We start from the raw sequence: 57671 nt of genomic DNA, 5'->3' as shown, positions 1-57671 counted from the left end.
GAGGGCCGCGTCCAGGTGCCGGGCGGCCACCATGGTCAGCCAGCGGCGGCCGTTGAAGCCGATCCGGACGTCGGAGGTGACGTCGAGGACCAGGTCGATGATCCGCGGCAGGGCCGCGGCCAGCGGCCCCGGGGTGGCGCCGATGCGTACCGTCGGCCGGCCGTCCTGCCCGGCGCACTCCTCGAACTGCTCCAGCGCGCCCAGGATGGTGAGCGCGTGCGCGGTCACCACCTCGCCCAGCTCGGTGGCCACCAGCCCGTCGGCGGTACGGCGGAACAGCCGACCGCCCACGATGCGCTCGGCCCGGCCCAGCGCCGCCGCGGCCGACGGCTGCGCCATTCCGACGGCCGCCGCGGCGGCGGCCAGCGATCCGCCATTCGCGACGGCCCGGATGAGTCGCAAGTGCCGGAAGTCCAGCTCCACCCGCACAGGCTACATCCATACCTGTGGATATCCATGCCCCGGAATTCCATGGAATTGCTTGCGGCGGCGACGGTCCGAATAGAAGGGCGGATCGCTGACCGGCCCATGATTATGACCGCGTCGTATAGCCGAACGTTATAGATCACTGGGATTGTTCCGCGGTCGGCGCGGGGCGCGATAGTCGGCGGCGCTGGCCGGGTCCGGCCGGTATCCCCACCCACCCGCAAGGAGCACCCGTGAAGCGCACCGCCATGCGGGCCGCGGGAGCAACGATCGCCGTCGCCGGCGCCGTCGCCCTCACCGCCCCGTCCGCCCCAGCCGCCGCCGGCGAGCCCGCCCACCGCCCCGCCCCGGCCCTGCTGGCCGGCGCCGCCGCCGACCGGCTGGTCGCCGCCGACCCGGCCGCCTTCCGCCTGTCCGAAGCGGACGAGCTGGTCCAGCAGTCGAACCTGACCGGCGCGGGCCTGCAGTACGTCGCGTACGAGCGCACGCACCGCGGCCTGCCCGTCCTCGGCGGCGACGCCGTCGTGGTCACCGACGCCGCCGGCACCGTGCTGTCCACCCGGGTCGCTCAGACCCGCGAACTGGACGTCACCTCGACCCGGGCCGCCATCCCGGCCGCCGCGGCGACCCGGACCGCGCGGGCGCAGCTCCGCCGGGTCGACCGGGTCGGCACCCCGCGCCTGGTCGTCGTCGCCGACGGCGCCGGCCGGCTCGCGTACGAGGTGGCGGTGGCGGGCGCCGACCGGCGGAACCGCCCGGCCCGGCTGCACGTCGTCGTCGACGCGAGGTCCGGGAGGGTCATCGACGACCGGACCCGCAACGACGTCGTGCACGCCACCGGCAACGGCGCGTACTACGGCAAGCAGGACCTCGGCGGCCTCGAGGCCGGGAAGATGGTCGACCCGTCCCGGCCGGGCCTGCAGTGCGGCGGCCGCAACGGCGCCCCGTACGCCAGCGCGAGCAACGAGTACGGCACCGGCGGCGCCATGGACCTGCCGTCCGGCTGCGCGGACGCGCTCTGGGGCGCCCAGAAGGAATGGGACATGCTCAAGGACTGGCTGGGCCGCAACGGCATGGACGGCGCCGGCCGCGGCTTCCCGGTCCGCGTCGGCCTGCAGCAGGTCAACGCCTACTGGACCGGCGACTACGCCGAATTCGGCTATTCGCAGGACAAGAAGCGGCAGCTCACGAATATGGACGTGGTCGGCCACGAATTCGGCCACGGCATCTTCCAGCACACCCCCGGCGGCGCCGGCGACTGGGAGGACAACGAGAACGGCGGCCTGAACGAGTCCACCGGCGACATCTTCGGCGCGCTCACCGAGTTCTACGCCAACCACCCGGCCGACAAGCCCGACTACGAGGTCGGCGAGCTGCCGAACCTGATCGGCAAGGGCCCGATCCGGTACATGTACGAGCCGTCGAAGGTCGGCGACCCGAACTGCTACTCCAGCAAGATCCCGAACACCGAGGTGCACGCCGCGGCCGGTCCGCAGAACCACTGGTTCTACCTGCTCGCCGAGGGCTCCAACCCGACCAACGGGCAGCCGAAGTCCCCGACCTGCAACAACAGCACCGTGGCCGGCATCGGGATCCAGAAGGCCGGCAAGGTCTTCATGGGCACCCTCATGCGCAAGACCTCGGAGTGGACCCACGCCAGCGCCCGCGCCGCGTCGGTCGCGGCCGCGAAGGAGCTGTTCCCGACCGGCGGCGAGTGCGCCGCGGTACAGAAGGCGTGGGACGCCGTCTCGGTGCCCGCCGGCACCGGCGAGTCCTGCCCGTCGGCCCGCTGATCCGATCATCCGGGAAGGACACCCATGCGACTGCACCACTCCGCGGTGGGCGCGGCCCTGGCCGTGCTGCTGACCGCGCCCTCGCCGGCCGGCGCCGCGCCGGCCGGCGGGGGCTCCCCCCGTCCGCTCGGGCCGTCCGTCTACGCGCCCGCCGGCCCGTCGGACGCGGCCGCGCCGCACCCCGGGGGCCCGGGCCGGGCGGCGACCGGCACGCTGTCCACCACCGTGACCGACCGCGCCACCGGCAAGCCGTACGGCGACGTCGAGGTCTACGTCCGCGGCGTGGACGGCGACGTCCCGGCCGCCGAGCTGATCCCGGACGCCGAGGGCGTCGTGCGCAGCGGGGGCCTGGCGCCCGGCCGGTACCGGCTGTGGGTCAACCCGTACCCGGGCGGCTTCGGCGCCCAATGGGTCGGCGAGCGCGGCGGCGTGGGCCGGGAGCACCTGGCCGCCATGATCACCGTGCGCGAGGGCGAGAACGCGGCGGCGCCGCCGGTCCTGCTGGACCCCGCGGGCAGCCTGCGCGTCACCGTGCTCGACCCGGACGGCCGGCCCGCCCACGCGATGGCGTCGGCGGAGTCGAGCCGGTACTTCGACAGCAGCAACCTGAACCTCGGCGTCACCGACGACGAGGGGCGGTTCGAGGCCGCGAACCTCGGCCCGTACGACTGGTCGCTGCGGTTCCTGACGTTCGACTCCGCGGGCGGGACGCAGCAGTGGTCCGGCGGCGCGCTGAACCCGGCCGGGGCGGCCACCGTCAGGGTCGAGGCCGGTACGACCCGGGAGTGGACCAACCGGCTGGTCCCGGGCACCCGGGTCACCGGCGCCGTCAACCCGACGGCGGACAAGGGCGAGCTGCGGCAGCTCCTGTTCTTCGACAGCAGCACCGGCCAGGTCGCCGCCTGGATCAACGGGACGCCGGCGGAGACGGAGTACGCCGCGCGCGTCGTCGGCGGGACCACGGTGACGGTGCAGGCGACCACGGTGATCGACGAGAGCACCTGGTTCGCCGGCTTCCACCGGGAGGCCCGGACCGTCGAGGACGCGACACCCGTCGCCATCCCGGAGCAGGACGCCGCCACGATCGACCTGCGGTTCCCGACGGACTAGCACTGCCGGCGCCCCATGAGCCGCCGGCCGGAGCCGGGCACGCGCCCGCTCCGGTCGGCGGCTCGCCCGTTGCCGGCCGGAGCCGCCCCGGTCGGCGGGTCAGCCGCGGGCGGTGGGGGCGGGCTCCGCGCCGACCCCGGCCGCGTCCGGCCCGGTGGCGTCGGTGCCCGGCCCGGCCGCAGGCGGGTCGCCGTCCGCGGCCGTGTAGCGGTCGCGGAGGCGGCGGTACTGGCGGCTGCGCAGGGCCAGGATCGAGGCGATCAGCCCGAGCACGCCGGTGAGGACGAAGACGAGCGCCAGCCCGCGGTCCTTGCCGGTGCCGAACCAGTCGCCGATCAGCCGCGCCCCGGTGCCGTCGGTCATGAACGGGATGATCACGAAGTCGGCGATCGGGGCGATCAGGAACGCGGTCAGCGGCGACGCCGACTGCTCGACGCTCTGGGCGAAGCCGAACACCCGGCCCTGCCGCTCGTACGGCACCACCCGCTGCAGGATCGTCTGCTCGGCCGCCTCGGCGTACGGGGCGAGCAGCATGTACACGTACATGCCGGCGGTCAGCATGATGATCGACGAGCGCAGCGGGAACAGGATCGTCACCGCCCACAGCACCACGTTGATGATCAGCAGCAGGCGGAGCGGGTTGCGGCCGAGGCCGGTCCGGGCGATCAGCAGGCCGCCGACGATGAAGCCGGTGCTCAGCAGGCCCCACAGCAGGCCCCAGGACCGGACGGACATCAGCGACAGCCCGTACGCGTCCATCAGCGCCATGAACACGCCGCCGAGGAAGTTGTTGAACGTCGAGAACAGGATCAGCGCCATCAGGCCCGGCACCTCGGCGACGACCCGCAGCGTCCCCCGCAGGTCCACCTTCCGCCCGCCGTCCGCCGGTCCGCCGCCCGCGGCCGGCGCCCCCGCCGCGGCGGCCGGCACCGCGGCGCCCGCCGGCGCGTCGGCCACGGCGGGCAGGCGCACGGCCCCCGCCGTACCGGCGTCGCCCTCCCCCGGCGCGGACGCCGCGGGGTGCTCGCGCACCGGCACCAGGGCGAGGTGGACGACCGCCGCGACCAGGACCGCGACCGCGAGGACGAGCACCCAGAACATCCCGCCCAGCGCCACCAGCAGGCCGCTGATCACCGACGTCACCAGCAGCGACACCCCCGACGTGCTGCCGACCAGCCCGTTGGCCCGGTCCCGGGTCTCCTCGGCGATGAGCACCGTCACCAGCGTGGGCAGGGCGATCGTCCGGATGTTGCCGACGATGACGCCGACCATCAGCAGCACGATGAGCGTCCACAGGGTGGCGCTGCCCGGGTCCCGGAACTCGGCCCGCGGGGTGAGCTGGTACAGCACCAGCGCCGCCGCGTACGCGGCCAGCGAGACCAGCGCCGAGACCTGCATCATCGTCTTCTTGGCGTGGTGGTCGACCAGGCTGCCGAACCAGATGCCGGTCAGCGCGGTGAGCACCAGGAAGATGCCGGAGACCACGCCGACGGCGAAGACGGAGCCCGTCTCCAGGTAGACGTAGAAGGTGATGGCGAACCACACCGTGAAGTTGATGACGCCCACCACCAGGGTGCTGACCAGGAGCTGGTAGAAGGTCCGCCGGTCGCCCTGGATCATGCTCATGAAGGGAAACGTTAGATCCTGAGGCCCGGTTGAGGTCCAGCGATTTACGTCACCCGGCCCGGCGCCGCGTCGACGAATACATGTAATTGGTCGAAGAACGCGCATCGCTCGCAAGTACGGACATCTCATAGAGGTGCCCTATGGATCCTTGGGATTACTCACGCGCCGGGGCGGGCGCGATAGTCGGCAGCTACCGGCCGTAGCCGGCTGTTTCCCCGATGTTCCGACAGGTTCCCCACCCGATAGTTGAGGAGCGCCCGTGAAGCGCACCGCCGTGCTGGCCGCGGGGCTGGCGATCGCCGTGACCGGTGCCGCCGCCCTCGCCGCCCCCGCCGCAGCCGATCCCGCCCCACCCGCCGCGACCGGTACCGCAGCGACCGCGAAGCGGCTCGCCCCCGCGCTGCCGGGCCCGGCCGGGGCGGCGGACCCGACCGCCCGCGGCCTGTCGTCGGCGGCGCTCGCGCGGTACGCGCGCTGGAGCGCCGAGCGGCCGCGCGCCGGCACCCCGACCGGCACCGTCGGCGGTGCCGGCGCGCTCGCCGTGTCGGCCCGGGACGCGCGCACCGGCGCGCCCGTCGCCCGGTTCTGCGCCACCGTCGCCGGGGACGAGGGCAGCCGCGCGTGCACGTCCGACGGCGTGGTGGCGCTGCGCGGCCTGGCCGTCGGCGTACCACTGCCGATCGTGGTCCGGCCGGACGGCGGCGGCTCCCGCCTCGGCGACTTCGTCGCCGCCACCCCGCGGGCCGGCGAGCCGGCGGCCGTGACGGCGCGGTTCGGCGCCGGCGGGACGATCCGGGCGAAGATGACCGACGGCCGCACGGGCGCGATCCTGGACGACCGCTCGTACCTGTGGGTCCGGACGGTGGGCCCCGACCGCTCGTGGGCGTTCGTCGAGGCCGAGGAGCGCGACGCCGAGGGCTGGGTGCACACCGACGCGCTGCCGCCCGGCACCTACCGCATCCTCGCGGGCGCCGACCCGCGCTACGACCTGGGCGACCAGTGGGTCGGCCCGGACGGCGGCACCGGCCGCGAGCACCTGGCCGCGCAGATCACCGTCCGCGAGGGCGAGGAGACCACCGCCCCGACGGTGCGCTTCGACCCCGGCGGGACGGTCCGCGGGACGGTGCACCTCGCCGACGGCACGCCGCTGGTCGGCGGGGCCATCAGCAACGAATCGCTGCGCTACAACGACTACCTGGTCTGGTACTACTACACCGACGCCGCGGGCCACTACGAGTCGCCGGCGCTCGGCCCGTACGACTGGTCGTTCCGGATCGGCGCGAGCTGGACGCGCACGCCCGGCGCCGACCAGTGGGGCGGCGGGGCGCGGGAGGAGCGCGACGCGGCGACCGTCCGCATCGAGGCGGGCGCCGAGGTGGAGCGGGACTTCACGCTCGCCCCCGGCGTGGTCCTCGGCGGTGCGGTGACCGGACCGGCCGGCACCGAGCGGCACGACCTGATCGCCGATGCCGCGGACGGCCTGGTCGCCGGCGTGTTCTTCACGAACGCCGAGGCCACCTACGCCCACCCGGTCCTCGGCGGCCGCAGCGTGAAGGTCCAGGCCAGCACCGTCGAGGGCGTCGAGATCCGCAGCCGGGGCTGGCACGACAACGCCGACTCGTACGCGGCGGCCGCCCCGATCGCGGTACCGGCCACCGGCACCGCCACCGCGGACCTGCGCTTCCCCGCCGCCCCGCGCTGACGCGGCGGCCGTGCGCGGCGCGGTCCGCGGGACCCGGGCCGGCGGACGATCAGTCGTCCGCCGGCTCCTCGCGGTACGGGTCGGTGATCTCGCGGAGCCGGGTCAGCGCGCCGCGGAGCTGCCCGGCGGCCCGGGCGCCGAGGTGGCGGGTCCACTCGGCCTCGACCGCCGCCTCCGCGCGCCGGGCGGCGGCGATCACCGCCTCACCGCGGGGCGCGATCCGGACCAGCCGGGCGCGGGCGTCCGCGGGGTCGCGGGTGCGGACCACGTACCCGGCGCGTTCGAGCTGGTCGACGAGGAAGCCGGCGGTCTGCTTGGTGACCCGGGCCCGGGCGGCGAGTTCGGTGAGCCGGCTGCCCTCGGGGCGCAACTGGGCGAACAGCCGCCCCTGCGCCGGCGTCACGTCGCCGTGGCCGGCGGCCGCCACCGCCTCGAACACCCGCGCCTCGATCGCCCGGTACGCGATGAAGCAGAGCAGGCCGAGGTTCGGTTCCGTCATGCCACCCCCTTGACGATGGTCAGCTTATCTGACCGATAATGGTCAGAGAGACTGACCATTACTGCGGGGAGCCGGCGATGGACACGGACGAGGTGTGGCGGGCCGTCGAGGCCGAGCGGGCGGGCCTGGCCGACCTGTTCGACGACCTGTCCGAGCGGGAGTGGGCGACGCCGTCGCTGTGCGCCGGCTGGCGGGTGCGCGAGGTCGCGGCCCACCTCACCCTGGCGCACACCGGCCCCGGCCGGGCGGTGGTCGACCTGGTCCGGGCGGGCGGCAGCTTCGACCGGATGATCCGCGACACGGCGATCCGGCGGGCCGCGCTGCCGACCGACCGGTACGCGCCCCTGCTCCGCGCCATGATCGGCTCGCGCCGGCGCGCCCCCGGGGTCAGCCCGCTGGAGCCGCTGCTGGACGCCCTCGTGCACGGCCAGGACATCGCCGTCCCGCTCGGCCGCCCGCGCGACATGCCGCTGGCCGCCGCCGCGGCCGCGGTCGACCGGGTGTGGCCGAACCTGTTCCCGTTCCGGGCCGCGCGCCGGCTGCGCGGGTACCGGCTGCGCGCCACCGACCACCCGTGGGCGGCCGGCGACGGCGAGCTGGTCGAGGGCCCGCTGGCGGCGCTGCTGCTCCTGATCACCGGCCGGCGCGCCGCGGCCCTGGCCCGACTCGACGGACCCGGCGCGCGCCGGCTCGCGGCGACGCCCTGAGGGGTCGCTACGCGCCGGCCGGTTCGAGGACGAAGACCGGGATCTGCCGGTCGGTCTTGCGCTGGTAGTCGGCGTAGTCCGGGAACGCGTCCACCGCGCGCCGCCACCAGTCGGCCTTCTCGTCGCCGAAGACCTCGCGGGCCAGGTACCGCCGGGTCACCGGGCCGTCCTGCAACTCGACGTCCGGGCGCGCGACGATGCCGGCGTACCACTGCGGGTTTCTCGGCTGGCCGCCCATGGAGGCGACCGCCGCGTACCGGCCGTCGTGCTCGACGCGCATCAGCGGCGTCTTGCGGAGCCGGCCGGTCCGCGCCCCGCGGTACGTGACCAGCACGATCGGCAGGCCGCGGATCGTGACGCCGTCGGTGGTGCCGGCCCGGACGATCCGCTCGACGTGGCGGCGGACCCACGGCAGCGCGCTCGGCTCGTACTCCTCGGTCAACGCCCTCACCCCATCAAGAAACGGACCCGATATCGATGCCCCGCTGATCCGACGATACCGCCCGGCGGGGCCGCCGATTCAACGAGTAAACAGTTTTGGGTGCGCCGGTTGGCCGGAACCAGAAGCGGCGTTGACGTCCGCGCAGCGGTCCCGCTGAATTGATGTGGGTCGATTGATACGGCCCGCCCGGGCGCGCCCGCCGGGGCGATGTCGGCCGCCGCGGAGGGACACCGATGACCGATCAGCGCAAGAGCCTGGCCCTGGCCGTCGCGGTGATCGCCGCCGTCGCCGCCACGGTCACCCAGCCGGCCGGGGCGGGGCCGCGGCCCGCGGGGATCGACGTCGCCGAGCGCGAGCCGCGCGCCGCCGGGCGGGCGACCCACTACATCTACGCCGTACCCGCGCCCACCCCCGCGGCGGCCGAGAACCTGGCCGCCGGCGGGTTCGACCTGCTGGAGGAGCGCGTCGGCGACACCCTCTTCGTGGCCGGCGACGCGGCGACCGGCGACCGGCTGCGCCGCGCCGGGTTCCGCGCCGAGGTGTCGCAGACGCTGACGCCGGCGTGGGCCAACCCCGGCGGCCTGATCGGCCACACCGGACGCCCGCCGGTCGACGACACGTTCTACGGCGGGTACCACACGTCGATGGGCCACAAGAACCACGTCGAGGCGGTCGCCCGGGCCAAGCCCGAGCTGGCCGCACTGCACAGCATCGGCAAGTCGTACACCGGCAAGTACGACCTCCAGGTCCTCTGCCTCACCAAGCGCGCGGCCGGCGACTGCGAACAGCGCACCGACGCCAAGAAGCCGCGCTTCTTCCTGATGACCCAGACGCACGCGCGGGAGATCGCCGCGGGCGAGATGTCGTACCGGTTCATCGACAAGCTGGTCGACGGCTACGGCACCGACGCCGAGGTGACGGCGCTGCTGGACTCGACCGAGGTGTGGGTCATCCCGGTGCACAACCCCGACGGCCTGGACATCGTCGCCCAGGGCTCGCGCCCGGCGATGCAGCGCAAGAACCGGAACCCGAGCAACGGCTCGTGCAGCGGCGTGGACGTCGGCGTCGACCTCAACCGCAACAACGGCACCCACTGGGGCGGCGCCGGTACGGTCAAGGACCCGTGCGGCGAGACGTATCTCGGCCCGCGCGCGGACAGCGAGGTGGAGAACCAGGCGCTGCAGGGACTGTGGAAGAAGCTGTTCAAGAAGCAGCGCGAGGGCAACGAGCCGGCGCCGGCCACCGCCACCGGGTTCATGCTGTCGATCCACACCGTCGCCGGGATGAACCTGATCCCGTGGCAGTACGCCAACACGCCGACGCCGAACGACAAGCCGCTGAAGGCGATCGGCGAGCAGATGAAGTCGTACAACGGCTACCGGACCGGCCAGGGGCCGCAGATCCTGTACTCGTTCTCCGGCGGCCACGACGACTGGATCTACGAAAAGCTGGGCGTCGCCGCGGCGACGATCGAGCTGGGCGGCAGCGGGAGCTGCGGCGGCAACAACTTCCACCCGCCGTACTCCTGCGTGGACACCTACTGGAACGCCAACCAGAAGGTGCTGATGTACCTCGGCAAGACCGCGAGGGCGCCGTACGCCGCGTCGCTCGGGCCGAACATCCGCGACGCCGCGGCCGCCGGCGGGCGGCTCACCGCGACGGTCGACGCGCACGCCTACGAGCTGGCCGCGGCCGGCCGGGTGCGCGCCGCCGGCGACGTGGCCCTGGTCGAGTACGCGCTGGACCCGGCGTTCCGCGGGGCCGCCCCGCTGGCGGTCGACGTGCGGGGCGGCGCCGCGACGGCGACCGGCGCGGTGCCCACCGCGGGGCTGGCCCCGGGCCGGCACCCGGTGTACCTGCGGGCGACGGACCGGGCGGGCAACGTCGGCCCGACGACCGCGACCTGGCTGACGGTCGGCTGAGCCGGGCACCCGGGGCGGCGCGGCGAACCGCGTCGCCCCGACGGCCCCGTCGCTCGGCCGGCCCGCTCGGGCCGGGCGGTCAGCGCGGGGAGAGGTGCCAGGGGTCGGTGAGGTCGATGAACTGGTCGACCTTCGACAGCCCCTCCATCTGTGCCATCAGCTCGCGGGCCTCCGCCGGCGGCTCCCGGTGCTCGTTCGCCCGGGCCTCGGCCTCGGAGGAGAAGAAGATGAGGTCGACGGTCGCGCCGTCGGCGGTGTAGCCGTAGACCGAGCCGAGGACGTCCGGGCGGAACTCCCGCATCAGCGACTCGGAGCCGGCCATGAGCTCGTACGCCCGCGCCGGGTCGGTGCTGCTGCCGCGGATGACCTGGACGAACCCGGCCTCGCCGGTGGCCCCCGCGCCGAGCGTGCCGGCCGCGGCGGAGTCGAGGAAGGTGGGCTCGCCGGCGAACGCGCCGGCCGTCCGGGCCCACCACTCGCCCTGCTCCGGCCGGTCGCCGTTGCGCCGGGCGGCCTCGACCGACTCGAACATCGCCGTGGCGGCGAACGTGCCGTCCGCCGCGATGCCCGCGGTGCTGCCGAGCCAGCCGGCGGCGCCGGGCGCCAGGTCGGCCTCCCAGCGCGCGAACGCTTCCCGGAGCGCAGCCGGGTCACCGGCCCGACCGAAGATGAACTGGATGAACATCGGTACCTCCACGCCGGGGACCAGCAACACGAACCAGCGCGGACTCTACGCCGCGCCGGGGCACCCGGCGGGAAAATCCAACGGAAGAATGAACGACGGCCCGATGCGAGACCGGTTCCGTGAGACCGGTTCCGCAAGGCCGGCTCGGAAAGGGGGGCATGGAATAGGAAAATCGTTCCCTTCCATTCTTAATGTATAGCGCACCCCGGGGCTTGCGGCAAGGCCCGGGTGATGCCGCAGAATCGCCGGTCGGACCTGAATTCGTCGCCCCCGCGCCACAATGCGGAAAGCGAAAAGCGGATCGGAGTGACCGCGGTGAACTCCCTGACGACCAGCGCGTTCGACCTGCCCGACCACCTGGCGGCGAAAGCCGACCCGGCAATGATCGCCGACGACGAGCGGCGGTTCGCGGCGATCGCCGCGAGCCTCGACACGTCGGTGGCCGACCTGTCCGACCGGCTCGCCGCCGCGCGCCGGGCCCCCGGCGGCCGGGGCGGCGGGGCGCTCGACCGGGACCAGGAGGTGCACCGGCTGACCGCCCGGCTGCGCACCCTGCGCCGCTTCGGCCTCGACCTGTGCCTCGGCCGCATGGTCGGCGCCGACGGCGCCGCGCCGGTGTACGTCGGGCGGCTCGGCCTCACCGACGGCGCCGGCCGGCGGCTGCTGCTCGACTGGCGCTCGCCCGCCGCGGCGCCGTTCTTCGGCGCGACCCACGCCAACCCGATGGGCCTGGCCAGCCGCCGCCGGTACCGGTGGACCCGCGGCCGGGTCGCCGACTACTGGGACGAGGTGTTCACCCCGGACGGGTTCGCCGGGCACGCGGCGCTCGACGACCAGTCCGCGTTCGTCGCGAGCCTCGGCGGCAGCCGGTCGGCCCGGATGCGCGACGTGCTCGGCACGATCCAGGCCGACCAGGACGCCATCATCCGGGCGGGCTCGGCCGGCGCCCTCGTCGTGGACGGCGGCCCCGGTACCGGGAAGACGGTCGTGGCGCTGCACCGGGCCGCGTACCTGCTGTACGCGGACCCGCGGCTGCGCAACCGGCGCGGCGGGGTGCTGTTCGTCGGCCCGCACGAGCCGTACCTGGCGTACGTCGCCGACGTCCTGCCGAGCCTCGGCGAGGAGAGCGTGCAGACCTGCACGCTGCGGGACCTGGTCGCCGAGGGGGCCGGGGCCGGCGCCGAGGCCGATCCGGCGGTGGCCCGGCTGAAGTCGTCCGCGGAGCTGGTCCGCGCGATCGACGCGGCGGTCGCGTTCTACGAGGAGGCGCCGGCCGGGGCGATGGTCGTGGAGACCGACTGGTCCCGGATCCCGCTGGGCCCCGACGACTGGGCGGCGGCGTTCGCGGCGGCCGAGCCCGGCACCCCGCACAACGAGGCGCGGGACGTCGTGTGGTCCGCGCTGATCTCGATCCTGCTGGACCGCGACGACGGCGACGCCCCGCCCGACCCGCTCCGCCGGTCGCTGCACGGCAACCGGGAGCTGCGGGCCGCGTTCCGGCGCGCCTGGCCGCTGCTGGCGGCGGCCGACCTGGTCGCCGACCTGTGGTCGGTGCCGGCGTACCTGCGCCGGTGCGCGCCCCGGCTCGACGCCGCCGAGGTCCGCGCGCTCCAGCGGCCCGACCCGCGCGCCTGGACGGTGTCCGACCTGCCGCTGCTGGACGCGGCGCGGCAGCGGCTCGGCGACCCGGCGGAGTCCCGGCGGCGGCAGCGGGCGGACGCGGCGGTGGCCGCCGAGCACGCGTACCGGGCCGGGGTCGTCGCCGACCTGCTGCACGCCGACGACGACGGCGAGGGCGCGATCACGATGCTGCACGGGCGGGACCTGCGCGACGCCCTGGTCGACGAGGCGGCGCTGCGGGCCGGCGAACCGGACCGGCTCGCCGGGCCGTTCGCGCACGTCGTGGTCGACGAGGCGCAGGAGCTGACCGACGCCGAGTGGGGGATGCTGCTGCGCCGCTGCCCGTCCCGCAGCTTCACGATCGTCGGGGACCGGGCGCAGGCCCGGCACGGGTTCGCGGGGTCCTGGCGGGAGCGGCTCGGCCGGACCGGCCTCGACCGGGTCGAGCTGGCGTCGCTGGGCATCAACTACCGGACGCCGCGCGAGATCATGGCCGCGGCCGAGCCCGTGATCCGGGCGGCGCTGCCCGACGCGAACGTGCCCACGTCGATCCGCACCGGCGGGGTGCCGGTGCGGTACGGGGCGGCGGCGGAGCGGGACGCCGTCCTCGACGCGTGGCTGGCCGCGCACGCGGACGGGACCGCCTGCGTCATCGGCGACCCCGGCTACCGGGCGACGGCGCGGGTCCGGTCGCTGACCCCGGAGCTGGCGAAGGGGCTCGAGTTCGACCTGGTCGTGCTCGTCGACCCCGACGCGTTCGGCGGGGGGATCGAGGGGGCGGTGGACCGGTACGTCGCGATGACCCGGGCGACCGGCGAGCTGGTGATCCTCACGAGCCCGTGACGACGGCGGCCGGCAGCGCGGCGGCGCTCGGGCCGCGGGGTCGGGACGGCGGGCCCGGCCCGCGGGCCGGGAGCCGGGCGGCGCGGGAGGGCGGGGAGCGGGCCGGGTGAACAGTCGGCGACCGTCCGGCTACATCCGTTGCCCGGGCCGGGCGGCGCTCCGTAGATTCCCCTCGCGCGGCCCCGCCCCTTCACGCCGAGGGACCACCATGTACACCCAACGGCACCGCACCGCCCAGCGCACCCCCCGCCACCCCGCCGGCCACGGCGGCGGCGGCCGGCCCGACGACCTGCTCGCCCTGCACCGCGCCGCCGGCAACGCCGCGGTCCACCGACTGCTCGACGGGGCCCGCCCGACGCCGGCGGTGCCGGAGCCGGTGGCGGCGGAGTCGGACGACGACGCGTCGATCTACTTCGACGCCGTCGAGGCGCCGGCCCCCGCGGTACCGGCCCCGCTCGACCCCGACCCCCTCCCGCCACCGGTCGCCGTCCTCGCCCCGAACACCACCACCGGCACGCCGCCCGCCATCGCCCCGAACACCACCACCGGCACGCCGCCGCCCGCCACCGTGCCCGACCCGACGGTCCTCGACCCGACCGTGCTGGATCCGACCGTGCTCGACCCGAACGCCGCGGCCGGTACGGCGCCGGGCACCACCCCCGCGGCGGCGCCGTTCTTCAGCCGGCGGTTCTGGAACGGGGACCTGTACAAGATGGCCGGCGCCGCCGGCGGCAGCCTCGGCCCGCTGTTCCAGGGCGTCGGGTACGGCGCCGCCACCAGCACCGTCAGCCACGTCGGCACCGGCCTGTCCGGCTTCGGCGGCCTCGGCGACGCGCTCAGCGAGTACGGCAAGTACCGCCGCTCCGGCACGGTGAACTGGGGCAAGGTGGTCGGCGGCGGCCTCACCGCGGCGGGGGCGGCGATCACCGCCGCGGGCGCCGCCACGGGCATCCCGGCGGCCCGGTACGCGGGCTGGACCGTCCAGGGCGCCGGCCTGCTGGCGAAGATGGCCGGCGAGGGCAAGCAGTGGGAGGACTACACCCGCCCCCGCCCGCCGGACCCGGAGGCGGGCGCGCTGCCCCTCACCGACGACCCGGCCCGCACCCGCCGGTGAGCCGCACCGACCGCGCCGCCCACCACCCACGGATGCCCGGCCCGGCGGCCGACCACGGTCCGCAGCCAGTTCGGGAGCGGGTCTGTCCGGAAGCGGCCCGTCGGGAGCGGCCCGCTCGGGAACGGGCCGCTCCGGGAACGGGCCGCTCCGGGAGCGAGTCGATCCGGGAGCGGTCGGTCCGGCGATCGGGCGCGGTCAGCCGGTGAGCAGGCCGCCGAGGAACAGGCCGGCCCGGCAGGACCCCGGCCGCGGGGCGCCCGGCGGGGCGCCGACCTGCCGGCAGGTGACCGTGAGGACGACCTCGCGCCCCGCGGGCACCCGGATCGGCGTCACCGCGTGGTAGTCCTGGCTGCGGAAGTTCTCCAGGCCGAGGGTGGTCACCGTGTTGCCGGCGACGGTCACCGTCAGCACGCCCGTGTCGCCCTGCGGGTTGTCCACCAGGTAGTCGGTGAGCTGGAGCGTGCGCTTGCGCGGCACGGTGTACCGGGTGCTGGCCGTCGCGCCCTGGTCCGCGCGCACCGCCAGCGACGTGGCGAACGGCCGGGCCGGCGCCGCCCGCGGGCCCGGCGACGGTGAGGCGCCGGGCGACGGCGCCGTGCGGGCCAGCTCGTCCTGGACGGCCGTCCGGGCCACCTCGTCGGCCGCCTGCTCCGCCCGGTCGGCGACGGTCGCCACCCGGGCGTCGGCGGCCTCCCGGGCGGCCGAGCGCACGGTGGGGCGCAGCAGGCCGTACCACAGCGCGATCAGCGCCAGGAGCAGCGCGAGCAGCAGGGCGAGCAGCCGCCACAGCCAGCCGGAGAGGATCGGCAACTGGACGAACGTCGCGTCCAGCGGGACGGCCTGCCCGTCGACGCCGACGACCGTCGTGCGCACCGGGTGGTGCCGCGGCTGCCCCCGCCAGAGCAGCCGCTCGGCCCGGGCGATGACGGTGGACTCGAACAGCTCGCCGGCGGCGAGGTCCAGGGTGTCCGGCCGGGCGCGGCAGCGCAGCCCGTCCGCCTCGGTGGCGACGACGACCGTGGTCGGCGCGTTGCCGAGGTTGGTGCCGGCCACCCGCCAGCGGGCGGTCCGCCGCGCGCGCCGGACCTGCGGGCGCAGCTCGGCCGCCAGCTCGTGGAACGGCGCGATCGCCAGCAGCCCCTCGGCCACCTCGGCGGCGCCGGGGGCGTCCTGCGGGACCACCCGGACCCCGTACGGCAGCTCCCCGGCCCGGACGTCGGCCGAGCGCGGCGGCGACAGCACCAACGCCACCTCGGCGGTGTCGCCCGGCAGCAGCGACACCTCGGGCGGGCTGAACGCGGCCCAGGAGGCGGGCACGCCGACGATCTCCAGGCGGTAGGCCATCACGATGTCGCCCGGGTTGCGGACGGTCACCGGTACCTCGACGGCGGCGCCCGGCGCCACGACGGCGGCAGCCTCGGCCGGGCCGGCCACGACGATGCTCATGGGCAGCGACGGTAGGCGCCCGCGCGCGGCGGGTTACGGGTCGGGCGGGAACAGTTGCGGGCAGTCCGGCTGCCCGCGCGACGTGGCATGGGCCACGCGAGGCCCGTTCGGCTACCGACGGCCTTCTATCCTCAGTGGACGTGGGGGCAAGGCGAGGGGGCTGAGGAGGCAATGCCGATGGAGCGGGTGGCGGTCAGCGTGCACGCGGTGGATCCGATCTCCCGGCTGGGGATGGAGACGCAGTTGCGCCCCCGGCCCGAGCTGCGGATCGCCGAGGACGACACCGCCGATACCGGGATCGGCCTGGTCGTGGTCGAGCGGCTGGACGAGGAGGGGACGACGCTGCTGCGCAAGCTGCACCGCGGCGGCACGCGGCGGCTGATCCTGGTCCCGGCGGCGATCGACGACGTGGGCCTGTCCTCGGCCGTCGAGCACGGCGTGGTGGCGCTGGTCCGCCGGCGGGAGGCCAGCGCCGAGCGGATGGCCCACGTGATCATGGCGGTCTCCCGCGGCGAGGGAGCGCTCCCGGCGGACCTGCTGGCCCGGCTGATGGCCCAGATGGGCCGGCTGCAGCGGCAGGTGCTGGAGCCGCGCGGGCTCAACCTGCTCGGGCTGTCCACCCGGGAGATCGACGTGCTCCGGCTGGTCGCCGACGGCCGGGACACCCGGGAGATCGCGGCCGAGCTGGCGTACTCGGAGCGCACGGTGAAGAACATCCTGCACGACGTGACCCGCCGGCTCCAGTTGCGCAACCGGGCGCACGCCGTCGCGTACGCGCTGCGCAACGGGCTGATCTGAGCCCCGGCGCCGGGCGCCCGGCGGCTGCCTGAACGGGCGGGCCGGCCTGCCCGGCCCGGTGCCCGCGCCCGCGCCCCGCGCGCGGGGACGCTCGGGCACAGTGGACCGCGCCGATGACGTCCGCGGGGCGCACCCCGCACTCCCCTGGCGAGGTCGAGTTGCCGCGTGTGTGGGCCGCCGCCCTGGTGGCCGCGTCGCTGCTGACCGGGTCGGCGCTGGTCGCGACGCGGGGCGCCGGCCGGGCCGCCGAGCCCGCCGCGCCGGCGCCGCAGCGGGTGGCCTTCGCCGGTACCGAGCACCGCAGCCTCGGCCGGATCGTCGGCACCGGCGCCGACGCCACCGCCGTGCCCTTCTTCGCCGACGGCCCCGACCACCTCGACGACGAGGTGACCGCCCGCGGCGACCTGGTCGCCTGGGTCAGCCGGCGGGACGCGCCGACCACCGAGGTGTACGTGCGGCGGGGCAGCGGCCCGGCCACCAGGGTCACCACCAACGCCGCCGACGAGTGCCGGCCGGCGATCTCGCCGGACGGGCGGTGGCTGGCGTACGCGAGCACCGAGGGGCGGGCCGACGGCGGCCACGACATCGTCGTCGCCACGATCGGCGGCGGCACCCCGCGCCGGGTCACCGGCGGCGGCGCCGACTTCACCTGGCCGACCTGGTCGCCGGACGGCCGCGAGCTGGCGTACGCCGCCCGCCCGGCCGACGGCAGCCCGCCGCAGGTGTACCGGGTCGACCTCGCCGACGGCGGCGCCCGCCGGGTCACCGCCGAGCCCGGCGGTGCCACCGACCCCGCCTGGGACCCGGTCGCCGGGCACCGGCGGATCGCGTACACCGCGGCCACCCCCGCCGGCCCGCAGCTCGCGCTGGTCGCCCCGGACGGCACCGGCCGGCGGGACGTGCTGCCGCCCGGCTGGCGCGGCGACCAGCCGGCGTGGACCGCGGACGGCGGCACGCTGGCGTTCCGCAGCGCCACCGTCGGCGCCGCCGGCCGGGTCGAGCCGGTGGACCGGATCTACAGCGTCCTCGTCCGGGACGACCCGTGCACCTGCGTGATGGTCGCCCGGCTGGCCGAGGACCGGGCCGTCGGCCACCCCGCCTGGTACACCGTGCCCGGCGAGCCCGGCGAGCACCTGCTGGTCAGCCGCCTCAGCGCCGCCGACAGGCTGACCGCGCTGCTCCAGGACGTCCGGCCGGACGGGACGGACCCGCGCAGCCTGCGCGTCCCGGTGCTGCGCGAGGACCCGCGGGCCTCGGCCGACCCGCGGTTCCTCTGGCACCCGGTCGACGGGGACCCGTGGTTCGTCCGCCAGGTCTACTCCCCCGACGGCCGGCAGCTCGCGGTGGTCCGGTTCGAGACGGTCGACGGCGTCCGGTCGTCCCGGATCTGGCTGGTCGACGCCGACACCGGCGCCGCCCGGCTGCTCGACCTGCCCGGCCGCCGGCCCGGCGACCGGGAGACCGACCCGGCCTGGTCCCCGGACGGCGGCCGGCTCGCCCTGTCCCGCAGCACGGCCGGCGCCGGGGACGCCCGCACGCCCGGCCGGATCGAGGTCGTCCGGGTCGACACCGGGCAGCGGCTGCTCACCCTGGCCGGCGTCGACGGCCTCGACGACACCCAGCCCGCCTGGTCGCCGGACGGGGCGCGGTTCGCGTTCACCCGCGGCACGTACGGCAGCGGCGAGCGCACCCACGTGTGGAGCGCCGAGGCGGCCGACGGCACCGACCAGCGCGACGTCACCGCCACGGCCTGCGGCGGCGACTGCGCCGTCTTCGACGACAGCCCCGCGTACGCCCCGGACGGCACCCGGCTGGTCTTCAACCGGGAGGCCGACGGCCTGGTCGAGACCCGGCCGGACGGGTCCGGCTGCCGGCTGCTGCTGCCGCCCGGCGGCGACTGCCGGGGGCCGGTGCCGGGCCAGCCCGCCGGGCCGTACCAGCCGCGGGACGTCACGTTCGCGCCCGACGGCCGGGCGGTCGTGTTCACCGCCCGGCGCAGCGCGGCGCCGGCCGCCGCGGAGGCGCTGTACCGGTACGACCCCGCCGCGGGCGCGGTGACGCCGCTGACCGCGGGCCTGCCCGGCCGGCAGAAGGAGCCGACCTGGCAGCGCGCGGTGGACGTGGCCACCGCGCCGGAGGGGCCGCCGCCGGTCGTCGGCCAGGGCGCCGCGGTGGCCGTGCCGCTGACGGTCGAGGGCCGCGGCAGCACGCCGGCGCCGGGCGTCCGGCTGACCCTGGACGTACCGCCGGGGCTGCGGCTGACCGGCCTGGCCGCGCCGGTCGGCGAGTGCGCCGCGGCGACCGCGACCTGCGCGCTCGGCACGCTCGGGCCCGGCGGCCGGGTGCCGGTGCGGGCGCTCGTCGTCGGGGTGCTGGTCGGCACGCACCCGCTGCGCTGGTCGGTGACGACCGAGCTGGCCGACGCCGTACCCGCGGACAACCGGGCGGAGCAGCCGGTCCGGGTCGACCCGCCGCCCGCCGGGCCGGCCGACCCGGCGCTGGACGTGCTGGTCGCGCCCGACCCCGCGTACGTCGGCGGCGCCGTCGGCGCCGTCTACACCGTGCGCAACCCCGGCGGCAGCCCGGCGACCGGCCTGCGGGTGCGGACCGCGCTGCCGGCCAACGCGCCGGTGCGGACCGGCGGCTGCCCGCCGGACGGGTGCGCCGTGCCCGACCTGGCCCCCGGCGCGACCGCCACCGTCCGGCTCGTCCTGCACGCCGCCGGCCCCGGCGCCGGCGAGGTCGCCGGGGTCGTGACCACCACCGGCGGCAACGCCGACCCGGCCAACGACGCCGCGGCGGCGCCGCTGCGGATCCGCCAGCCGCGGCTGGCGCTGACCCCGGCGACCGGGCCGCCCGGCTTCGCGCCGGTCCTGGTCGGCGTCGACTTCCCGCCGGGGCGGCCGGTGCGGCTGGCCTGGGACCGCGGGATCACCGCCGCCGCCCGCCCGGTCGTGCCGGCCGCCGACGGTACGTTCAGCGCGCCGCTGCTCGTCCTGCACCGCGACCCGCTCGGCGCCCGGACGGCCGTCGCCCGCGGTACCGGGTTCGGGCCGGTGGCCGCGCCGCCGTACCTCGTCGTGCAGCCGGGGCAGCAGGCGCCCGGCCTGCACCAGCGGAGCTGGTAGCAGCGTGATCCCGGACGTGGCAGCGTGATCCCGGACGTGGACGACGCGCTGCGCGCGCTGGTCGCCGAGGACCTGCTGGCCGGCGCGGGCGCGACCGTCGCGTTCGACGCCCCGACGACCGAGTGGGCGGCCCGGCGGACCGGGCCGGTGGTCAACCTGTTCCTGTACGACGTGCGCGAGGACCTCGCCCGGCAGCGGCAGGGCGAGGTGGTCGAGCGGGCGCCGGACGGGCGGCCGGTGGCCCGGCGGGACCCGCCGCGGTACTTCGCCCTGTCGTACCTGATCACGGCCTGGACCAGCCACCCCACCGACGAGCACCGGCTGCTGTCCACGCTGCTCGCCGGGCTCGCCGCGCACGACGAGCTGCCGGCGGGCCACCTGGCCGGGTCGCTGGCCGCGCTCGGCCTCGCGGTACCGATGAGCGTGGCCTCGCCGCCCGGCGACGGCCGCGCGCTCGCCGACATCTGGAGTGCCCTGGGCGGGCAGCTCAAGCCGTCGCTGGACCTGGTCGTGACCGCGCCGCTGACCCCGGCCCGCCGGCCGGCGCCGCCGCCGGTGACCGAGCGGGTGGTGGCGGTCCGCGAACGGCCCGGGCCGCGCCGCCCGCACCGGCGCCGGACGTGAACAGCGACCACCTCTGGGCCCGGCTGGGCCTGCTCGCCGACCGGGTCGACGCCGCGGTGGACGCCCAGCGGCGCGGCGACCCGAGCCCGGACGACCCGTTCCGCGGCCTGGTCCTCGGCCCGGCCGACCTGGACCGGCTGCGCGTGCCGCGCCCGCCGGCCGCGGTGGACGCCGACCGGCTCGCCGCGGTCGAGGCCGCCCACGCCGGGCCCGGCTCCACGCTGGACCGGGCGGCGGCCGCGTGCGGGCTGTCCGCGCTGGACGTCGAGCTGCTGCTGGTGGCGCTGCTGCCCGACGTGGACGACCGGTACGAGCGCAGCTACGCGTACCTCCAGGACGACGTCAGCCGGCGCCGCCCCGCCATCGGGCTGGCGCTGCGGCTGTGCGGGCAGCGGGCGGGCGACCCGGCGGCCCGGTACCGGTTCGCGGGCGGGGCGCCGCTGCTGGCCGCGGGGCTGCTGGTGGTGGACGACCCGGCGCCGCCGTTCCTCGGCCGCCCGCTGCGCGTCCCGGACGAGGTGGCCGCCCACCTCCTCGCCGTCGCCCCGCCCGCCGCCGCCGGACCGGTGCGGCCCGCGGCCGCCGCGGCCGGGCCGCCCGCGGGGGTCGGGGCGCTCGCGGTGGCGCTGCGCGGGCCGGCGCCGCTGGTCTACCTGCACGAGCAGCCGGGCGGCGACGCCGCGGGGCTCGCGACCGCGGCGCTCGCCGCCGCCGGCCGCCCGGCGCACCCGCTGGACCTCGACCGCCTCGCCGCCGCGCCCGACCCGGCCGGCGCCGCCCGCCACGCGGTCCGGTCCGCCCGGCTGCGCGGCGCCGGCCTGGTCGCCGGCCCGGTCGAGGCGCTCGACCCGCCCGACCACCCCGAGCGCGGCGCCGCGCTGCGGCTGCTGGTCGAGGCCCCCGTACCGGTCCTGCTCACCGGCGCCCGGCCGTGGGACCCGGCCCGGGCCCGCCGCGGGCCGCTGGCGCTCGCCGCGCCCGCGCTGGACGCCGCCGCCCGCGCCGACCGCTGGACCGCGGCGCTCGCCGCGGCCGGCGCGGCGCCGGCCGCGGACCTGGACGCGCCGGCGGCCTGGGCGCCGTACCGCCTCGGCCCGGCCCGGATCCGCCGCGCCGCCGAGGTGGCGGCCGGGCTCGCGGCGGGCGCGCCGGTGACGGCCGACCTGCTCCGGGCCGGGGTACGGGCGCAGAACGGCACCGGCCTGGCCCGGCTGGCCCGGGCGATCGAGCCGGGCGTCGACTGGTCCGACCTGGTCCTGCCCGACCCGCTGCCGGCCGAGCTGCGCGCCCTGGCCGACCGCGTCCGGCACCGGGACCGGGTGCTGGGCCGGTGGCGGATGCGCCCCGGCGGCGGCCGCGGCCGCGGCGTGCTGGCCCTGTTCGCCGGGGAGTCCGGGACCGGCAAGACGATGTCCGCCGAGGTGCTCGCCGCCGACCTGGGCCTGCCGCTGTACGTGGTGGACCTGGCCACGGTCGTCGACAAGTACGTCGGCGAGACCGAGAAGAACCTCGAACGGATCTTCGTGGAGGCCGCCGACGTCAACGGCGTCCTGCTGTTCGACGAGGCGGACGCGGTCTTCGGCAAGCGGGCCGAGGTCAAGGACGCGCACGACCGGTACGCCAACGTGGCCAGCGCGTACCTGCTGCAACGCCTGGAGACCTTCGACGGCGTCGCGATCCTCACCACGAACCTGCGCGCCAACGTCGACGACGCGTTCATCCGCCGGCTCGACGTGGTGGTCGACTTCCCCGTCCCGGACGCCGCCGCCCGGCGGGCGCTGTGGGAGCGCAGCCTGCGCCCGCCGCTCCCGCTCGCCGACGACGTCGACCCGGGCCGGTGCGCGGACCGGTTCCCGCTGGCCGGCGGGAGCATCCGGGCCTGCGCGATCACCGCCGCGTACCGGGCGGCCGCCGCGGACCGCCCGGTCGCCATGGCCGACCTGCTGACCGCCGTCCACGCCGAGTACCGCAAGCTGGGCCGGCTCACCACCGGCCCCGAGTTCACTCCGTGACGCCGCCGCCGGTCGGCGCGGGGGCGGGCGCGGTACCGGCGGTGGAGGTGGTGGCGGCGGCCGGCGCGGGCGCCGCGGCCGCGCGGGCGGCGGTCCGGGCGGTCAACTCCCGCTGCCCCTCCTGGAGCAGCCGCGCGTACAGCGGGTGCGCCGGCGGGATGCCCCACCGGTGCAGCCAGACGAGCATCTGGTTGATCACGGTGTCGTACTCGACCAGCAGCCCGCCGCTGCCGCCGGCGAGCGTCTCCCAGTGCCGGATCCGGTCGTGCGTGGCCCGGTCGATCCGCCCGGCCCGGTGGAACCCGTCGGCGTAGTAGGTCAGCCGCCCGGCCGACTCGCCGTACGCCATCTTGCCGCGCAGGTCGGAGACCTGCATGGGGGTGAAGGCGTCCGCGTGCGCGGCCAGCAGCGCCCGGAGCTGCGCCATCGTCTGCCGGCGCGCGGCGGCGAGCGCGGCGACCCGGTCGTCGCTGAGGCTCCCCGCGAACAGCAGCAGGACCGCCGTGTTGTCGTACGCCTCGCCCGCGGCCACGTGCGTCATCTCGTGCGCGACGAAGCCCAGCCGGCCGGTCTCCCCGTCGTAGTAGTCGGTCTGCATCCCGATGGTGTACTTCGGGTCGCCCGGCCCCCGCGGCTCGGTGCGCCGGGTCCCGGACCGCACCCGGTTCGCGAACCGGATGTCGCCGGCGTGCCCGACCAGGTCGGCCAGGATCGCCCGGGTCACCGCCGGCACGGCCGGGTCGGCGGCCAGCGCGGCGAGCTGCCCGACGTGGTGGGCGCCTACCTGCTCCGCCTCGGCCGCGGTGAGGGTCTGGAAGTGCTGCTGCAACGCGGCGCCGAGCTGCCGGTTCACCACCCAGGCGTGCAGCGCCGGGTCCGGGTCGGCGAGGGCCAGCGCCGCCTCGCCGGCCGCCGCGATCGCGAGGAATTTCGGTACGCCCGCCGCGGCCTCGGCGTCGGCCAGCGCGGTGAAGATCGTCAGCTCCTCGGCGGCCTCGGCGCGCAGCCGCGCGACGGCCGTCGCGCGCCGGCCGCCGGCCTTGCCGACGTGCGTGTTCCCGCACTGCTGGACCAGCGCCCGCAGCGCGTCCCGGCGGGGGACGATCTGGTCGCGGTGGGTGCCGTCGAGGGTGGTGAGCGCGGTGTCGACCAGGGTCAGCGCTTGGTCGCGGCCGCCGAACACCGAGGTGGCCCGCCGGAACTCGGCCGGCGACGGCACCCGCGCCACCACCGTCCCCCCGCCGGCCGCGGCGGATCCGGGCGAGTGAGCCGACCGCGCCGCCGGCTCGCCGGCGGCCGGGCCGCCCTCGACACCCGCGGCCGGGTGGGCCGGCTCGGTCGAGGGGGTGGACGCGGCGCCGGCATCGGCGGAGGCGGAGACGGCGTCAGCGGTCGGTGCGCCCGGCGGGGGCGCGGCCAGGGCGGCGTGGGCGGCGGCGTCCGCGGCCCGCTCGGCCGGGTCGTGCGGCTCGCTGACCAGGAGGCCGTCGCCGGTGGGCGTACCGCCGACCGGTCCGTGCCGCTGCTGGACGACGTGCGCCAGCTCGTGCGCGAGCGTGTGCCGCCCGGCCGCCGTACCGGGGGCGAAGGCGCCCCGCCGGAAGACGATGTGGCTGCCCGAGGTGTACGCCAGCGCGGCCACCCCGACCGCCGACTCGTGCGCCGCGCCGTCGGTGTGCACGCGGACGTCGGCGAAGTCGGCGCCCAGCCGGCCCTCCATCTCCGCCCGGACCGGTACCGGCAGCGGCCGGCCGGGGCGCCGCAGGACCTCGTGCACCGCGGCCGCGCCGCCGACCGCCTCGTGCACGGCCCGGTTCCCGGCGACGCGCTGCAACGCGACGGCCCCCGCCGGCGTCAACGCCCCGCCCGCGGCCGCCAGCGTCGCCGAGGGGTGGGGCGCAGCGCCCACGGCGGGACCCGCCGGTGCGGTCGTGGCCGCCCGGCGGCGCGCGGTCGCCGGCAGGCGCGCGTCGGCCCCGGTGACGACCTGCTCCGCGCGCGCTCGCACCCGCTCCCCGCCCCTCGCTCCGACTCCCTCCATTGTGGCCCGCGCGCGAGCGGCCCGCCTGCCCGAAGGGGATGGTCGCCGGGCAGCGCGGGCGGCGGGTCGGCGCTGCCTCTTCGGGTAGCCGGCGGTACCCGCGGCGGCGCCCTCGCGTCGGTGGCCGCGGGTCGCCGGCGTGCGCAGACTTGGCCCCGTTCCAGCGCCCCGCTGCCCGGGAGTCCCCGCATGCCCTCGTACCTGTCGCCCGGCGTCTACGTCGAGGAAGTACCCACCGGCTCCCGGCCGATCGAGGGGGTCGGCACGGCCGTCGCCGCGTTCGTCGGGGTCGCCGAGAAGGGCCCGTTCGACACGCCGACGCTGGTCACCACGTGGAGCCAGTACGTCCAGACCTTCGGCGACGTGGTCGACGGCGCCTACCTCGCGCACGCCGTGTACGGCTACTTCAGCAACGGCGGCGGGATCTGCTACGTCGTCCGCGTCGGCGGCGGTCCCGCGGCCCCGGCCGACGGCCCGGCGGCGCTGCCGCCCGGCGAGAAGGTCCCGCTCGGCACGTTCGCCGTCGCCGCGCTGCCCGGCGCCGGCCCGGTCAGCGTCGAGGTGACCGACGCCGAGGGCGAGGCGCCCGACGACCGGTTCCGGCTGGTCGTCCGGCGCGGCGACGCGGTGCTGGAGACGCTGGACGTCTCGGCCAAGAAGAACACCAAGGCGTACGTGGTCAGCCAGGTCCGCGAGCAGTCCAAGGTGATCGTGGTCGAGGAGGCCGCCGCGGCGGGCGCGCTGGCCCGGCCGGCGAAGCAGACGGTCGCCGTACCGGCCGCGCCCGCGCTGCGCACCGGCCCGGAGACGCCGACCTCGGCCGCCGCGTACGTCGGCGACACCGACGAGCGCACCGGCCTCGGCGGGCTGGCCGCGATCGACGAGATCACGATGGTCGCCGTACCGGACCTGATGGCCACGTACGAGCAGGGCCGGCTCGACGCCGACGCGGTCACGGCCGTGCAGGCGGCGCTGATCAGCCACTGCGAGCAGCTCGGCGACCGGATGGCGATCCTGGACACCCCGCCCGGCCTGTCCGCCCGCGAGGCGCTCACCTGGCGGACCGGGACGACCGGCTTCGACTCCCGGTACGCGGCGCTCTACTACCCGTGGATCAAGATCCTCGACCCGGCGACGGGGCAGCAGCGGTTCCTGCCGCCGAGCGGGCACGTCGCCGGCCTGTGGTCGCGCACCGACACCGAGCGCGGCGTGCACAAGGCCCCGGCGAACGAGGTCGTGCGCGGCGCCATCGCCCTGCAGAACACGGTGACCAAGGGCGAGCAGGACCTGCTCAACCCGGCCGGCGTCAACTGCGTCCGGGCGTTCCCCGGCCGCGGCATCCGGGTCTGGGGGGCGCGCACGCTCTCCTCGGACCCGGCCTGGCGGTACATCAACGTCCGCCGGCTCTTCAACTACCTGGAGGAGTCGATCCTCGTCGGCACCCAGTGGGCGGTCTTCGAGCCGAACGACGAGCGGCTGTGGGGCACGATCCGGCGCAACATCACCGCGTTCCTCACCGAGGCGTGGCGGTCCGGGGCGCTGCTCGGCCGCACCGCCGGCGAGGCGTTCTACGTCAAGTGCGACGCCGAGACCAACCCGCCCGAGTCGATCGACCTGGGCCGGGTCGTGTGCGAGGTCGGGGTGTGCCCGGTCAAGCCGGCCGAGTTCGTCGTGTTCCGGCTCTCCCAGTACTCCGACAGCACCAGCGTCCTCGCCGAGTGACGCGCCCGTACCGACGAACGCGTCCGCACCGACTGAAAGGCGGCCATCGTGGCTGAGACCGGCGACACCTTCGCCACCCACCGCTTCCAGGTCGAGCTGGGCAAGGCCCGGGTCGAGTCGGTGCAGGAGGTCAGCGGCCTGACCGTGGAGCTGGACGCGATCGAGGTCAACCAGGTCACCCCGACCGGCGAGTACCTGATCCGCAAGATCCCCGGCGCGCGCAAGGGCGGCGAGGTGACCATCACCCGCGGCCTGGACCAGAGCAGCGCCTTCACCGACTGGATCAAGGACACGTTCGAGAAGGGCGCCATCGACACCGCCCGGCAGAACATCAGCATCATCATCGTGGACAGCAAGAACGAGGCGCAGCGCCGGTTCGACCTCAGCAACGCCTGGGTCAGCAAGTGGGAGGGCCCGAACCTCAAGGCCGGCGACGCCTCCCCGGCCACCGAGAAGGTGACCGTCGTCTTCGAGGACATCACCAGCTCATGAGGCGCGGCGGAACCCCGCCGGCGGCCGAGCCGGCAGCCGCGGCCGCGGCGCCGGCGCCGCGGCTGCGGACGGACTTCCCGTTCACCCTGCCGCGCGGGTACGTGGACGAGGCCGGCACCCTGCACCGCGACGGCAGCATGCGGCTGGCCACCGCCCGCGACGAGCTGGCGCCGCTGGCGGACCTGCGGGTGCGGGAGAACCCGGCGTACCTGTCCGTGGTCCTGCTGAGCATGGTGCTGACCCGGCTCGGGACGATCACCGACGTGCGGGCCGAGCAGGTCGAGCGGCTGTTCGCCTCGGACCTGGCGTTCCTCCAGGACATGTACCGGCGGATCAACGCCGAGGGCCACACCCGGGCGGCCGTGACCTGCCCGCACTGCGCCGGGGCGTTCGAGGTGGACCTCGCCGGTGGTCGCCCGGGGGAATCGTGACGTACGCGGCCGACGCGCTGTACGGCGAGGTCGCGTACGTGGCGTACCACCTGCACTGGTCCCGGGACACCATCCTGGACCTGCCGCACGCCGAGCGCCTCCGGTACGTGGCCGAGGTCGCCGCCCTGAACACCCGCGCCGCCGAGGGCCGGTGAGATGGCCCTCGGCAACTTCCGCCGCCGCCGGCGTCCCGCGCCCGCCGCCTCCGCCGGTGCGGTCGGGTCCGCCGGCGCGGCCGCCTCCACCGATGCGGTCCGGTCCGGCGGAGCGGCCGCGCCCGCCGACGCGGCCGATGGCGCTCGTTCGCCCGAGGCGGGTTGGCGCGCGGCGGCGCCGATGCCGACGGCGCTGTCCCGCGTCGAGCCGCGGCTGACGGACCCGGCGGCGTTCCGGACGACGCTGGCCACCCACGCCGACCCGCGCCGCTGGACCGCACCCGCGCACCTGGTCGACCCGGCGGCCGGCGGGGTGATCCACGCCATCGCCGCACCGGTCGCCCCCCGCTCGTGGTCCCCGACCCCGGCGACGGTCCTGCTGCGCCCGGCCGCCCGGGTTGCGCCCGGCGACGGTTCATCCGGGGTGGTGCCCGCGGACCCTGCGGTGCCCTCGGCAGCGGACAGCGGACCTTCCCCGACCGCGCCGGGGCGGGCGGGCACCGGTTTGCCGCGTCCCCGGCCGGCCGAGGGGCCGCCCGCTGCCGACACACCGGCCGCGGCGGACGACCCCACCCGCCGCTCCACCACGACACCGCCCGCGCCCCTGGCGCGCCCGACACCCCCGGCGGCCCCGACGTCGGCAGGTGGGTCGGCGGAGGGACCGGTCGTGCGCCTGCCCGTGCCGTCGAGCCTGGTGCGCGCACATCCGAGCGAAGCTCCACGGGTACTCCCGATCGTGTCCCGCCGAGCGGAGCGGTCGTCCATCTCGGACACCCCTTCCCCGTCGCCGGCCGCGCGAGCCGACGGGTCCGCCGCCGCCGGACCTGCGTTTCCGGTCCCGCATCCCGGACCGTCGGCCGACGCCGCCAAGTCCGTGCCCGCGACGGACGCCCGGCGGACCGGTCCGCCGGGGGCGGCCGCGGCACCGCCCACCGGGTCACCCCCCGCCCCGCGGCCGGCGCCCCGCACCGGCGCGGGAGCAGCGCTCCCGAACCGGCCGGCCGTGCGCGCGGATGCACCGTCCGGCCCGCCCGCGGTTCAGCCGGGACCGACATCGCCGGTTGCCCCCGGCCGCTCCGGACCGCCGGCAGCCCCACCGGGATCGGCGTCGGCGGGTGCTGGCGGTGACCGGCCCGGCCGTGCCGGCCCGGTCGACCACTCCGGCCCACCGGTCGCGCCGCGACGGCCCGCGAGCCGGGGGACCCCGAACCACGAGATCCCGAGCCAGCAGATCGGGCCGCCTGCCGGTCGCGGCGGCTCGCCGGCCGGGCCGGCCGGCCCGCCTGCCGGCCCACGTTCCGCGCCGGTTGCCCGTGATGAGCGGCCCGCCTCCCCGCCCGCGCGGAGCGCCCGGTCGAGCGGCCCGGCCCCGGCCGGCAGGTCGGGCGCTACCCTCGGTCTCGGCCCGCCGCTGGAGGGTCTTCCCGCCTCCGCCCGCCCCTCCGCCGCGCACAACCCACCGCCAGCGCGGCACCCTTTCGCCACCACTGCCCGCGCCGAGGGCGTCCCGACCGGACCGCCGTCGCGAATCGGGGCACCCGCGACGCCGAGCGGCACGCCCACCCCCGCATCTCCCCTGCCGGCTCCGCCGCCGCGGCGACCCGCGCCGCGCCCGGCCGACCTGCCGGTGGTGCGACTCCAACGAACCCGGGTCGCCGCCGCCGGACCGGGAGCCGCTCGACGCGGCCTCCTCGGGTCCGCCGCGCCGATGGTTACCCGGGCCCCGCGTCGGGCCCCGGTGCTGAACGGCCAACCCCTCACCGGCCCGCCCCGCGCCCCGCTCCGGTGGCCGGCGCACCCACCCACACCGGCCCACCCACCCGTACCCCCGACCGGTCGGACCGGCGGCGCCCCGCACGATGGTTCGCCCCCGACCGACCGGCTCACCACCGCGCCCGCAACCGCGAAGCGGTCCACAGCGGACCGGAGTGGCCCGACCCGGGTCGCCCGGCTGCCGCGGACGGCGAAGCCCACCCCGCCGTCGAGGCCGCGCCCCGGTCCGACCGGCGATGCGCCCGGGCACTCGACCGAACCGGGGTCCGACTCGCCACCGACCGGCGCGCCGCCGGAGCGGCGGGACACAGCCCACGACTCCGGCCGGCTCGCCGCGCGGGCCGCGGCGGGTCCTACGCGGCGGGGTGTGGGTGCCCGGCTGACCGCGGTACTGCGCCGCGCGCTCCCCGCGGTACCCATCCCGACCGCGCCCACATCGGCCGCGCCCACATCGGCCCGCTCCCGTCCCGGGGCGGCGCCGGCGACGCCGGCCGCTCGCCCGACCCCCCACCGACCCGACCGCGCCGCCGCCCCGGCCCGCCCGGCTGCACCCGGCATCCCGGTCCCGCCGCGCGATACCCCACCGACCGGCACGCCGGTTGCCGCACCGGCACCACACCACCACCCGGCCCCGACACCGACGCCCCCGACGCCAGCACCACATCCGCCGCACCCGGCATACCGACCGCCCGCCGCAGCACCGCCCCAGCCAGCCCGCGGACCGCGGCCAGCCAGCACCCGCCCGACCACTGAACCGCCGCCCGCCACCGCGCCACGGCCGACCACCACCCACCCGGCCCCCGCACCGCGGCCAGCCACTGCCCTCCCGGCGACGGCCCCACAGCCAGCCGCCGCGCCACGACCAGCCACGACACCGCTGCCGGCAACAGCGGCACCGCGACCGGTGGCGGTATCGCGGGCCAGCACACCACCGCCGGCGACCCGGCCGCAACCGGCATCGACAGCACCCCCGGCAGCCACGCCGACCCCCACACCGAACACCGCCGTCCAACGCCGCGCCTCCACCCCCTCGCCCGCCAGCCCCCCGCCCACCAGCCGACCGGCCACCACCCCACCGCCGACAACCCGGCACGCGACCACTCACCCCCGCGCGAACGACCCCCTGGCCGACCTGGACCGGCGCGCGCTGGACGCCCTCGCCCACCGCCTGATCGAGCCCGTCGGCCGCCTCCTCCGCGCCGAGCTGCGCCTCGGCCGCGAGCGCGCCGGCCGCTGGCACGACGGTGCCCGATGACCGGCCGCGACCCCGGTACCAGCGTCCACTTCCGGCTCCGCGTCGACGGGATCGACCTGGGCGACTGGAACACCTGCTCCGGCCTCGGCTGCGAGGTCGAGGTGGAGCAGCACGCCGAGGGCGGGAACAACGGGTTCGTCTGGCAGTTGCCGTCCCGGGTGCGGTACCCGAACGTCACGCTGAGCCGCCCGCTGACCCCGGACACCGCGAAGGTCGCCCGCTTCCTCGCCGCGCTGCCGCAGGGCGTCCGCCGCGGTACCGCGCAGGTGGCCGCGCTGCGGCCGGACCGGCAGGTGCTCGTCCAGTGGGGGCTGGCGGACGTGGTGCTGGTCCGGTGGAGCGGGCCGTCGTTCGACCCGCAGCAGTCGCAGGTGGCCAGCGAGAGCATCGAGCTGGCGTACCACGGCTTCCTGGAGGTGGCGTGATGCCCGGGCCGACCGGCAAGGTGGCGGCGCGGCTCCAGCGGTACCAGCCGCCGGCCGCGGGCGGGAGCCGGCCGGGCGGGCCGCTGGGCGGGCCGATCGTGCTCTCGTTCAACCCGAACCAGCTCACGCTGTCCAAGGCGGCGTCGTGGATCCCGCACGTGGTCCGGTCGGCGAGCGACGTCGGCATCCCGGAGTTCAGCGGGTCCGAGCCGCGGACGCTGCAACTCGAGGTGTTCCTGGACGTCACCGACAGCCACGCCCGGACGGTCGCCGAGCGGGTCGAGGAGCTGCTGTCCTGCTGCTCGCCGACCGCCGCCAGCGTGGCCGCGAAGGCGCCGTCGCCGCCGTGGGTGCGGTTCAGTTGGGGCCAGTTCCGGTCGGTGTCCTTCTACGCGTACGCCAGCTCGGTCAACGCGGTGTACTCGCTGTTCAACGCCGCCGGCACGCCGCTGCGGGCCACCTGCTCGCTGACCCTGACCGAGATCAGCGTGCCCGTCGCCGGGCAGAACCCGACGTCCGGCGCCCGCAGCTCGCGCCGGGTGCACCGGACGGTGGCCGGGGACAGCCTGCCGCTGCTGGCCCACCGCGAGTACGGCGACCCGACCGCCTGGCGCCGGATCGCCGAGGCCAACGGCATCGACGACCCGATGCGGCTGCGCCCCGGTACGCCGCTGCTCATCCCCGCCGCGGGCGAGGCCGCCGATGGGTGAGGGGAACCGGACGAACCTGCTGGTCGTCGCGGCGCCGGCCCCGCTGCCGCCGGCGATCGGCGAGCAGCTCGCGCACGCGTCGATCGAGGACAGCGCCCACCTGCCGGCGGCGGCGACGCTGCGCTACCGCGACCAGCGCGCGCGGGTGCTGGAGCGCACCGGCATCACCATCGGCACCGTGCTGACGGTCGGCGTGCGGCCGGGCGACTCGCCGGCGGTGGTGCCGCTGTTCGCCGGGGAGGTGGTGACGGTGGAGACGGAGTTCGACGGCGCGGGGACGTTCACCACGATCCGCGCCCTGGACCGGTCGCACCGGCTGATGCGCGGCCGCCGGGTGCGCAGCTTCCGCAACCGGACGGCCGCCGACATCGCCCGCGAGGTCGCCGCCGGCGCGGGCCTCGGTATCGGCACGGTCGACCCGACCCGGACCGTGTACGAGATGGTCACCCAGCCGAACGTCACCGACTGGGAGTTCCTCGGGATGCTCGCCGTCGACAACGACGCCGAGGTGCGGATGGTGGACGGCCGGTTCTGCTTCCGCCGGACCGTCCGCGCGGCCGGGGCGCCGGGCGCCGGCAGCACCGCCGAGCGCAGCCCGTACGTGGTGCAGATGGACGAGAACCTGCTGGCCCTGCGCTCCACGGTCACCTCGGTCGGCCAGCAGACGGCCGTCCAGGTGCGCGGCTGGGACGTCCGGCGGCGGCAGCCGCTGACCGCCCGGCAGCCCGTCCGGCCGAGCGAGGGGGCGCAGCTCGGCCTGGACCCGGCCCGGGCGGCGGCGCCGTTCGGCGCGGCGGAGCTGCTGGTCGCGGACGTGCCGTACCGGACGCAGGCCGAGGTGGGGGCGGTGGCCGCGGCCGTCGCCGCCGGGGTGGCCGGCGGGCTGGCCGAGCTGGAGGTCGGCATCCGCGGCAACCCGCGGCTGGTGGCGGGCGTACCGGTGGCGCTGACCGACGTGGGCAAGCCGTTCGAGGGCAAGTACACGGTCACCGCGTCCCGGCACGTCTTCGGCCCCGGCCGGTTCTACGAGACGTGGCTGACCGTCAGCGGCGAGCAGGAGCGGTCGCTGCACGGCCTGGTCACCGGCGCGACCGCGCCGGCCCGCGCCGCCCGGGTGCCCGGCGTGGCGGTCGGGATCGTCACCGACACCCAGGCCGGCAGCGACCCGGCGCACCCCGAGCACCGCGACCGGGGGCTGGTGAAGCTGCGCTTCCCGTGGCTGTCCGACACGTACGAGTCGGACTGGGTGCGCACCGTCCAGCCCGGCGGCGCCGGGGTGATCTCGCCGGAGGTGGACGACGAGGTGCTGGTCGGCTTCGAGCAGGGCCTGCTGGACCGGCCGTACGTGCTGGGCAGCCTGTACAACGGCGTGGACCGGCCGGCGCCGCACGACGGGCCGCTGGTCGACCCGCGCACCGGCGCGGTGAACCGGCGCTCGCTCGCCTCCCGCCCGAAGCGCGGGGTGCCCGCGGGCAACTGGGTCGAGCTGCTCGACGGCCCGGCCGGGGCCCCGCAGGGCGTCCGGCTGCGCACCCGCCGCGGCGGCGAGGAGCTGCTGGTCCACCTGGACCGCGGCGGCACGTCGGTGATCGTCCGCAGCGACGGCAGCGTGGTCGTCGAGGCCGGTACCGACGTGTCCGTCACCGCGCGGTCCGGCGGGGTCAGCGTCGAGGCGGCCGGGCCGGTCGCGGTGAGGGGCCGGGGCATCGACCTCGACGCCGGCGCCGGCGCGCTGACCCTGTCCGGCGGCTCGGTGCGGCTGGCCGGCGCCGGCGAGGTCGCGGTCACCGGCACGATCGTCCGGATCAACTGAAGGAGCCGCCATGCCCCCCGCCGCCCGCGTCGGCGACCCGATCGGCCACGCCGTGCCGACCGGCGTGCTCGGCCCGCCGGGCGCCGCCGTGGCCGGCGCCGCGCCGGTACCGGCCGGGGCGCCGGTGCGGGGCGTCGCGACCGTCCGGATCGGGGGCCTGCCGGCCGCGGTCGTCGGTACGGTCGGCACCTGCGCCCCGCACGCCCCGCTCGGCCCGGCCAACCTGCTGCTGCCCGGGCCGCCGCCGCCCCGCGGGCCGGTCCTGATCGGCGGCTTCCCCGCCGCCCGGCTCGGCGACAAGCTGGCCTGCTCGGCGATCGTGCTGGCCGGCGCCCCGACCGTCCTGATCGGCGGCTGAGGTGGCCGAGGAGTTCGTCGGGGCCGGCTGGGCGTTCCCGCTGCGGATCGACGCCGGCGGCGGGTTCGCGCTGGTCAGCCGCGAGCGGGAGGTGGCCGAGGCGATCCGGCTCATTCTCGGTACGGCGCCGGGCGAGCGGCCGATGCGGCCGGAGTTCGGCTGCGGCATCCACGACCACGTGTTCGCGCCGGCCGACGAGACGACCGCCGGGCAGCTCGCCTTCGAGGTGCGGGCGGCGCTGCGCCGCTGGGAGCCGCGGATCGACGTGACCGACGTGCTGGTCAGCTTCGACGCCGTCGACGCCGGCACCCTCTACCTGGACGTCCGGTACACGATCCGCGGCACCAACGACCCGCGCAACCTGGTCTTCCCCTTCTACACGATCCCGGCGCACGAGGCGCCGGCCGAGGAGTACGCCCGCTGATGGCCCTGCCCGCGCCGAACCTGGACGACCGCCGCTTCCAGCACCTGGTGGACGAGGCGAAGCGGTTCATCGCGCAGCGCTGCCCGGAGTGGACCGACCACAACGTCTCCGACCCGGGCGTGACGCTGATCGAGGCGTTCGCGCACATGGTCGACCAGCTCCTGTACCGGCTGAACCGGGTTCCGGAGCGCACCTACCTCGCCTTCCTGGACCTGATCGGGGTGACCCTGTTCCCGCCGACCGCGGCCCGGGCGGACGTGACGTTCTGGCTCTCCGGCCCGCAGCCGGAGCCGGTGGTGCTGCGGGCCGGCACCGAGGTGGCGACGGTCCGGACCGAGACCGAGGAGGCGGTCGTCTTCGCCACCACCGCCGACCGCACGGTCCCGCCGTGCGCGCTGTCCGCGCTGCGCGGCCGCCCGGCCGCGGGCCCGGCCGCCGACCTCACGGACGCGGTCGGGGCGGGTCGGGACGCGCGCTGCTTCGCCGACCCGCCGGCCGTCGGCGACGCCCTGCTGGTCGGGCTGACCACGGCGGTGCCCGGCTGCGCGGTGGTGCTGCGGCTGGACAGCCGGGTCGAGGGCATCGGCGTGGACCCGCGGCAGCCGCCCCTGCGATGGCAGGCGTGGACCGGCCGGGACTGGGCCGACTGCGCCGTGGACAGCGACGGCACCGGCGGCCTGAACCGGCCCGGCGACGTGGTCCTGCACGTCCCGACGGGCCACGTCGCGTCCAGGGTGGAGGACCGGCGGGCCGGCTGGCTGCGCTGCGTGGTGGTCGAGGCCGAGCCGGGGCAGCCCGGGTACACCGCGTCGCCGACGGTCCGGGCGGCCGAGGCGTTCACCATCGGCGGCACGGTCGACGCCGTGCACGCCGAGACGGTGACCCACGAGCTGCTCGGCGAGTCCGAGGGCGTGCCCGGCCAGCGGTGGCGGGTGGCCCGGCCGCCGGTCCTGCCCGACGACGTGCCGTTCGTGGTGGAGGTCGCCGGCGACGACGGCTGGCGGGAGTGGCCGGAGGTGCCCGGCTTCGCCGACGCCGACCCGGCCGCCCGCGCGGTCACCCTGGACCGCAGCACCGGCGAGGTGGCGTTCCCGCCGGCCGTCCGCGAGCCGGACGGGACGCTGCGGCACTACGGCGCCGTCCCGCCGGCCGGGGCCGCGCTGCGGGTGCGCCGGTACCGCACCGGCGGCGGCCGGGCCGGCAACGTCGCCCGCGGCGCCCTGCGCACCCTGCGCAGCGCCGTGCCGGCGGTGAGCCGGGTGACGAACCGGGAGGCCGCCCGCGGCGGCGTGGACGGCGAGACGGTCGAGGCGGCCAAGCACCGCGGCCCGGTCGAGCTGCGCGCGCAGGACCGGGCGGTCACCGCCCGCGACTACGAGCTGCTGGCCGCCCGGGCGGCGCCGGCCGCGGCCCGGCTGCGCTGCCTGCCGGCCGACGAGGAGTCCGGCGTCCGGCTGCTGGTCGTACCCGGGGCGACCGCCGACGCCGGGGACCGGCTGCGGTTCACCCAGCTCATCCCGCCGGCCGACCTGCTCGCGGCGATCGCCGGGTACCTGGACGCCCGCCGCCCGCTCGGTGTCCGGCTGGTCGTGGAGCCGCCGTACTACCAGGGGGTCACGGTCGTCGCCCGGCTCACCGCCCGGTCCGGCGCCGACCCGGCCGCGCTCGCCGCCGCCGCCCTCGACGCCCTGTACGCCCACCTGAACCCGCTGACCGGCGGCCCGGACGGCGCCGGCTGGGAGTTCGGCCGGCCGGTCCAGGCCGGCGAGGTGTTCGCCGTCCTGCACGCGCTGCCCGGCCTCGCGCTGGTGGAGGAGGTCCTCCTCTTCCCCGCCGACCCGGTCACCGGCACCCGCGGGGCGCCAGCCACCCGGATCGACCTGGACCGGCACGCGCTGGTCTTCTCCTACGAGCACCAGGTCCGGGTCGAGCTGCCCTGACCGGAGAGGAGCCGCGATGCGCGCCGCCGTACCGGGGCTGGGCACGGCCCACCCGCTGCACCGCGGCCTGCCGGCCGTGTACGCGTCCGACGAGCTGGCCGGGCGGCTGCTGGCCGGCTTCGACGAGGTCCTGGCCGCGGTCCACGGCACCCTGGACAACCTGGCCGCGTACGTCGACCCGCGGCTGGCGCCGGCGGACTTCGTGGACTGGCTCGCCGGCTGGGTGGCCGCCGAGACCGGGCCGGGCTGGACGGTGGAGCAGCGCCGCACCGCCGTCGCCGAGGCCGTCGCCCTGCACCGCCGCCGGGGCACCGCCGCCGGCCTCGCCGCGCAGGTGGAGACGGTCCTCGGCGTCCGGCCGGAGGTGGTCGACAGCGGCGGCACCGCCTGGTCGACCGAGCCCGGCACGCCGCTGCCCGGCGGGGCGCGGGCGCGGGTCACGGTGACGGTGCGGGTACCGGACGCGGCGGCGGTGCCGGCGGACCGGCTGCGCGCGCTGGTCGCGGCGAACCGGCCGGCGCACGTGGCGTACGAGGTACGGATCGTCGAGGAGGCCGCGCGTGGGGACCTGTGACCGGTGCGTGCCGGCGGAGCCGGGCGGGACGTTCTGCGCGGCCTGCGGCGCCTTCCTCGGCTGGTCCGACCCGGACCCGCCCGCCCCGGCGGCACCAGCGACACCCGCGACACTCGCGAAACCGGCCGCCCCGGCGGAGTCCCCCGTCGACCCGGCGGCGCCGCCCGCGGAGCCGCTCACCCCGGCGCCCACGGCGCCGCCCGGCGCAACGCCGACCCCCGGTCCAGGTGCCGGTGCCGGTCCCGGTGCCGTCGCGGTCGGGGCCGTGCAGCCCGCGCCGGCCCGGCCCCGGCCGCTGCCGGTCCGCGCGCTGCCCACCGCCCCCGACGCCGCCGCCGGGATCACCTGCCCGGCCTGCGCGGCCGGCAACCCACCGGCCCGCCGCCTGTGCCGGCGCTGCGGCCAACCGCTGGTCGCGACCGCCCCCGCCGCCGCCCCCCGCCCGTCCCGCTGGCAGCGCTTCCTGGCCGCCCTGCGCCGCGCCCTCGCCTGGCTGCTCCGGCGCGAGCGCGGCTGGTGGCCGCGCGCGCAGCGGCTGATCGCGGTCCTGCTCGCGGTCCTCCTGCTGGTCGCGATCGGCGCGGCGGCGGCCCGGGCCGGGCAGTGGGTCGTGGACGCGGTCCGGGACCGGACCACCGCCCCGAAGCCGGTCCGCCCGATCGCGGCGACCGCCGGCAGCGCCGCGCCGGGCCACCCGGCGGCGCTGGTGGTCGACGGCCTGAGCGACCGCTACTGGGCGCCGCGCGCCGCGGGCGACGGCCGCGGCCAGCACGTCGACCTGGCGTTCGCCCGGCCGTTCCGGCTGGTCGCCGTCGTCATCCACACCGGGGCGTCGCCGCGGGCGGACGAGTACCTGCGGCACGCCCGCCCCGCCGAACTGGACCTCGCCGCCCGGCACCCGGACGGCCGCTGGACCACCCGCCGGATCTCGCTCGCCGACGCCGCCGGGCCGCAGACCTTCCACCCGGTCATCGCCGACGTGGCGGCGGTCAAGCTGACGATCGTCGCCAGCTACGGGGTGCAGCCGGGGCGCCGGCCGGCGCTCGCCGAGGTGGAGTTCTTCGCCCGCCCGCCGCGCTGACCCCGCGGGCGGGCGGGGTACCGCGGCCGGCCATTTCGATTTATTGGTCGCAGAATTGCGCGCGTCCCATAGTCCTATGCGATAGGTCCCACTTATATGTCGGCATCGGAATAGAAGCGTCGGACAACACACCCCCGATCTCTGGCCAACGGCTTCCGCGCGCGTATGATGACTGCCCATGAATCTTGAGATTCGGCATCTGCGCGCAATCTGCGCAATCGACGACGAGGGGAGCCTTTCCAAAGCCGCGACCGTCCTCGGACTGACGCAACCGTCGCTGACCCTGCTGCTCCAGCGGGTCGAGACGGTGCTCGGCGGGCGGCTTTTCCAGCGCAGCAGATCCGGCGCCACGCCGACGCCCCTCGGCTCGGTCGTCCTGGACCGCGCCCGGCTCATCCTCGGCGAGCTGGACACGTTCGGCACGGACTTCGTCCGGACCGACCAGCACCGCCCGATCAGGCTCGGCATCTGGCCCGTGAGCTGGGTGAACGCCCTCATCGACCAGCTCGACGTGGAGCTGCCGAACTCCAGCGTCCTGGTCGAGCCGTCCAGCCGCAAGCTCACCCAGGCGATCCGGCACGGCCACCTGGACATCGCCGTGATCGCGCTGGCGTACGAGGACGCGATTCCCGGAAACGCCAGCCTCGGCCGCCGAATGCTCCTCCCCCGGCTGCCCATTTCCGTGGCGATCGCGCGATCCCACCCGCTCGCGGCCACGCCGGAAATCGAACTCGCCGACCTCGCCAACGAATCCTGGATCGCGCCGTCCGGCTCGGACGACGGCTGCCTCACCCAACTGCACGCCGCCTGCCGGCGGGCCGGATATCGGCCGCGCATTCGATTCGACATACCGTCCGGGAATGGCACGCACCTCATTTCCTCGGGCAAGGCCGTGCGGCTGGTCGAGCCGACCGGCAATTACCCCGGAATCAAGCTGGCGCTGCTGGCCGGGGAGCCGCTGTCGCTGCGCGTGTTCCTGGTCTGGCGGCGCGACCGGGTACCGGAGGACGACGCCGACCGGGTGTTCCGGATGGCGGCGCGGATCTTCCAGCGGACGGCGCTGGCGAGCCCGGACTTCGGCCCGTGGTGGCGCGCCCACCCGGAACTCCACCCGCTCGCGGACAAGCCCGGCCTCCTCGCCGGCCCCGAGCTGGAGCCGGAGCCCGCCGACAACCCCTGCGCCTGACGACCCTTGCGCCGACTCCTGACGCCCCCGACCGGCCCGCCGCGCGTGCACGGCCCGGTGGAGAGACCGGACCGTGCACGCCCCCGGCGGGCTACTGGATGCCGGCGGTGTTGAGCAGCAGGTTCGGCGACCCCGAACCGGGGTTGGTGACCTTGCCGCTGACGGCCGCCCCCGTGACGGCCCTGTTCACCTCCGCCTGCGTCGCCTGCGGGTGGCTCTGCAAATACAGCGCCACCGCCCCCGCGACGTGCGGCGTCGCCATCGACGTGCCGGACATGCCGGTCGTCCCGGTGTCGCTGCTGTGCGACGCCGACACGATGCCCTCGCCCGGCGCGAAGATGTCGACGCAGGTGCCGTGGTTGGAGAAGCCCGCCCGGGCGTCCCGCTGGCCGGTCGCGGCGACGTTGAGGACGTCCGGGATGACGCCGCCGGGGCCGAACGTGCAGCCGTCGGCGCCGCTGTTGCCGGCGGCGGCGACGAAGACGTACCCGGCCTTGATGGCGTTCTCGAACGCCCGGTCGCCGATGTGCGCGTCGTCGAAGCCCCAGCTCATGTTCACCACGGACGGCTTGACGCCCTCCCCGGCGATCCAGTCGATCGCCTCGACGCCGTCGGAGTCGGGGGCCGAGCCGTCGCAGCCGAGCATCCGCAGCGCGACGAGCGTGGCCTTCTTCGCCACGCCCAGCGTCTTCCCGATGATCGTGCCGGCGGTGTGCGTGCCGTGGCCGTTGCAGTCGATGCTGCCCGTGTCGTCGTCCAGGAAGTCCTTCCCGGCGGTGGCCCGGCCCTCGAAGTCGCGGTGGGTGGGGCGCACGCCGGTGTCGGTGTCGTAGACGGTGACGCCCTCGCCGGTCCGGTCGTAGGTGTACTTGCGGTCCAGCGGCAGGTCCTTCTGGTCGATCCGGTCCAGGCCCCAGTTGGGCGGGTTGTCCTGGGTGTCGGCGGCCAGGATCGTGCCGTCCTGCCGGACCTCGGCCACGGCCGGGTCGGCCGCCAGCCGGCGGGCGGCCGCCGCCGGCAGGCCGCGCACGTTGAAGCCGTGCAGGGCCGCGGTGTAGACGGCGTCGAGCCGGCCGCCGTACCGGCGGACCAGCGTCGTCGCCGCGGCGGTGACGGCCGCGCCGGCCGCGGCCGGCGCCGGTCCGGCGTCGTCGAGCAGCACGATGTACGAGCCGGGGACCGGGCGCGCGGCCGCCGTGCGGACGTGGCCCTCCGGCGCGGCGGCCTCGGCGGTACCGGCGACGGCCAGCGCGAGGGTGAGGGCCGCGGCCACGGCGAGCGCGCGGCGGACCGGGGTGCGGTGGGTCACCGGGGCGTCCCCTCGTCAGTGGCGGCGTGCAGGTCGGCGAGCAGGCGCTGGGCGTCGCCCTCCGGCTCCCCGCCGCGCGGGTAGACGTCCACGGCGGCCTCGTCCCGGCCGAGGTCGCGGGCGCAGTCGACGCGGACGCGCCAGCCGTCGTACCGGTCCTCGTGCCCGGTCAGCGAGCCGTCGCTGACCGTCGACACGGCCAGCCCGGTGCGGGGCAGCTCGAAGGTCGCCTGCGGGTTCCGGACGCGCAGGCACAGGGCGACGATGTGGCCGTTGATCCGCGACCGGGCGAAGCCGAAGCCGCGCTTGAACCGCAGGCTGCCGAAGAACTGGATGCCCTTGAGGTCCATCGTGGCCGCGTGGTTCGGCAGCACGATCGGGCGGCCGCGGAAGTCGGGGTACGGGTACCCGCAGAACCGGTGGACGTCCAGGTTGCAGGCGTCGGCGTACTGCGGCGCCGTGAGCGCGACCCGCTGGGGCGCGGCGGCGGCCGGTGCGGCGCCGACGGTCGTCGCCAGGGCGACGGCGCCGACGGCGGCGAGAACGGAGGTGTACATGGCGAAACCTTCCGGGTTGGGCGGCGTCAGACGCCGGCGGTCTGCTGGATCCAGGAGCGGACGGCGGAGCTGACGATCGTGTTGTAGCCGCCGAAGCCGGAGCCGTCGGTCGGCTTGTTGCCGATGGAGCAGACGGCGACCAGGTCGCCGGCGGAGTTGAGCATCGGGCCGCCGGAGTCGCCGCCGGCGGTGTCGCCGTCGTTGCGGATGCAGGCGACGTCGCCGAAGTCGCTGGCGCAGTCCAGCTCGGTGACGGTGCCGCTGGACGTCCGGAGGTTCTCGGCCAGGTTGGTCCAGTCGGAGTTCTGGTAGCCCCAGCCGTACACCCGCTCCTGCATCCCGACGCTGAGGCTGCCCTGCGCGGCCACCGTCAGGTACGTCGCCTGCACGCCCGAGGCCAGCTTGAGCAGGGCGACGTCGTTGTTGCCCGGCGCCCGGACGACCTGCGCGACGTTCGCCGTGCTGCCGCCGGAGGAGCGGGTCAGCGACCCGACCCGGACGCTGAGCGACGGCTGGTCGACGCAGTGCTTGGCGGTGATCACCCACTCCGCCGCGATGATCGACGAGGTGCAGGTGAAGCGCCCGTTGGTGTGCAGGGCGGAGATCCAGGGCAGCGGCGTGCTCACCTGCTGCCCGCCGCGATCGCTGCCGTCACGACGAGGTGGGTCAGTGACTTTCGCATGTGGAGCACTTCCTCGACTGGGGGCGGGGCCTTTCGCGCTTTCCGAAAGGTGCGGTATTCCGTCGGCCGGACGGGCCCGACCGATTTGCTGATACGGCCGACGCTAGGCCGATCCCCGCCCGCCGAACAGACCCTTTCCAATCAGTCTGCATTGATGTGCATCAATACTGTGGAAGACTCCCGCGGACAGGTTCAGGCGGCGCCGGCGGACGCGCCGCCCGGCTGCTGACCTGGGGGGATGTGCGTGGAGTCGGCGACGGCCTCCCGCACCCAGCGGTACAGGCAGGACTCGGAAATGCCGTGGTCTCTGGCGATCCGGCGCATGGTGTGCTCGCCCCGCCGGACCGCCGCCACCACTTTGGCGCGAAACTCGGGCGGGTGTGATCTCGGCACGGCAGCACTCTTTCCATGCATCGGGTGGAGCGCACGGCCGCCGCCGAGCCGCGTCGGTCCCGGGACCCGGCGGAATTATCCGATGCTATCCAGTTCGCCGGTCGCCCAGAAGTCGCCAACAAGTGTCTGCCAACAATAATGGCGGCGATTCGGTTTATTACTGCAAGCGGACGTTGTGGCTCACGGGTGTCACATCAGGCCCCTGACCAGGCCGTTCGTACTCCCGGGACCCCGTCACCCATCCGGACCGGGTGCGGCACCGAAGTACCCGTATGCCGGCCGGTCGCCGGCGCCCGCGGTACGGATCGGTGGAGGATGGCATGGTGACGGATGCCGGCGGTGCGGTACCGGGGCGGGCGCGGCTGCGGGCGGTGCCCGGCGACGCCGAGCCGGCGCCGGAGTGCGCCGAGCTGCTCGGCCGGGTGGCGCGCGGGGACGAGGCGGCGTTCGGCCGCCTCTACGACGTGCTCGCGCCGCGGGTGTTCGGGCTGATCCGCCGCGTGCTGCGGGACCCGGCCCAGGCCGAGGAGGTCGCGCAGGAGGCGCTGCTGGAGGTCTGGCGCACGGCCGGCCGGTTCGACCCGGCGCGCGGGTCGGCGCAGGGCTGGGTGCTGACGATCGCGCACCGCCGCGCGGTCGACCGGGTGCGGTCGGAGCAGGCCAGCACCGAGCGGACCCGGCGGGTCGGCGCGGCGTCGGTGGACGTGCCGTACGACGACGTGGTGGACCGGGCGATCGGCCGGCTGGAGCGGCAGCAGGTGCGCCGCTGCCTGGACGCGCTGACCCCGGTGCAGCGGGAGGCGATCAGCCTCGCGTACTACGGGGGCCACACCTACCAGCAGGTCGCGGCGATGCTCGGCGCCGGCCTGCCCACGGTGAAGACGAGGATGCGGGACGGCCTGATCCGGCTGCGCGACTGCATGGACCCGGCGGGGGTGCGCTGATGACCGACATTCACACGCTGGCCGGCGCGTACGCCCTGGACGCGCTGGACGAGCCGGAGCGGGCCGCGTTCGAACGGCACCTGCGGGAGTGCCCGGCCTGCGCCACCGAGGTGGCCGAGCTGGCCGAGGCGGCCACCGCGCTGGCCGAGCCCACGTGGTCGGTGCCGCCGCCCGGCCTGCGCCAGCGGGTCCTCGCCGCGGCCGCGACCACCCGGCAGGAGCCGCCGGCGGTCGCCGCGCGTGCCGGGCGGCGCGGCGCGGCCGCGCGCTGGCAGCGGTTCGCCGCGGCCGCCGCCGCGGTCGGGGTGTGCGCCGCGGGCGCGGGGCTGGCCACGTACGCGTGGCAGCGGGGCGAGCTGCGCGACGAGCGGGCGGCCGCCGCCGACGCGCGGGCCACCGCCGACGGCGTGCGGGCGGTGCTCGCCGCCGCCGACGCGCGGATCCGCACCGGGGCCCTGGTCGGCGGCGGGCGGGTCACCATCGTCGCGTCGGCGCAGCGGGACCGGAGCGTGGTCGTGCTGGACGCGCCGCCCGCCGGCGAGCGGCGGGTGTACCAGTACTGGTGGATCACCGGCGCGGCGCCGGCCTCCGCGGCGGTGCTGGGCGAGGGCGAGCACGCCTCCACCCGGCTGCTGCCCGGCGCGCGCGGCGTCGACGTACTCGGGGTGACGGTGGAGCCGGCGGGCGGGTCGGCGACGCCGACGCTGCCGGTCCGCGCCGGAATCCCGCTGACCTGACACCCATCCGGATACCGCCGGGCACCGAATACCGGGTGAGACGCCGCGACCGCGGCGCCCGGTACGTCGGGAGAGGCCCATGTCCAGCACTGCTCGCGCCGAGGGGACCGCGCTCCGGTCCCTCAACCGCCCGGTCGCCTTCGCGTTCGGAGCGGTCTTCGTCCTCGTCGGCCTGGCCGGCTTCCTGGTCTCCGGCGGGCACCACGTCGCCGGCGCCGGGGGCGGCGACCTGCTCGGCCTGTTCCGGGTGAACGTCCTGCACAACCTGGTCCACCTGGCCGGCGGCGCGGTCCTGCTCGGCGCCGCGATGGCCGGCAACCGGGCGGCCGCGCTGGCGAACACGGTCTTCGGGCTGGTGTACCTCGCGGTGTTCGCGGTCGGGCTGGCCGTCATCGGCACCGCGGCCAACATCCTGGCGCTGAACGGCGCCGACAACGTCCTGCACCTGCTCCTCGGCCTCGCCCTGGCCGGCACCGGCCTGCTCGCCGGCCGCCGCTGACCCCGTCCCGTTCCGCCACACGAAGGAGTTCCACCATGCGCGTACACCCGATCGTCACCGCCGCCGCGGCCGCCGCGGTCTGCCTGTCCCTGACCGCCTGCGGCATGGACCGGACCGGGAGCGCCCCGGCGGCCACCGCGCCGACCGGCGCGATGACCGCCGACCCGGTAGCCCGGTTCGGGCCCGGCTGCGCGGCCGTACCGACGGACCCGGCGAACCCGGGCAGCTTCCCGGCCATGTCCCGGGTGCCGGTGGCCACCGCCGCGTCCGGCAACCCGCTGCTGTCCACCCTGGTCACCGCCGTCAAGCAGGCCGGCCTGGTGGACACGCTGAACGCGGCGCCGGCGGTGACCGTCCTGGCGCCGACCAACGACGCGTTCGGCAAGATCCCGAAGGCCACGCTGGACAAGGTGCTGGCGAACAGGGCGATGCTGACCAGCGTGCTGACGTACCACGTGCTGCCCGGCAAGCTGACGCCCGAGTCGCTGGCCGGCAGCCACAAGTCCATGCAGGGCAAGGAGGTCACCGTCACCGGCGGCGGCACGGACTTCACCATCAACGGCACCGCGGGGGTGGTCTGCGGCAACGTGCAGACCGCCAACGCCACGGTGTACCTCATCGACACCGTGCTGATGCCGCCGAGCTGACGCCCGGCGCGCGCGACGGCGGCGGCCCGTACCGGATCGACTCCGGTGCGGGCCGCCGTGCGTGCGCGCCCATCCGCGGGGCCGTCGGCACCGAATCCCGGGTGTCGGCCCGACCGGGGCCGCGGACGGAGGACGCCATGCTCACCCTGGTCCTGATCGGCCTGCTCGGCGGGCTGATCACCGGCATCTCGCCGTGCATCCTGCCGGTCCTCCCGGTGGTCCTCCTGGCCAGCGGCGCCCGCCGCCCCGACCAGCCCGCCGAGGCCGCCGCCCCGGGCCGGCGGCGCAGTGCCCGCCCGTACCTGGTGATCGCCGGGCTCGTGCTCAGCTTCAGCGCGATGACCCTGCTCGGCTCGCTGGTCATCGCCGCCCTCGGCCTCCCCGCCGACCTGCTGCGCTGGGTCGGCCTGGCGGTCCTCGTCACCGTCGGGCTCGGCCTGATCGTCCCGAAGCTGGAGGAGCTGCTGGAGCGCCCGTTCGCCCGGCTCCCCACCCGCCGGTTCGGCGCCGACCGGGGCGGCTTCGCCCTCGGGCTCGGCCTGGGCCTGCTGTACGTGCCGTGCGCCGGCCCGGTCCTCGCCGCCATCACCGTCGCCGGCGCCACCGGGCGGATCGGGCCGGACACCGTCGCCCTGACCCTCGCTTTCGCCGTCGGCGCCGCGCTGCCGCTGCTCGGCTTCGCCCTCGCCGGGGCCCGCCTCGCCGACCGGGTGCGCGCCTTCCGCCGCCGCGCCCGGCTGGTCCGGGCCGTCGCCGGCGGCCTGCTCATCGTGCTCGCCGCGGCCCTCGCGCTGGACCTGCCGGCCGCGCTCCAGCGCGCGCTGCCCGGCTACACCGACAGCCTGCAACGCCGGATCGAGGACAGCGCCGCGTTCCGGCCGACCCTGTCCGGCCTGACCGACGGCAGCAACGAGCGGCTCGGCAACTGCCCGAGCGGCGCGGCGGAGCTGCGCGACTGCGGGCCCGCACCGGCGATCGAGCCGACCGCGTGGCTGAACACGCCGGGCGGGCGCCCGGTCGACCTCGCCGGGCTGCGCGGCCGGACCGTCCTGGTCGACTTCTGGACGTACTCGTGCATCAACTGCCAGCGCAGCGTGCCGCACGTGCGCGCGTGGCACGACCGGTACGCCGCCGCCGGCCTCACCGTCGTCGGCGTGCACACCCCCGAGTTCGTCTTCGAGCGCGACCTCGGCAACGTCCGGGCCGGGATCGCCGACCTCGGCATCACGTACCCGGTCGCGGTCGACAACAGCTACCGGACGTGGACCAACTACCGGAACCGGTACTGGCCGGCCGCGTACCTGATCGACAGCGCCGGCACCGTCCGGTACCTGCACCTCGGCGAGGGCGGGTACGACCACACCGAGAACCTCATCCGCGAGCTGCTCGGCCGCGACCGCCCCGGCGCCGCCCTGCCGCCGCCGACCGGCACCGGCGACGACCGGCTGACCGCCGACCGGACCCCGGAGACGTACCTGGACTTCATCCGGGTCCGCGGGCGCACGGCGACGCCGGGGCTGCGGCACAACGCGGCCACCCGGTACGACCCGCCGGGCCGGCTGCCCGACGACGCCGTCGCGTTCACCGGCACCTGGACCCACGGCGACGAGTACGCCACCGCCGGCCCCGCCGCCGTCCTCGACCTGAACTACCGCGCCCGGACCGTGCACCTGGTCGCCGCCGGCACCGGCCGGCTCACCGTCGACAGCGGCGGCGCCACCAGCACGGTGGCCGTGGCCGGCACGCCGCGGGCGCACACCCTGGTCGTGCACCCGGAGCCCCGCCGGGCCACCCTCCGGGTCACGGCGACCCCGGGCCTGCGGCTGTACGCCCTGACCTTCGGCTGACCCGCCCCGGCGGACCCTCGGCCGAGCCGCCCGGCGGATCGTCAGACGTATCGCCGGGCTCGGCGCGGCGGGCCCGGCGCGGCATGGAGTGCGGCCGGGCGGGCAATAGCTACCGGTGGGCACACGAGCACCGGCGCGCGGGGGTACGCGATGAGGCTGGCCGACCTGAGCGTCACCAAGCGGCTGCTGCTGATCCTCGGCGCCGCCGTCCTGACCGTGGGGGCGGTCGCCGCGGTCGGCCTGGGCACGAGCGCCGCCGTGACCGCGGCGGCCGAGCGGCAGCGGGCGATGACCGGGGCCAAGGCCGCGGTCAGCCACCTGGACACCCGGGAGGCCGAGCTCAAGGTCGACGCCTACCGGGCGCTCGGCGACCCCGACCCGGCCGCCGCGACCGGCGAGCTGGCCGACGACCTCGCCTCGGTGGACGCGGCGCTGGCGGCGGTCGACGCGATCGCGCTGCCCGCGGACGTGCGGGCCGCGGTCGACGACGTCCGCGGCGACGTCGCCGCGTTCAACACGTTCGTCGCCGACTTCGTCCGGGACGCGCGGCAGTCCCGGACCGCGGTCCTGGGCCGGGTCGGCCAGATCGCCGAGCGCAACGACGCGGTGGACGACAAGCTGTCGGCGATCCACGACCTGGTCGCCGCCGCCGCCGCGGCCGCGGCGGCGGACCTGCGCCGGGCCGTCGACCGGGCGAACCGGTGGACCGCGCTCACGATCGTCGGCGGGCTCGCCCTGCTGCTCGCGCTGGTCCTGCCGACCATCCGGTCGATCGTCCGGCCGCTGCACGCCGTCGGCGCCGTCCTGGACCGGGTGGCCGACGGCGACCTGACCCCCGAGGCGGGCCTGCACTCCGGGGACGAGCTGGGCGCCATGGCCCGGGCGCTGGACCGCGCGACCGCCAGCATGCGCGCCTCGCTGCGGGCCATCGCCGACCACGCCGCCGGGCTGACCGCGGCGGCGGCGCAGCTCACCGGCGCGGGCGCCGGGCTCAGCGACGCCGCCCGGGCCACCACCGACCAGACGGCGTCGGCGGCCGACGAGGCGGACGAGGTGAACCGCAGCGTGCAGGCCGTCGCCGCCGGGGCGGAGGAGATGGGCCAGTCGATCCGGGAGATCTCCCGGTCGACCGGCGAGGCGGCGGGCGTGGCCGGCGTCGCGGTCGCCGAGGCGAATCGCGCGGTGCAGACGGTCGCGCAGCTCGGCGCCTCCTCGGCCGAGATCGGCAACGTGGTCAAGATGATCACCACGATCGCCGAGCAGACGAACCTGCTCGCCCTGAACGCGACCATCGAGGCCGCCCGGGCCGGGGAGGCCGGCAAGGGCTTCGCGGTCGTCGCCGGCGAGGTCAAGGACCTGGCCGGCGAGACGGCCCGGGCCACCGAGGACATCAGCGCCCGGGTCGCCGCGATCCAGCAGGACATCGGCGGGGCCGTCGAGGTGATCAACCGGATCAGCGGCGTCATCGAGACCATCAACGAGCACCAGACGACGATCGCCAGCGCCGTCGAGCAGCAGAGCGCCACGACCGGCGAGATGACGCACAGCATCAGCCGGGTCGCCGACGGCGTGCACGGCATCGCCGCCCGGATCGGCGAGATCGCGGGCGGCGCGGTCAGCTCGGCCGGCGGGGTGGAGCAGGCCAACCGGGCGGGCGCCGAGGTGGCCGCGGCCACCGACGCGCTGCGCGAGCGGATCGCCCGGTTCGACCTCGGCCGGTCCTGATCACCCCGCGGCGGGGCCGGCCGCCGGGCGGCAGGTCGGCTCGTCCGCCCGCGCCGGTACGGCGATGCCGTCCCAGGCGCCCTTGACGCTGGCGAACCGCGCGCAGTCGCCGGGGAACAGCCGGGTCGCGGCGCGCAGCGCGGCGGACCGGGCGCCGGCGTACGTCCAGTTCTCGGTCTTGAGCAGCAGCGACTCCATCCACACCCGGCCGGCGTCCCGGATGCCCAGGCCGGCCACCCGCTCGGGGCCGCCGGCGCAGATCGGGCTGGCGGGGTTGCCGTTGGTCGGCTGCGAGCCCTCGGCCATCAGGTAGAACATGTGGCTGGCCGGGCCGGACCCGTCGTGGATCTCGACATCCTTGAGCGTCGGCGACCAGCAGTTCGGCATCTTGCGCGGCGCCTTCGACGGGTCGTACCCGTTGCGCTCCGGGCCGCGGCCGAACGGGTCGGACATCTCGGCGTAGTCGTAGTCCGGCCTGTTCTTCGGGTTGTTCGCGTAGTGCTCCGTCAGCGCGCCGAAGATGTCCCCGTTGGCCTCGTTGAGCTGGAACGTCTCGGCGACGCCGTTGAACCCGCCGGGGGTGAACTGGAACACCGCGTGGCCGAACTCGTGCGCGACGATGTCCATCTCGGTCAGCAGCCGCTGCTTGTCCTTGGTCACCCCGAACGCCGTGTTGTGGCCGTTCCAGTACGCGTTCACGTCGCGCACGTTGAGCACCATCGGGAAGCCCCGGCCGGTGCCGTCGAAGCCGTCCCGGCCGAGCCAGTCGCGCAGCATGTCCCAGAACCGCTGCGCGGCGTACAGGCCGTCGACGCAGCCGGTCTCCTTGTCGCCGGCGCCGCCGCTGCCCCACGTGTCGTCGGCGCCCTTGATCGGGCCGTTGCCCTCGGCGGAGCAGAACAGGCCGCGCCGCTTCGGGTCGGCCAGCTCGAAGCCGCCGCCGGTCGCGGTGGTGTCCAGCGGTACGTCGCCGTGGTAGTGGCCCCTGCCGGTGCCGTGCGCGATCTGGTCGGACGCGGCCAGCACCCGCCCGGTCCGGGCGTCCACGACGACGTGCTGGATGCTCGGCCCGTCCCGGTCGGCGCCCTCCACCACGACCTTGTGCGCCAGCGTCGGCACGCCGTCGCGCAGCAGTACCGACAGCTCCGGCGCGCCCGCCCGGGTGACGGTCGTGAGCCGCGCCCGGGCGACCGCGGCGGCGCGGGCGGCGCTGATCCGCGGCGCGGTGTCGAGCGCCAGCCGCGGCAGCGCCGCCGGCGCGTCCAGGACCGCGCCCGCCGCGCTGACCGACACGACGAAGTCGCCGCCGAGCACGGGCAGGCCGCGGTGCGCGGTGCCGTACGCCGCGTACCAGGTGCCGGACGGGCCGCGCTGCACGCCGAGCCGCGTCACGGCCCGGTCGGGGTCGGCGGCGCGCAGGCCGGCCAGGGCGGCGTCCGCGAGCGCCCCGGCGGCAGCCGGGGTGCCGGGAGCGCCGGCCGCCGCCTGCCCGGGGGCGGCGGCCGGCGCGGCCGCGACGGGGGGCGCGGCCAGGAGGGCACCGCCGGTGACGACGGCGCTGAGCATGCCGAGTGTCCGGCGCGGAACACGGCCCATGGCGCGACCTCCGAGGGGTGGCGGGCTGGTGGGTGGGTGGCGGTGGGGCGCCGATCCAGGGCCGTCAATATACGTACGGCGGGGTGCCCGGTCGATCGACCGGCGCCGGCCGGCGCCGGCCCGACGCCGCGGCGAGCCGCGCGCGCGGACCGTGTTAGCCCTGGTCAGAAGCTTGTCGACGAGGCGGTGCCGGCACCGCCCGGTGTGCATATGTGGTCGCCGGCCCGGACGGCGCGGGGGCGGACCCCCACGCCGTCCCGGAGGCGGCGGGAGTCACTCGGTGGTCTGCGCCGGCGCGCCGTCGAGCAGCGTGATCGCCGCCCGGATCTTCTCGGTGAAGGCGCTCACCCGGGTGTAGTGGCCGGGGCTGCCCTCGCGGCCGCAGCCGACGCCGTGGCTGGTGACGCCGACCTGCACCCACTCCTTGCCGGCCGCGGCCAGCAGCGGCCCGCCGCCGTCGCCGACGCAGGTGTCCACGCCGCCGTCGGCCAGGTTGCCGGCGCAGATCTCGCTGTCGGCGTCCTTGCCGCAGATCTTGCCGGTGACGACCGGCAGGTCGACCTGGCGCAGGTTCTTGACCGGCTTGCCGCCCTCCTTGGTGCTGCCCCAGCCGAGGGCGCGCATTGTCTTCTTGGTGTCGAGTGCGTCGTCCGCGGGCAGCAGCGGGTGGCTCTTGACCTTGATGGACTTGGTCAGCTTGACCACGGCCCAGTCGCCGGCGCCGATGCCGTCGCCGAGGACGTACCGGTTGCCCTGCCGGCGGGTCCCCGCCTCCGCCGCGGCGGTGTGGTCGAGCTGGCCGATGTCGGCGGTCACCCCGGTCGGCTTCCCGAACGCCTTGTCCTCGGCGACGCACTGCTGGGCGGTCAGCACGATGTTCGCGGACAGCAGCGTGCCGCCGCAGCCCTTGGAGCCGCCCGTGAACGCGATGGTCAGGTGGGCCATCCACGGGTGGTCGCCCGCGGCCGCCTCCTTGCCGCCCACGATCCGGTCGTCGACGGCCCCGCCCCGGGGCGCGGCCGATTCGGCGTACGCGGCCGTCGCGACGGCGGGCGCCGCGACCGCGGCAACCAGGGTGGCTATCAGCAAGGCTCGATTCATTTCCAATTCTCCTCTCGGCCGCGCAGAAGCGACCGAATACTCATCCGAAAGGGACGGTCGGCCACGGGGATCGATGCGCGGTTGGGATCGAACGCGCCGACCATCGGCAGGTGGGGCGGCACGGTGTGGCGAAACCGTAGGCAGGTCAGCGCACGGAAATCAAATGCCGTACGGTGCCGCGGCGCGCAATTAACGCCCCGCTAATACGGGCCGCCGCGCCCGACACCGGCACGTCGCGAGCAGGGCGACGGATAGTGCGCCCGGCCGATGGGAACCATGCGTTCACGTTCATCGGCAATACGGACACGGCCCGCCGGACCAATCGGACGCGCTGCCCGCCGCGCGCTATGCGCCCGCCCCGCAAGATGCTATGCCCCGCATTCGGGCCGGCTAAGAATTCGGCAAGGAAACTTGCCGGCGCCGACTGCGCAAATGTAAATGTCGACGCCGCCCGACCCGGTCGGCGATCATGTCAGCCACCGCAGGACGAGAGGAGTCATCATGCGCCGCCGCGCCACCCTACTCGCCGTCGCCCTCTGCCTCGGGCAGCTCCCCACCCCGGCCGCCGCCGCCCCACCCACCGGCCCGGACCGCGCCGTCACCGTCGCCCCGGACCACATCACCGCCGGCCCGGACCGCGCCGTCGCCGCACCGGACCGCACCACCGCCGGGCCGGGCCGGATCATCGGCGGCGAGACCGTCACCGGCCCCGTGCCGTGGGCCGCCGCCCTGAAGATCTGCACCGCCACGCTCATCGCGCCGCGGTGGGTGCTCACCGCCGCGCACTGCTTCCTCGGCCCGCAGCCGGAGTTCGCCGTCGGCGAGGCGGACAAGAGCCGCGGCCGGCGGGTGGTCGCCGCCGAGGCGTTCAACGGCGGCGTCGGCACCGACACCCGGGACCTCCTGCTGTACCGACTGGCCGAGCCCGTCGCCGGGGCCACCCCGGTGCCGCTGGCCGACGCCGACCCGCCCGTCGGCGCGGAGGTGCGCGTCTACGGCTGGGGCCGGACCTGCGCCGACTGCCCCGGTACGACGGTCATGAAGACGGCGACGATGCGCGTCACCACCACCGCCGGGACCGACTACAAGCGCGGCCCCGCCATCGGCAGCGAGGCCGGGACCGGCAGGGTCGCGCAGGGCGACTCGGGCGGCCCGATGTTCCACGACGGGAAGCTGGTCGGCGTCACGTCGATGGAGTACCGGGGGCTCTCCTGGCACGCCAGCATCGCCCGCAACCGGGCCTGGATCCGCGCGATCACCGGCCGCTGACCCGGAACGCCCGCAGGCCGCCGCCGTCCCGGTGGACGACCACGTCCCCGGCGAGCACCCGGCCGGCGCGGTCGCCGGACAGCGCCGGCGTGTGCCGGTCGGCGCCGGTGTCGGCGTCCACCGCGTAGCAGCGCGGGCCGGTGTGCACGAACAGCGGACATCCCCCCGGCGGAATGCGGCGGCGGCGGCGCCGTGGTATCGACACAGCTCGATGAAGGTGGGAGCATCTCAGCCATCCGCCCCCGGCCCGGCCCGTTCCGCGACAGCCCGCCACCCGGCTGAACCGAGGAGTCCCCATGCGCCCGCTCCCGTCCGCGGCCGGCATCGCCGCCGGCGTCCTCGCCCTCAGCGTCACCGCCGTCGCCCCGGCGGCGGCCCACGACCTGCGCACCGCCGAGGGCCGGGCCGAGGCCCGGGCCCGCGTCGCCGGCTACCAGCCGGCCTGGCTGCACGCCGACCGCAGCACCGGCGCCGCCGTACCGTGCGTCAACGGCCGGGCCGGCGACTACCCGTGCAAGAACGTGGACCTGCTCAGCCACCTGCCGGTCAGCGCGCTCGGCGGCGGCACCGAGGCGCTGAGCATGTGGTACTGGATCGACAGCAGCACGAGCCGGGAGTACGCGGTCGTCACCCGGGACAACGGCGTCGGCTTCGTCGACGTCACCGACCCGGTCAACCCGAAGTACCTGGGCAACCTCCCCTCGCACGGCGGGACCACGAGCGGCTGGCGGGACGTCCGCGTGCACCGCGACACCGCGTACGTCGGCGCCGACGGGATCAACACCCACGGCCTCCAGGTGTTCGACCTGAAGCGGCTGCGCGGCGTCACCAGCCCGCAGACGTTCGCCGCCGACGCCCGGTACGACAGGATCGGCAACATCCACACCATCGGCGTCGACCCGGCCGCGAACGTGCTGCACGCCGTCGGCTCGAACACGTGCAGCGGCGGCAACCACATGATCGACATCGCCGACCCGCTGAAGCCGAAGAACCTCGGCTGCTACAGCGGCGACGGGTACGTGCACGAGAACATCCCGGAGAAGTACGCCGGCCCCGACACCGAGCACACCGGCAAGCACATCACCTTCAACTACGCGGTCAAGAACTTCACGATCGTCGACGTGACCGACCCGAGGTCGCCGAAGCCGATCGGCAAGGGCACGTACCCCGGCGCGTCCTTCATCCACCAGGGCGACCGGACGCCCGACTGGCGGTACGTCGTGCAGAACGACGAACTGATCTCCACCTCGTCCGGCTCCCCGTCGTTCGTCTGGGACATCAGCGACCTGGACAACCCGCGGATGGTCCGCACCGACCGGATCAGCGGGATGAGGGCCACCCGGCACAACCAGTACAACCTCGGCAACCGGATGTACCAGGGCGCCTACAACGCCGGCCTGCGCATCCACGACAGCAGCAAGCTGCCGGGCGGGTACGGGGAGGTCGGCTTCTTCGACGTGCACCCGGCCGACGACAGCAGCGGCTTCCACGGCGCGTGGACGGCGATCCCGTGGTTCGGCAAGGGGTCGGTGGTGGCGGTCAGCTCCATCGAGGGCGGGCTGTTCCTCCTCCGCCCGACCGGCGCCGCCCGCAGCAGCGCCGCCCGCTGACCCGTCATACGATCGACCGACCACCACGGCACTCGTTGCCCGCTGTTTCCTCTCGGCCGGCTTTCCCTTGACCCCGTACAGGGTCGCCGACGATTCTGAAACCGGAAACGGCACGCACATCCGGTGATCGTGGAGGCGCCGTGAAGCTTGAGTTCATCGGCAAGGACCCTGACTCGAATGGCGGGGACTCGCCGACCGTGTACCGCTGCCCGGACCGCGACAGCTATGTGATCCAGGGCTGGAAAATCGACGCCGGTACCCTTGCGTCGTTGAACATGCCGGCCCACGAGGACGCGATCGAGATCCCGTCCCGGATGCTCCGGTACCTCCAGATCGAGAAGTAGGGCGCACGTGCTGCACGAGGTGGACCGCGACGAGTTCGTCGCCCGCTACAGCGCCATCGAGCGCGAATGGGTCCACATGGAACTGCGGGACTTCTACGGCGTGCCCGGCGACTTCGAGGCGTTCGCCCAGTGGAGGCGCGGCGAGCCGGTGGACAACTCGTACCTGGACGACTGGCACGCCCTCGTGTCGCGCCTGTCGGGCGAGGGCAAGTCGCTGCGCCGCATCAAGGTGGTGTGCGAACCGCTGGGCGAGTACCACCGGTTCTCGTACGAAACGATCGACGACATCGTTCGGGCGGGCGAGCCCACCCGCTGGTGCGGCCGGGACAAGCTGACGGCGCTCCGCCTGCCCGCCACCGACTTCTACGTTCTCGACCAGCGGACGGCGATGTTCCTGCACTACGACGGGCAGGGCGTCGTGAGCAAGCGCCTGGTGACCGAGGATCCCGAACTGGTGCGGTTCTGCCGGGCCGTGTTCGAGGACGTCTGGCCGCTGGCCACCGACCACCACGACTACCGACCCCGAATCTGACCTCACCGAAGGGCGCGGGTCCCTTTCGCGCCAACCGTCAGCCCGAGCCGCCCGGCGGGGTGCCGCCCGGCGGCGGCGGGGCGCCCGGTGCGCCGCCCGGCGGGGTGCCGCCCGGCGGCGGGCCGCCGGGAGCCCCGCTCGGCGGCGCCCCACCCGGCCCGCCCGGCGGGGCGTTGCCGCCGCCGGCCGGGGTCGTCGTCGGGTCCACCCGGACCAGCAGCGACACCGTGTAGCCGCGGGTGACATCGCCGGTGACCGTACCGAGCTGGCTGGTCCCGCCGTCGTCGCCGAAGACGTTGTCGTCGGTCAGGGTGACCCGGCTCAGGTTGGTGACCGAGGCGGCGTAGCCGGCCTGCGCGTACACCTGCCTGCATACCGCCTCGGGCAGCGCCACCTGCGAGGTGGCGAGGGCCCTGTCGGCGTCGGTGATCGACGCCCGGTCCGGGTACACCTCGAAGTGGATGTGCGGCCAGCGCCCCGAGTAGCAGGCCGGGAAGATGCTCGTGAACCGCACCCGACCGGTGGCGTCGGCGAGCTGTACACCGCGCAGATAGTTCTCGCCGGTGATCCCCGCCGAGTACATCGAATAGCGCCCCTCGCGGTCGCACTGCCACACGTAGACCGCGACGCCCGTGAATGGCTTGCCGCCGTTCGACAGATCCTGAATGGTGAGATCCAGCGTCATCGGCACGCCGGCGGCGGTGCCGCTCGCGGTCCCGAAACCGGACCGGATGTCGCTGCGCACGATGCCGCTGCGGGTGAGGACGTTCGGGCCGTTGGAGCCGTCGCCGGGGTACGGCCCGGCGGTCTCCTGCGGGATCTCGCCGGTGCTCGCGCTCGCGCTGGCCGAGGGCGTCGCCGCGGTGTTGTCGGTACCGTCGCCGCAGGCAGCGAGCCCGAGCGTGGCGGCGCCGAGGCCGGCGGCGCGGAGCATCCGGCGGCGGTCCAGCAGCGTGGCGAGGTCGAAGGCGAGCCCCTGGTCGACGAGTTCCTCGTCCGGCCGGGGCAGCGGGCGACCCTCGTGCATGGGCGGCGAATGGCGCGGCATCGGGTGCTCCGATCGTGGGTCGGGAATGGCGCTTGCGGTACCCACAGTGGCGATGCTGTTCAGCAGTCAGCCGTGCCCCGCCCGGGGAATTCCTGTGAGATTCCGGCGGGGCTTCTCTGCGCGACGATATGCCAGCCACGGCGCGAATTCCCGGGATTGCCCGGCTCGGGCCGCCCGTACCGGGTCGGCGCGCGGATGGACAGTACGCGAGCGCGGCCGAACGATCCGCACCCGTGCGATCACGGTGCGTTGCGGACCGCCCTCTATCGACAAACTCGAATCGAACGACCAGAATATCGAAGCCCAGCCATGTGACGGGCGCCACCGCGCACCCGGCACGGGTATCACCCGCACGCGCGGCCCCCGCTGCCCCCATCCACCCGGGAGTCATCGTGAATCGTCGTTTCCTCGCCACCCTCGCCGCGGCCGGTGCCGTGGCCCTCGCCGCCGGCCTCGTCGGCGCCCCCGCCTCGGCCGACCCCGGCCAGACCCGCATCGTCGGCGGCAAGGCCGCCGCCGAGGGCGCCTACCCCTGGGTGGGCCACCTCAGCATGGGCTGCGGCGGCTCGCTCGTCTCGCCGGACGTCGTGCTCTCCGCCGCCCACTGCTTCGAGGGCGGCAGCAGCCGCACCACGGTCAGCATCGGCAAGGTCAACTACAACCAGGGCACCAAGGTGTCCAGCTCGGGCGTCAAGTACGGCCGCGGCCCGGGCGACGGCGACACGCCGTCGTCGAACGTCGCCGACTGGGCCGTGATCAAGCTGAGTCAGCCGATCACCAACATCGCCCCGGTCGCGGTGCCGACCGACAGCAAGTACGACGCCACCCCGACCTTCCGCGCGATGGGCTGGGGCGCCACCAGCGAGGGCGGCAGCGGCACCACGCTGCTGCGCGAGGTCGACCTGCCGTACATCGCCGACGAGAAGTGCCCCGACTCCGTCGGCAAGGCCGAGATCTGCGCCGGTGACCTGCAGAAGGGCGGCATCGACACCTGCCAGGGCGACTCGGGCGGGCCGCTGGCCGCGCGCGACGGCGACCGCTGGGTGCTGGTCGGCATGACGAGCTGGGGCGTGGGCTGCGCCCGGGCCAAGAACCCCGGCCACTACGCGCAGCTCAGCTCGTTCATCCCGCAGATCAAGAGCGCGATCCAGAGCCTCGGCGGCACGCTGCCCGCCGGCTGGTGATCATCACCGGGTCCCCGCCCGCACCGGCAGGGGACCCGGCTCCCGGCCGGTGAGCCGCCGGCCCGCTCGAACCGGCCGGACCTCCGGCCCTGCACACCCGAACCGCCCGCGCCCGGCCACCGGTGCGCGGGCGGGCCGTGCGTCCCGGCCACCTGCGCCTCCCCAGCCACCCCGGCCGGCGCCGGCCATGACCTCGACCAGCGGGCCGGTCGGCTAGCGGACCGAGGCGCTGGCCAGCAGGCGGCGCAGCAGCGCGCGGGGACGCCGCCGGCGCCGCCGGACCACCGCCGCCACCGCGACCGCCACCGGTACCGCCGCCGCGCCCGTGGCCACCGCCGCCCGCCGCCACCGCTGCCGGGTCGCCGGGTCCGCCTCCCGGACCGCCGTCCGCATCCGCTCGACCCCGTCCGTCGTCGCCTGCCGCGCCCGCTGCCACCGCTGCGCCGCCGCGGCCGCCAGCGCGGCGCCCGGCGCCGCCTCGTCGGCCGGCGGCCGGGTCGCGTCGTCGGCCGGCGCCGGCGCGTCGGCCGAGCGGGACACCTGCCGCGGCGAGGTCTTTCCGGTACCGGCGGTGCTGCTCGCGCTCTTCGTCGTCATCGTGCTGCGCTCCCTGCTCCCGGCGGCGGCCGATGCCGCCGCTCCAGCAGCCCTTTCCCCGTCGGCGGGAGAGGAAACGGCCGGTGGCCGGATCCACCCGCGGTGATGACCGCCCGGCGAACCGGTACGGCGTCCGGCTAGGACAGCCGCACGTACAGCAGGCGGTTCGGGAC

The 57671-nt window shown here is 76.3% G+C and carries 51 protein-coding genes (1 of these 51 running past the window's edge); 35 read left to right on the top strand and 16 right to left on the bottom strand.

What is annotated here, in order from left to right; translation table 11 throughout:
- Positions 1-423, bottom strand: partial view of a LysR family transcriptional regulator gene (locus IEY94_RS22400; RefSeq protein ID WP_189172235.1) — the 5' end (the start) only. It extends 552 nt beyond the left edge of the window; the window shows 423 of its 975 coding nt (coding positions 1-423); the start codon lies at positions 421-423; the stop codon falls past the left edge of the window.
- A gap of 236 nt (positions 424-659) precedes the next feature.
- On the opposite strand from IEY94_RS22400, the gene IEY94_RS24085 reads away from it, so the two are divergent.
- Positions 660-2219 carry a M4 family metallopeptidase gene (locus tag IEY94_RS24085; protein WP_268244877.1) on the top strand — a complete coding sequence of 520 codons (1560 nt, stop codon included), beginning with the start codon at positions 660-662 and terminating at the stop codon, positions 2217-2219.
- 24 nt (positions 2220-2243) lie between these two features.
- Positions 2244-3329 carry a collagen binding domain-containing protein gene (locus IEY94_RS22390; RefSeq protein WP_189172234.1) on the top strand — a complete coding sequence of 362 codons (1086 nt, stop codon included), beginning with the start codon at positions 2244-2246 and terminating at the stop codon, positions 3327-3329.
- A 99-nt stretch (positions 3330-3428) separates the two neighbouring features.
- Here the strand turns inward: IEY94_RS22390 and IEY94_RS22385 are convergent, their stop codons facing one another.
- Positions 3429-4955, bottom strand: coding sequence for an MFS transporter (locus IEY94_RS22385; RefSeq protein ID WP_189172233.1), 1527 nt, complete (start codon positions 4953-4955; stop codon positions 3429-3431).
- 259 nt (positions 4956-5214) lie between these two features.
- Here IEY94_RS22385 and IEY94_RS22380 point away from each other — a divergent pair, with 259 nt between their 5' ends.
- Positions 5215-6657, top strand: a complete 1443-nt coding sequence (locus IEY94_RS22380) for a hypothetical protein (protein WP_189172232.1) — start codon at positions 5215-5217, stop codon at positions 6655-6657.
- A gap of 49 nt (positions 6658-6706) precedes the next feature.
- Here the strand turns inward: IEY94_RS22380 and IEY94_RS22375 are convergent, their stop codons facing one another.
- A complete protein-coding gene (locus IEY94_RS22375; protein ID WP_189172231.1) occupies positions 6707-7156 on the bottom strand; it encodes a MarR family winged helix-turn-helix transcriptional regulator in 450 nt (149 codons plus the stop codon).
- Between the two features lie 77 nt (positions 7157-7233).
- Between IEY94_RS22375 and IEY94_RS22370 the strand changes: the two genes are divergently transcribed.
- Positions 7234-7863: a maleylpyruvate isomerase family mycothiol-dependent enzyme gene (locus IEY94_RS22370; RefSeq protein ID WP_189172230.1), complete on the top strand. Its 630-nt coding sequence runs from the start codon at positions 7234-7236 to the stop codon at positions 7861-7863.
- A 7-nt stretch (positions 7864-7870) separates the two neighbouring features.
- Here IEY94_RS22370 and IEY94_RS22365 read toward each other — a convergent pair whose 3' ends face one another.
- The gene (locus IEY94_RS22365; protein ID WP_229784354.1) at positions 7871-8314 is read right to left on the bottom strand and encodes a nitroreductase family deazaflavin-dependent oxidoreductase; all 444 of its coding nucleotides are present in this window, start codon (positions 8312-8314) and stop codon (positions 7871-7873) included.
- Between the two features lie 224 nt (positions 8315-8538).
- On the opposite strand from IEY94_RS22365, the gene IEY94_RS22360 reads away from it, so the two are divergent.
- Positions 8539-10227, top strand: a complete 1689-nt coding sequence (locus IEY94_RS22360; protein ID WP_189172229.1) for a M14 family zinc carboxypeptidase — start codon at positions 8539-8541, stop codon at positions 10225-10227.
- Between the two features lie 79 nt (positions 10228-10306).
- Here the strand turns inward: IEY94_RS22360 and IEY94_RS22355 are convergent, their stop codons facing one another.
- Positions 10307-10942 (bottom strand): hypothetical protein, encoded by a 636-nt coding sequence (locus tag IEY94_RS22355; protein WP_189172228.1) that lies wholly within the window; start codon positions 10940-10942, stop codon positions 10307-10309.
- 294 nt (positions 10943-11236) lie between these two features.
- Here IEY94_RS22355 and helR point away from each other — a divergent pair, with 294 nt between their 5' ends.
- Complete coding sequence (helR, locus tag IEY94_RS22350; RefSeq protein ID WP_268244878.1) at positions 11237-13375, top strand: RNA polymerase recycling motor ATPase HelR; 2139 nt, start codon at positions 11237-11239, stop codon at positions 13373-13375.
- Between the two features lie 208 nt (positions 13376-13583).
- Positions 13584-14489, top strand: a complete 906-nt coding sequence (locus IEY94_RS22345; protein ID WP_189172226.1) for a hypothetical protein — start codon at positions 13584-13586, stop codon at positions 14487-14489.
- Positions 14490-14684: 195 nt separating this feature from the next.
- Here the strand turns inward: IEY94_RS22345 and IEY94_RS22340 are convergent, their stop codons facing one another.
- Positions 14685-15935 carry a COG1470 family protein gene (locus tag IEY94_RS22340; protein WP_189172225.1) on the bottom strand — a complete coding sequence of 417 codons (1251 nt, stop codon included), beginning with the start codon at positions 15933-15935 and terminating at the stop codon, positions 14685-14687.
- A 177-nt stretch (positions 15936-16112) separates the two neighbouring features.
- On the opposite strand from IEY94_RS22340, the gene IEY94_RS24080 reads away from it, so the two are divergent.
- The 4 genes from IEY94_RS24080 to IEY94_RS22320 all read left to right on the top strand — a co-directional run bounded on the left by IEY94_RS24080 (position 16113) and on the right by IEY94_RS22320 (position 22497).
- Complete coding sequence (locus IEY94_RS24080) at positions 16113-16733, top strand: helix-turn-helix transcriptional regulator (RefSeq protein WP_189172224.1); 621 nt, start codon at positions 16113-16115, stop codon at positions 16731-16733.
- Positions 16734-16846: 113 nt separating this feature from the next.
- On the top strand, positions 16847-19861 hold the full coding sequence (locus IEY94_RS22330; protein WP_189172223.1) for a DUF11 domain-containing protein: 3015 nt from the start codon (positions 16847-16849) through the stop codon (positions 19859-19861).
- 24 nt (positions 19862-19885) lie between these two features.
- Complete coding sequence (locus IEY94_RS22325) at positions 19886-20485, top strand: Pvc16 family protein (RefSeq protein WP_189172222.1); 600 nt, start codon at positions 19886-19888, stop codon at positions 20483-20485.
- Entirely contained in the window at positions 20482-22497 is a 2016-nt protein-coding gene (locus IEY94_RS22320) for an ATP-binding protein (RefSeq protein ID WP_189172221.1), read from the top strand. The genes IEY94_RS22325 and IEY94_RS22320 overlap by 4 nt, the downstream gene beginning before the upstream one ends.
- Here the strand turns inward: IEY94_RS22320 and IEY94_RS24075 are convergent.
- Positions 22487-24406, bottom strand: a complete 1920-nt coding sequence (locus IEY94_RS24075) for an eCIS core domain-containing protein (protein WP_268244876.1) — start codon at positions 24404-24406, stop codon at positions 22487-22489. The two genes, IEY94_RS22320 and IEY94_RS24075, sit on opposite strands and share 11 nt — an antisense overlap.
- A gap of 321 nt (positions 24407-24727) precedes the next feature.
- On the opposite strand from IEY94_RS24075, the gene IEY94_RS22310 reads away from it, so the two are divergent.
- The 13 genes from IEY94_RS22310 to IEY94_RS22250 all read left to right on the top strand — a co-directional run bounded on the left by IEY94_RS22310 (position 24728) and on the right by IEY94_RS22250 (position 38877).
- Positions 24728-26260, top strand: a complete 1533-nt coding sequence (locus tag IEY94_RS22310) for a phage tail sheath family protein (protein WP_189172220.1) — start codon at positions 24728-24730, stop codon at positions 26258-26260.
- Between the two features lie 48 nt (positions 26261-26308).
- Positions 26309-26752, top strand: coding sequence for a phage tail protein (locus IEY94_RS22305; RefSeq protein WP_189172219.1), 444 nt, complete (start codon positions 26309-26311; stop codon positions 26750-26752).
- Positions 26749-27183, top strand: a complete 435-nt coding sequence (locus IEY94_RS22300; RefSeq protein ID WP_189172218.1) for a hypothetical protein — start codon at positions 26749-26751, stop codon at positions 27181-27183. The genes IEY94_RS22305 and IEY94_RS22300 overlap by 4 nt, the downstream gene beginning before the upstream one ends.
- Positions 27180-27338, top strand: coding sequence for a DUF6760 family protein (locus IEY94_RS22295; RefSeq protein WP_189172217.1), 159 nt, complete (start codon positions 27180-27182; stop codon positions 27336-27338). The genes IEY94_RS22300 and IEY94_RS22295 overlap by 4 nt, the downstream gene beginning before the upstream one ends.
- 3024 nt (positions 27339-30362) lie before the next feature.
- Complete coding sequence (locus tag IEY94_RS22290) at positions 30363-30791, top strand: phage tail protein (RefSeq protein WP_189172216.1); 429 nt, start codon at positions 30363-30365, stop codon at positions 30789-30791.
- Positions 30791-31501, top strand: coding sequence for a CIS tube protein (locus tag IEY94_RS22285; protein WP_189172215.1), 711 nt, complete (start codon positions 30791-30793; stop codon positions 31499-31501). The genes IEY94_RS22290 and IEY94_RS22285 overlap by 1 nt, the downstream gene beginning before the upstream one ends.
- Complete coding sequence (locus IEY94_RS22280) at positions 31494-33314, top strand: VgrG-related protein (protein WP_189172214.1); 1821 nt, start codon at positions 31494-31496, stop codon at positions 33312-33314. The genes IEY94_RS22285 and IEY94_RS22280 overlap by 8 nt, the downstream gene beginning before the upstream one ends.
- Positions 33315-33324: 10 nt before the next feature.
- On the top strand, positions 33325-33672 hold the full coding sequence (locus IEY94_RS22275) for a PAAR domain-containing protein (RefSeq protein ID WP_189172213.1): 348 nt from the start codon (positions 33325-33327) through the stop codon (positions 33670-33672).
- Position 33673: 1 nt separating this feature from the next.
- Positions 33674-34096: a GPW/gp25 family protein gene (locus tag IEY94_RS22270; protein WP_189172212.1), complete on the top strand. Its 423-nt coding sequence runs from the start codon at positions 33674-33676 to the stop codon at positions 34094-34096.
- Entirely contained in the window at positions 34096-36036 is a 1941-nt protein-coding gene (locus IEY94_RS22265) for a putative baseplate assembly protein (protein WP_189172211.1), read from the top strand. Before IEY94_RS22270 ends, IEY94_RS22265 begins: the two co-directional genes overlap by 1 nt.
- A gap of 16 nt (positions 36037-36052) precedes the next feature.
- Positions 36053-36610, top strand: coding sequence for a phage tail protein (locus IEY94_RS22260; RefSeq protein WP_189172210.1), 558 nt, complete (start codon positions 36053-36055; stop codon positions 36608-36610).
- Positions 36597-37691: an NADase-type glycan-binding domain-containing protein gene (locus tag IEY94_RS22255; RefSeq protein WP_189172209.1), complete on the top strand. Its 1095-nt coding sequence runs from the start codon at positions 36597-36599 to the stop codon at positions 37689-37691. Before IEY94_RS22260 ends, IEY94_RS22255 begins: the two co-directional genes overlap by 14 nt.
- A 178-nt stretch (positions 37692-37869) precedes the next feature.
- A complete protein-coding gene (locus IEY94_RS22250) occupies positions 37870-38877 on the top strand; it encodes a LysR family transcriptional regulator (protein ID WP_189172208.1) in 1008 nt (335 codons plus the stop codon).
- A 91-nt stretch (positions 38878-38968) separates the two neighbouring features.
- Here the strand turns inward: IEY94_RS22250 and IEY94_RS22245 are convergent, their stop codons facing one another.
- The 4 genes from IEY94_RS22245 to IEY94_RS22230 all read right to left on the bottom strand — a co-directional run bounded on the left by IEY94_RS22245 (position 38969) and on the right by IEY94_RS22230 (position 41818).
- Positions 38969-40186 (bottom strand): S8 family peptidase, encoded by a 1218-nt coding sequence (locus IEY94_RS22245; protein ID WP_189172207.1) that lies wholly within the window; start codon positions 40184-40186, stop codon positions 38969-38971.
- Positions 40183-40743, bottom strand: coding sequence for a hypothetical protein (locus IEY94_RS22240; protein WP_189172206.1), 561 nt, complete (start codon positions 40741-40743; stop codon positions 40183-40185). Before IEY94_RS22240 ends, IEY94_RS22245 begins: the two co-directional genes overlap by 4 nt.
- A 26-nt stretch (positions 40744-40769) precedes the next feature.
- Positions 40770-41369 carry a S1 family peptidase gene (locus IEY94_RS22235; RefSeq protein ID WP_189172205.1) on the bottom strand — a complete coding sequence of 200 codons (600 nt, stop codon included), beginning with the start codon at positions 41367-41369 and terminating at the stop codon, positions 40770-40772.
- A gap of 248 nt (positions 41370-41617) precedes the next feature.
- Positions 41618-41818 (bottom strand): transposase, encoded by a 201-nt coding sequence (locus tag IEY94_RS22230; RefSeq protein WP_189172204.1) that lies wholly within the window; start codon positions 41816-41818, stop codon positions 41618-41620.
- A gap of 320 nt (positions 41819-42138) precedes the next feature.
- On the opposite strand from IEY94_RS22230, the gene sigK reads away from it, so the two are divergent.
- From sigK to IEY94_RS22200, 6 genes are all read left to right on the top strand, one after another.
- Positions 42139-42762: an ECF RNA polymerase sigma factor SigK gene (gene sigK / locus IEY94_RS22225; RefSeq protein WP_189172203.1), complete on the top strand. Its 624-nt coding sequence runs from the start codon at positions 42139-42141 to the stop codon at positions 42760-42762.
- On the top strand, positions 42762-43499 hold the full coding sequence (locus tag IEY94_RS22220) for an anti-sigma factor (RefSeq protein WP_229784351.1): 738 nt from the start codon (positions 42762-42764) through the stop codon (positions 43497-43499). Before sigK ends, IEY94_RS22220 begins: the two co-directional genes overlap by 1 nt.
- A gap of 79 nt (positions 43500-43578) precedes the next feature.
- Positions 43579-43998 carry a DUF4383 domain-containing protein gene (locus IEY94_RS22215; protein WP_189172202.1) on the top strand — a complete coding sequence of 140 codons (420 nt, stop codon included), beginning with the start codon at positions 43579-43581 and terminating at the stop codon, positions 43996-43998.
- A gap of 35 nt (positions 43999-44033) precedes the next feature.
- On the top strand, positions 44034-44645 hold the full coding sequence (locus IEY94_RS22210; protein ID WP_189172201.1) for a fasciclin domain-containing protein: 612 nt from the start codon (positions 44034-44036) through the stop codon (positions 44643-44645).
- 137 nt (positions 44646-44782) lie between these two features.
- The gene (locus tag IEY94_RS22205) at positions 44783-46492 is read left to right on the top strand and encodes a cytochrome c biogenesis protein DipZ (protein ID WP_189172200.1); all 1710 of its coding nucleotides are present in this window, start codon (positions 44783-44785) and stop codon (positions 46490-46492) included.
- Positions 46493-46642: 150 nt separating this feature from the next.
- On the top strand, positions 46643-48217 hold the full coding sequence (locus tag IEY94_RS22200) for a methyl-accepting chemotaxis protein (protein WP_189172199.1): 1575 nt from the start codon (positions 46643-46645) through the stop codon (positions 48215-48217).
- On the opposite strand, the gene IEY94_RS22195 is transcribed toward IEY94_RS22200, so the two are convergent.
- Both IEY94_RS22195 and IEY94_RS22190 read right to left on the bottom strand, forming a co-directional pair.
- Positions 48218-49813, bottom strand: coding sequence for a M4 family metallopeptidase (locus IEY94_RS22195; RefSeq protein ID WP_189172198.1), 1596 nt, complete (start codon positions 49811-49813; stop codon positions 48218-48220). It abuts the gene before it with no gap.
- 273 nt (positions 49814-50086) lie between these two features.
- Complete coding sequence (locus IEY94_RS22190) at positions 50087-50914, bottom strand: S1 family serine peptidase (protein ID WP_189172197.1); 828 nt, start codon at positions 50912-50914, stop codon at positions 50087-50089.
- Between the two features lie 501 nt (positions 50915-51415).
- Between IEY94_RS22190 and IEY94_RS22185 the strand changes: the two genes are divergently transcribed.
- Positions 51416-52183: a S1 family peptidase gene (locus tag IEY94_RS22185; protein WP_189172196.1), complete on the top strand. Its 768-nt coding sequence runs from the start codon at positions 51416-51418 to the stop codon at positions 52181-52183.
- Here IEY94_RS22185 and IEY94_RS22180 read toward each other — a convergent pair.
- Positions 52170-52331 (bottom strand): hypothetical protein, encoded by a 162-nt coding sequence (locus tag IEY94_RS22180; protein ID WP_189172195.1) that lies wholly within the window; start codon positions 52329-52331, stop codon positions 52170-52172. The genes IEY94_RS22185 and IEY94_RS22180 overlap by 14 nt on opposite strands.
- Positions 52332-52479: 148 nt before the next feature.
- Here IEY94_RS22180 and IEY94_RS22175 point away from each other — a divergent pair, with 148 nt between their 5' ends.
- From IEY94_RS22175 to IEY94_RS22165, 3 genes are all read left to right on the top strand, one after another.
- On the top strand, positions 52480-53793 hold the full coding sequence (locus IEY94_RS22175) for a choice-of-anchor B family protein (protein WP_189172194.1): 1314 nt from the start codon (positions 52480-52482) through the stop codon (positions 53791-53793).
- Between the two features lie 140 nt (positions 53794-53933).
- On the top strand, positions 53934-54137 hold the full coding sequence (locus IEY94_RS22170) for a hypothetical protein (RefSeq protein ID WP_189172193.1): 204 nt from the start codon (positions 53934-53936) through the stop codon (positions 54135-54137).
- Between the two features lie 7 nt (positions 54138-54144).
- Positions 54145-54669 (top strand): DUF6879 family protein, encoded by a 525-nt coding sequence (locus IEY94_RS22165; protein ID WP_189172192.1) that lies wholly within the window; start codon positions 54145-54147, stop codon positions 54667-54669.
- Between the two features lie 37 nt (positions 54670-54706).
- On the opposite strand, the gene IEY94_RS22160 is transcribed toward IEY94_RS22165, so the two are convergent.
- On the bottom strand, positions 54707-55696 hold the full coding sequence (locus IEY94_RS22160) for an intradiol ring-cleavage dioxygenase (RefSeq protein WP_229784350.1): 990 nt from the start codon (positions 55694-55696) through the stop codon (positions 54707-54709).
- 413 nt (positions 55697-56109) lie between these two features.
- On the opposite strand from IEY94_RS22160, the gene IEY94_RS22155 reads away from it, so the two are divergent.
- Positions 56110-56901, top strand: a complete 792-nt coding sequence (locus IEY94_RS22155) for a S1 family peptidase (RefSeq protein ID WP_189172190.1) — start codon at positions 56110-56112, stop codon at positions 56899-56901.
- Positions 56902-57114: 213 nt separating this feature from the next.
- Here IEY94_RS22155 and IEY94_RS22150 read toward each other — a convergent pair whose 3' ends face one another.
- On the bottom strand, positions 57115-57498 hold the full coding sequence (locus IEY94_RS22150; RefSeq protein ID WP_189172189.1) for a hypothetical protein: 384 nt from the start codon (positions 57496-57498) through the stop codon (positions 57115-57117).
- Positions 57499-57671 lie beyond the last annotated feature (173 nt).

The organism is Pilimelia anulata (genome assembly GCF_014647895.1).
Classification (GTDB): Bacteria; Actinomycetota; Actinomycetes; order Mycobacteriales; family Micromonosporaceae; genus Pilimelia; species Pilimelia anulata.
The sequence above is the reverse complement of the archived record's forward strand: the minus strand, read 5'-3'. Positions and strand labels throughout refer to the sequence as shown.

Bases quoted from the DNA above. Each gene is read 5' to 3' on its own strand.
- IEY94_RS22195 (WP_189172198.1), bottom strand. From the start codon at position 49,813: ATGGGCCGTGTTCCGCGCCGGACACTCGGCATGCTCAGCGCCGTCGTC.
- IEY94_RS22260 (WP_189172210.1), top strand. From the start codon at position 36,053: ATGCGCGCCGCCGTACCGGGGCTGGGCACGGCCCACCCGCTGCACCGC.
- IEY94_RS22385 (WP_189172233.1), bottom strand. From the start codon at position 4,955: ATGAGCATGATCCAGGGCGACCGGCGGACCTTCTACCAGCTCCTGGTC.
- IEY94_RS22290 (WP_189172216.1), top strand. From the start codon at position 30,363: ATGACCGGCCGCGACCCCGGTACCAGCGTCCACTTCCGGCTCCGCGTC.
- IEY94_RS22275 (WP_189172213.1), top strand. From the start codon at position 33,325: ATGCCCCCCGCCGCCCGCGTCGGCGACCCGATCGGCCACGCCGTGCCG.
- IEY94_RS22175 (WP_189172194.1), top strand. From the start codon at position 52,480: ATGCGCCCGCTCCCGTCCGCGGCCGGCATCGCCGCCGGCGTCCTCGCC.
- IEY94_RS22310 (WP_189172220.1), top strand. From the start codon at position 24,728: ATGCCCTCGTACCTGTCGCCCGGCGTCTACGTCGAGGAAGTACCCACC.
- IEY94_RS22340 (WP_189172225.1), bottom strand. From the start codon at position 15,935: ATGAGCATCGTCGTGGCCGGCCCGGCCGAGGCTGCCGCCGTCGTGGCG.
- IEY94_RS22265 (WP_189172211.1), top strand. From the start codon at position 34,096: ATGGCCCTGCCCGCGCCGAACCTGGACGACCGCCGCTTCCAGCACCTG.
- IEY94_RS22205 (WP_189172200.1), top strand. From the start codon at position 44,783: ATGCTCACCCTGGTCCTGATCGGCCTGCTCGGCGGGCTGATCACCGGC.
- IEY94_RS22215 (WP_189172202.1), top strand. From the start codon at position 43,579: ATGTCCAGCACTGCTCGCGCCGAGGGGACCGCGCTCCGGTCCCTCAAC.
- IEY94_RS22190 (WP_189172197.1), bottom strand. From the start codon at position 50,914: ATGAATCGAGCCTTGCTGATAGCCACCCTGGTTGCCGCGGTCGCGGCG.
- IEY94_RS22375 (WP_189172231.1), bottom strand. From the start codon at position 7,156: ATGACGGAACCGAACCTCGGCCTGCTCTGCTTCATCGCGTACCGGGCG.
- IEY94_RS22300 (WP_189172218.1), top strand. From the start codon at position 26,749: ATGAGGCGCGGCGGAACCCCGCCGGCGGCCGAGCCGGCAGCCGCGGCC.
- IEY94_RS22185 (WP_189172196.1), top strand. From the start codon at position 51,416: ATGCGCCGCCGCGCCACCCTACTCGCCGTCGCCCTCTGCCTCGGGCAG.
- IEY94_RS22280 (WP_189172214.1), top strand. From the start codon at position 31,494: ATGGGTGAGGGGAACCGGACGAACCTGCTGGTCGTCGCGGCGCCGGCC.
- IEY94_RS22210 (WP_189172201.1), top strand. From the start codon at position 44,034: ATGCGCGTACACCCGATCGTCACCGCCGCCGCGGCCGCCGCGGTCTGC.
- IEY94_RS22160 (WP_229784350.1), bottom strand. From the start codon at position 55,696: ATGCACGAGGGTCGCCCGCTGCCCCGGCCGGACGAGGAACTCGTCGAC.
- IEY94_RS22360 (WP_189172229.1), top strand. From the start codon at position 8,539: ATGACCGATCAGCGCAAGAGCCTGGCCCTGGCCGTCGCGGTGATCGCC.
- IEY94_RS22370 (WP_189172230.1), top strand. From the start codon at position 7,234: ATGGACACGGACGAGGTGTGGCGGGCCGTCGAGGCCGAGCGGGCGGGC.
- IEY94_RS22330 (WP_189172223.1), top strand. From the start codon at position 16,847: ATGACGTCCGCGGGGCGCACCCCGCACTCCCCTGGCGAGGTCGAGTTG.
- IEY94_RS24080 (WP_189172224.1), top strand. From the start codon at position 16,113: ATGGAGCGGGTGGCGGTCAGCGTGCACGCGGTGGATCCGATCTCCCGG.
- IEY94_RS22150 (WP_189172189.1), bottom strand. From the start codon at position 57,498: ATGACGACGAAGAGCGCGAGCAGCACCGCCGGTACCGGAAAGACCTCG.
- IEY94_RS22240 (WP_189172206.1), bottom strand. From the start codon at position 40,743: ATGTACACCTCCGTTCTCGCCGCCGTCGGCGCCGTCGCCCTGGCGACG.
- IEY94_RS22200 (WP_189172199.1), top strand. From the start codon at position 46,643: ATGAGGCTGGCCGACCTGAGCGTCACCAAGCGGCTGCTGCTGATCCTC.
- IEY94_RS22345 (WP_189172226.1), top strand. From the start codon at position 13,584: ATGTACACCCAACGGCACCGCACCGCCCAGCGCACCCCCCGCCACCCC.
- sigK (WP_189172203.1), top strand. From the start codon at position 42,139: ATGGTGACGGATGCCGGCGGTGCGGTACCGGGGCGGGCGCGGCTGCGG.
- IEY94_RS22390 (WP_189172234.1), top strand. From the start codon at position 2,244: ATGCGACTGCACCACTCCGCGGTGGGCGCGGCCCTGGCCGTGCTGCTG.
- IEY94_RS22285 (WP_189172215.1), top strand. From the start codon at position 30,791: ATGCCCGGGCCGACCGGCAAGGTGGCGGCGCGGCTCCAGCGGTACCAG.
- IEY94_RS22250 (WP_189172208.1), top strand. From the start codon at position 37,870: ATGAATCTTGAGATTCGGCATCTGCGCGCAATCTGCGCAATCGACGAC.
- IEY94_RS22220 (WP_229784351.1), top strand. From the start codon at position 42,762: ATGACCGACATTCACACGCTGGCCGGCGCGTACGCCCTGGACGCGCTG.